Origin of the sequence: Ottowia beijingensis (assembly GCF_042680925.1) — a bacterium.
In the GTDB taxonomy this organism is placed as follows: Bacteria; Pseudomonadota; Gammaproteobacteria; order Burkholderiales; family Burkholderiaceae_C; genus Ottowia; species Ottowia beijingensis.
On the sequence record NZ_JBHUEP010000012.1, the window covers coordinates 264,322 to 315,549 of the forward strand.

The following is a 51,228-nucleotide window of genomic DNA, read 5'->3' on the forward strand; positions in this document are numbered from 1 at the left end:
ATTTCGAGAGCAAATCGATCGCCGGCGTGGGCGTGATGTTCTACGTGCTGATGGCGCTGCGGGCCGAGTTGCGGCAACGGGGCGCTTTCGACCAGGCCACACAGCCGAAGCTCGATGCCTTGCTGCCACTGGTGGCGCTGGGCACCGTGGCCGACGTGGTGCGGCTCGACGCCAACAACCGCCGCCTGGTCGCGCAGGGCCTCAAGCGCATCCGCGCCGGGCAGTTGCCGGTGGGCCTGTCCGCTCTTTTTTCCGTAGCTGCCCGCGCAAGCCAGAAGGCGACCACCTTCGATTTCGGCTTCGCCCTGGGCCCGCGCATCAACGCCGCCGGCCGCCTGGCCGACATGACGCTGGGCATCGAACTGCTGCTGACCGACGACGCGGCGCGCGCCGACGAGCTGGCGCGCACGCTCGACGGCATCAACCGCGAGCGGCGCGAGATCGAGGGCGGCATGCGCGAGCAGGCCATGCAGATCGCCGAGGGGCTGTTCGATGTCGAGGATGAACCACCCAGCGCTATCGCCGTGTTCGACCCCGACTTCCACGAAGGCGTGGTCGGCATCGTCGCCGCGCGGCTGAAGGACCGGCTGCACCGCCCCACCTTCGTCTTCGCCGCCAGCAGCGCGCCAGGGCGCGAGCACGAGCTGAAGGGCTCGGGCCGCTCGATCCCCGGCTTTCACCTGCGCGATGCGCTGGATCTGGTGGCCAAGCGCCACCCGGGCGTTTTGTCTAAGTTCGGAGGCCACGCCATGGCCGCCGGCTGCACGATTGCCGAAGAACACTTCGACACCTTCGAGCAGGCGCTGCAGCAGGTGGCCGCCGAATGGCTGGACGCCGCCACGCTGACGCGCCGGCTGGAGACCGATGGCCCCCTGCCGCCCGAATACCGCCGCCCCGACATGGTGGACACGCTGCACCGCGAGGTGTGGGGCCAGGGCTTTGCGCCACCGGTGTTCAGCGAGGAGGTGGAAGTGATCAGCCAGCGGCTGGTGGGCGAGAAGCACCTGGCGCTGAAGCTGCGCCACCAGGGCCAGCCGGTGGACGGCATCTGGTTCGGCCACACCGAGCCGTTGCCGGCGCGGGCGCAACTGGCCTTCCGGCTGGAGGCGGACGAATGGCAGGGCGTGCGGCGCGTGCGGCTGTTGGTGGAGGGGGTCGCTGGCTGAGCCTGCGCGTGCGTGGCGGGTGGGGCTTTTGTGGGAGCGGCCTTGGCCGCGATGGGCTTCGTGGGGGTGGCAGCGCTGCATCGCGGCCAAGGCCGCTCCCACAAAGACAGGGAGACACGCATACTCCCTCATAAACACGCCGCCAGCGCCCGTTCAGAAAGCGCTACAAGCAGATACTCCCCTATTCACCCTCCCCCCACTGGGGGAGGGCCGAGGTGGGGGCCGGGGTGGGGGCCGCGCCGCATGCACCACGACAAGGAGTTGCCCCCATCCCTGCCTTCCCCCAGAGGGGGAAGGAGTCACAGCGTGACGGCAACGCTCGCTCTGCCGAAGCCACATACCCCTCTATATTCAGGCCGCCAGCGCCTGTCCAACAAGCTCTGCAGGCAGATACCCCCCTATTCACCCTCCCCCGCTGGGGGAGGGCCGGGGTGAGGGCCGCGCCGCATGCGCCACGGCAGGTGCGGCCCCCATCCCTGCCTTCCCCCAGCTGGCGAAGTCGCCGCAGCGCCGCGGCGGCGCTCACTCCACCAGGATCTTGTTGTCCTTGATGACCTTGCCCCACTTGTCGAATTCGGCCGTGACGTAGCGGCCGGTTTCCTGCGGCGTGCGGTAGCCGGCGTAGCAGCCGGCGCCGACCAGGCGGTCCTGCACTTCCTTGATGGCCAGCACGGCCTTCAGCTCGGTGGTCATGCGCTCGATGGCGGCGGCGGGCGTGCCCTTGGGGGCCATCATGGCGCCGATGGAGACGGCCTCGAAGCCGGTGAAGCCCTGCTCGGCCACGGTCTTCACGTCGGGCACGATGCTGACGCGCTTGGGCGAGCCGACGGCCAGCGCGCGCAGCTTGCCGCTCTTGATGTGCGGCAGCGCGGCGACGAGGTCGGAGAACATCACCGGCACCTGGCCGCCCAGCAGGTCGTTCATGGCCGGAGCGCTGCCCTTGTAGGCGATGTGCTGCGCCTGGAAGCCGCCCTGCTGCTTGAGCAGCTCCATGCTCAGGTGGCCAAAACTGCCGGGGCCGGCGGTGGTGTAGTCGAGCTTGCCGGCACGCGCCTTGGCCTCGGTGATCAGGCCGGCCAGGTCGGTCACCTTGGGCAGCGACGCGGCGTTGACGACCAGCACGATGGGCAGGTCGTACACCATGCCCACGGGCAGCAGGTCGTTGACGGGGTGGAACTGCGCGCTTTTGTACAGGTGCGGCGCCAGCATGGTGGGCGTGGCCAGCATGACGAAGGTGTAGCCGTCGCCGGGGGCTTTCAGCACCTGCTGGTAGGCGATGGAGCCGGAGGCGCCGGGGCGGTTCTCGATCACCACCGTCTGGCCCAGGCGCTCGCCCAGGTATTGCGCGGTGATGCGCGAGCCGGTGTCGGTGGGGCCGCCGGGCGGCCAGGGCACCACCAGCTTGATGGGCTTGGTGGGCCAGCTTTGCGCGCGCGCGCCCACGCCGGCCAGCAAGGCGCCGGTGGCCACCAGCGCGCTGCGGCGCGTGACGGTGAAGCGCGAGGGTGTCGATGGCTTGTGCATGTCTCAGGTCTCCTGTTTACTACAAAACAAAGAGCTGCCGGCGCTTGCTGGGTGGGCACTGGCGGCCGAAATCAATCAAAAAAACCTCACACCACGCCGGCTGCGCGCAGGGCGTCGACACCGGCGGCATCCAGCCCCAGGCGCTCATGCAGCACGGCGGCGGTGTGCTCGCCCAGCATGGGCGGCGGCAGGCGCACCGGCATGCGCGCGCCCTCGAAGCGGTAGGGCGGCGCCTGCACCGGCACGGGGGTGCCGTCGGTCAGCTGCGTCTGCAGCACGCCGCCAGCGGCCTGCGTGCGAGGGGATGTCAGCGCCTCCATCACGCCCAGCACCTCGCCGCAGGGGATGCCGGCCTGGGCCAGCGCCTCGAGCAGGTCGTGGCGCGGGCGGCGGGCCAGCTCGGCCTTGATGAGCGGCAGCAGCTCGTGCCGGTGGATGGAGCGTGCGGCGTTGGTGGCGTAGCGCTCGTCCTCGGCCAGCTCGGGGCGCTGGATGACGTCGCGGCAGAAGCGCTGGAACTGCGCGTTGTTGCCCACGGTGACAACCAGCGGGCCGTCGGCCGCGTCGAACACGCCGTAGGGCACGATGGACGGGTGCGCGTTGCCGTACTTGGGCGGATCGGCCTGCTGGATCAGCGCCTCCATGCCGTAGTAGACGGACAGCATGATGCCGCAGTCGTGCAGGCACAGCTGCACGTGGCGGCCCTGGCCATTGCGCTCGCGCGCCCACAGCGCCGCCAGAATGGCCTGCCCGGCCGACATGCCGGTGAACAGGTCGACCATGGCCACACCGAACTTCAGCGGCGCCTGGCCCTCCTCGCCGTTCAGGCCCATCAGGCCGGTTTCGCCCTGCACCACCAGGTCGTAGCCGGGGCGCGCGGCCTCGGGGCCGGTGGGGTCGTAGCCGGTGATCGAGCAGTACACCAGGCCGGGATGGGCGGCGGCCAGGGTGTCGTAGTCCAGCCCCATCTTCGCCGTGCCGCCGAACTTGAAGTTCTGGATCACCACATCGCTTTGCAGCGCCAGCTCGCGCGCGATGCGCTGGCCCTCGGGCTGCTGCAGATCGAGCGTGATGGACCGCTTGTTGCGGTTCATGCTGTTGAAGTAGGCGCTGTTGCGCGCGCCGGTGCGCACGCCCCAGTCGCGCGTGTCGTCGCCGCGCGCGGGGTGTTCGACCTTGACCACGTCGGCGCCCAGGTCGCCCAGCACCTGCGCGGCCAGCGGGCCGGCCAGCACGCGCGACAGATCGAGCACCCGCAGGCCCGAGAGAGGAAGAGAAGCGTTCATGTGTTTCGCGAAGATACGGCCAGCCCGGCCGCGCCAAAATGACTCAGCATAAGCTAATGCCGCGATCCGTCTAAGCGCCGATGCGACAATACGGGGTTTCCCCCATTTGTCTGCCGCGCCTGCCGCGCGCCTTCAGCCCATGGCCGCCTTCGACGACGAAAAAGTTCTCACCGTCCACCACTGGACGGACCGCCTGTTCAGCTTCACCACCACGCGCAGCCAGAGCCTGCGCTTCTCGAACGGCCACTTCACCATGATCGGCCTGCGCGTGAACGGCAAGCCGCTGCTGCGCGCCTATTCCATCGTCAGCCCCAACTACGAAGAGACGCTGGAATTCCTCAGCATCAAGGTGCAGGACGGCCCGCTGACCAGCCGCCTGCAGCACATCCAGCCGGGCGACAGCATCATCGTCGGCCACAAGCCCACGGGCACGCTGCTGATCGACTACCTGGTGCCCGGCAAGCGGCTGTACATGTTCGGCACCGGCACCGGCCTGGCGCCGTTCATGAGCATCATCCGCGACCCCGACACCTACGAGAAGTTCGACGAGGTGATCCTCGTGCACGGCTGCCGCCTGGTCAGCGAGCTGGCCTACCGCGACTACATCACCAACGAGCTGCCGAAGCACGAGTTTCTGGGCGAGATGGTGAGCCAGCAGCTCAAGTACTACCCCACGGTAACGCGCGAGCCCTTCCCCACGCAGGGCCGCATCCCCGACTTGATCGAAAGCGGCCAGATGGCGCGCGACCTGGGCGTGCCCCAGCTCAATCCGCAGGTCGACCGCGTGATGCTGTGCGGCAGCCCCGAGATGCTGAAGTCCATCAAGGCCGTGCTGGAAGCGCGCGGCTTCAACGAAGGCAACACCACCACGCCGGGCGACTTCGTGGTGGAGCGGGCGTTCGTGGAGCAGTAAAGCCCGCGCGGCGCGGGTCTGCTCATGGACCTCGCTTCGGTATTGATAGTGGCTTGCGCAGTGCCTGCAACGGTTTCAAGCCAAAATCCTTTGAAATCGTTTGGTGACCGGCGCGGCCAGCTATCATTTTTGCTTGATCATCCAGTAAGTCCCAAGTGAAGCGCGGACCGCATCCGTGGTGTGGGAGCGGGCTTGCCCGCGATCCAGCGTGGGTGGCGACGAGGCGCCTCATCGCGGGCAAGCCCGCTCCCACAACGCTGCCTGAGGCTGGTTACTGATCAGGCTTTTTTGATGTTCTTGCGCTAACCGCGCCAGTAGTTGTTGGCCGCCGCCACGGTCTGAAAGTTGACGGCGATCACCTGCGATGCCGCCGTCAGCCCGTCGGCCGAGTTGGCGTACTCGGCCCGCAGCCTGTGCAGCACCTCGCCGTCGGGCTGCGTGTATTTCACGCCGCGTCGGCTCAGCGTGATCGCCAGCTCGAAGCCTTCCTGCGGCGTCGCGGTGATCAGTGATTTCAACCAGATGTCGCTCATCGTGACCTCCTGTGTGTGAGAGGCCATGATGGGCGCGATCCGATCCCATCAGCCCGGGCAAGGTCAATTGGTCAGGCTTCCATCAACCCGTGTTGACTGGGCCGCGCGCCGGCGCCACCACCATGCGCCCGTCACGCCCAGGGCGGAAAACCAAAGCGCAGAAAAAAGGAGCGTGTTGACGCTGTAGGGCCTCGTCATGAGCGAGATGAGCAAGGCACCCATCAGCGACACCAGCAAGCCATGCAGCAAAGGACTCGTCTGCGCCAGCCGCGCGGCCCAATAGCCCGCGCCAAAAGGGCAGATCAACAGCGCAGCGTTGATCGCCAGGCTGAGCCACAGATTGTGGAAAGTGGTGGCGCCCGAAAGACTCGCAATCAGCATGCCTACGAGAAAGAAGAATCCGATGGGCAGCACATAGCCGCCGCACAGGCTGATGAGCAAAGCGCTGATGCGGAGGTCAGCCGGCATACGGGTTACCGAGACCGTTGCGCGTCCGAGCGCTTGGCGAGCAACCGCTCCAGCACCAGCGGCGCCACGTAGGGTGCCACGTCGCCGCCCAGCTGCGAGATTTCGCGGATCAGCGTGCTGCTGACGGCCTGCAGCGTGGCGGCGGGGGTCATGAAGATGGTTTCCACGTCGGGCGCCAGGTTGCGGTTCATGCCGGCCAGGCCGAATTCGAAGTCGAAGTCGGTCACGCCGCGCACGCCGCGCACCATCACCTTGCCGCCGCGATCGACCACGAAGTCGCGCACCAGGCCGTCGAAGGGCTCGACGCTCACATTGTCGTAGCGGCTGGCGGTGTCGCGCGCCAGCGCCAGCCGTTCGTCGAGCGTGAACAGCGTCTTCTTGTGGTGCGCCATGGCAACGGCGATGATGACCTGGTCGAACAGCCCGGCGGCGCGGCGCACGATGTCCTCGTGGCCCAGGGTGATGGGGTCGAACGTGCCGGGGTAGACGGCGATGACGTGGCGGCTCATGGGTGGTGTGTCTCCTGCGGACGTTGGCCTGGCCTGGTAGGAGCGGCGGAAGCCGCGAAGCAGCGCTTCGTCCGAAGAAACTGCCTGATCGCGGCTTCCGCCGCTCCTACATGAAAACCTGGGGGCGATTATGCGGAACGCCGCAGCAGGTGCGCGTGCACGGCGCCGGCCTTCAGGTGGCGGTGCAGGCGCAGGCCGCTTTCGGCCAGCGCGGCATCGTCCCAGGCTTGGGGCGCTTCGAGGTAGACGAAGCCATCGGCCCGCACGGTGCGCGCGGCGGCGGCCAGCGCGGGGGCGAACAGCGCGGCCGCGTCGAACGGCGGGTCGAGCAGCACCAGGTCGGCGCTGCCCGGCGCCTGCGCGTTCAGCGCCGCCACGCCGTCACCGAGCTGCACGCGCACGGCGTCGGCCTTCAGCTTGTCCTTCAAGCCCCGCAGGCCGGCGGCGAGTGCCGCGTCCTGCTCCACCATCAGCACCTCGGCGGCGCCGCGCGAGGCGGCCTCGAAGCCCAGCGCGCCGGTGCCGGCAAAGACGTCAATCACCTGCCAGCCGCCCAGGTCCTGCCCCAGCCAGTTGAACAGCGTCTCGCGCACGCGGTCGGGCGTGGGGCGCAGGCCGGGGCGATCGGCCACGGGCAGGCGCGTGCGGCGCCATTGGCCGCCGATGATGCGCACCTCTTGCGGCAGCGGCGCCGTGCGGCGGGGCGTGGATGGGGCTGGGCGGCGGGGCATGGGGCGATTGTGACCGCCGCCGCGCCCATGGCCTGGCGTTGCCGGGCCTGACCTGGGTCAAGCAATGGCATCATGCGGCGCACTGTCTTTGCCCCGGATGGCGCGGCGTGGATTACGCTAAGCACACACACGAACCCTTGGAGACCCCGATGAGCCAGGCGCCCACCTCCCCTGTCGATACCGACGAGCCGCTGAACAACTTCTCGCAGTGCCACGCCGGTATCGTGCGGCACCTGGACACGTTCGGCGAACTGCCCGCGCTGCTGGCGCCGGCGCAGCGCGCGCGCGAGGTGGCCGAAGACATCGTCAAGTTCTTCCGCGCGGCGGCGTTCGAGCACCACGAGGAGGAGGAGCGCGAGCTGTTCCCCGCCGTGCTGGGCAGCAGCGCGCCGGGCGAGGAGCGCGCGCTGGTGAAGCAGATGATCGACGCGCTGACGCGCGAGCACCGCGACATCGAGAAGCAGTGGAACGCGCTGGAGCCGCAGCTGAAGAAGGTGGCCAAGGGCCAGGCGGTGGACATCGACCCGCAGGCCATCGCCAGCCTGGTGGCGCAGTACAAGGCGCACGCGCGCTTCGAGGAACTGGAGTTCCTGCCACTGTCCGAGAAGATCCTGGGCCGCAACAGCGACCACATGGCGGCGCTGGGCTTGTCGCTGCACATGCGGCACCAGCCAATATTCTTGGGGCACATTTAACCCCCCTGAGCCGCTTGCGCGGCTTCCCCCGAGGGGACAACGCTGGTGGCCGGGGAGACCCCGGCCACGGCGTTCTGGCGCGGCCTGCTCCGCGGCCATCGGATGTGGGGGCGGCGCTTGCTGCGCAGCGCCTTGGGGCCGGGGCCGGGGCCGGGGCCGCGGCTTCGGTGCTTGTTGGTCAAGCAAAGCACGTGGGCATGAACCCTTGACCTCCCCTCTCCACCCGAAGGGGGGAGAGGGCCAGGGTGAGGGGGCGATGCCGCAGGCATCGTGACGGCGCCGGCTTCAGGCGATGCGCTGCCGCCCTCACCCCAACCCTCTCCCGCAAGCGGGAGAGGGAGCCCTGTGCGCCGCCGCTTCGGGCGCCTGGCTGTCCCATCCACCGCTCCTGCGCTGTGTGGAGCGGCCTTGGCCGCGATGGCGCGTCTGGAAGGCCATGGCCATCATATACTCCCCATGTGCCAACCCGACAGCGCCCGAACGACAGGCGCTGAAGGCACATACTCCCCAACACCTGCTGATGGATGCGTCGTGCCCGCAGCGCGGGGCGCGCACCCTTCACTGCCCGCCCACGACCACCGTCACCATCTTCTGCGGCTGCAGCACGCGCTGGAAGGCGGTCTTGATCTGGTCGGCCGTCACGGCATCCACGCGCTGGGTCCAGTGCTCCAGGTAGTCCAGCGGCAGGTTGTTCCAGGCGATGTTGGCCACGTTGTCGAGCAGCTTGCGGTTGCCGTCCAGCCGCAGCGGAAAGCCGCCGATCAGGTTGTCCTTGGCGGCCTGCAGTTCGTCCGCGGTGGGGCCGTTGGCCACGAAGTCGGCGATGACTTTCTGCGCCACGCCCAGCGCCTCGGCCGCCTGGTCGGGGCGCGTCTGCAGGCCAGCAGTGAAGGCGCCCGCGTGCAGGCCGGGGGCAAAGTAGCTGTAGACGCTGTAACTCAGGCCGCGCTTCTCGCGCACCTGCGTCATCAGGCGCGAGGTGAAGCCGCCACCACCCAGGATGTGGTTGCCCACCAGCAGCGCGAAGAAGTCCGGATCACTGCGCTTGTAGCCCGGCTGGCCGATGAGCACGTGCGACTGTGCCGAAGCGAACGGGATTCGCTCGTCCTTGGCCGCCGCCAGCGGCGCCACCTCGGGCACGGCGGGCAACGGCGCGCAGTCGCCGCCCTGCGGCAGGCGCGACAGCAATTGCGTCACAAGCTGGTCGGCCTGCGCCCGTGTGACGGCGCCGACCAGGCTGACTTTGGCACGGCAGGGGCGGATGAAGTCGGCATAGCGCGCGCGCATGTCGGCCACGCCGATGCGGGCCAGCGACTCGGGCGTGGTCTCGTAGCCGTAGGGGTGGCTGCCGTACACCGCCGCGCTGTAGGCCAGGCCGGCGATGGTGCCGGGGCGCGTGCGCGATTCCTTGATGGCGGCCGACAGGCGCTGGCGCTCGCGCTGCCACACGTCGTCGGGCCAGGCCGGCTCGCCCAGCTCGCGCGCGGCCAGCGCCACCGACTTCTGCAGCAGATCAGGGTCGGTCAGCGTGCGCAGCTGAAAGCTCATGCGGTCGTTGCCGGCGCTGCCGCCGAAGGCAGCGCCCAGGTCGGCCCAGGCCTCACCCAGCGCGTTCTCGTCCAGCGCCGGCTGGCCGTCGCGCGCGGCCACGCCCTTGCCGGCCATCAGCGCGGTCACGCTGGCCAGGCCCGCCTGTTCGGCCGGGTCGCGCCGGCTGCCGGCATCGAAGTCGACCTGCACGTCCAGCATCGGGATCACCGGGCTTTCGACCAGCCACACCTGCGCGCCGCTGGGCTGAGTCCAGTGCTGGATGGGGATGGCGGCGACGGCGGGGTGCAGCATGAACAAGCCTGCGGCGCCTGCCAACACGGCGCTGAAAGCTCTCTTTTTTGTAGGAGCGGGCTTGCCCGCGATGGGGTGTTGATTGGCACCGAAGCGCTGCATCGCGGGCAAGCCCGCTCCCACAGGGTCAAGGTGTTTTTGGCCTCTGGCGACCGTCCAGCAAGCGCGAGCAGCTATTTTTTTCAGAGTATTCATGAGATCACTTGATGAGACCCCCTCTCCCGCCGGCGGGAGAGGGTTGGGGTGAGGTCATGGTTGCCAGCAGGCGAAGCGGTCCCTCACCCCTGCCCTCTCCCCAGAGGGGCGAGGGAGAAACAACCGGGAACGAAAGGCTCAATGCCGCGCATCCAGCGGCGCCACACGCGGCCTGGCATTCGGATCGCGCGGCTGCGGCAGCAGCGTGGCCACCGTGAGCTGGTCGTCGCCGAAGTACTTCTGCGCCACGGCCTGCACCTGCGCCGCCGTCACGCCGCGCAGGCGTTCGATCAGTTGCGCATCGGCGTCCAGCGGCAGGCCCTGGATCCAGTAGTGGCCCAGCTCCTGCGCCTGGCCCATCACGCTGTCGCGCTTGTAGACCTCGCTGGCCACCCACTGCGTCTTCACGCGGTTCAGTTCGGCCTCGCTCACGCCCTCCTTGGCGATGCGCGCCACCTGCTCGCGCAGCGCGGCCTCGACCTGCGCGGCCGTCTTGCCCGCCGCCGGCACGCCGACCAGGCTGAAGGTCTGCGGCCCACGGCCCAGCAGGCCGTTGCCGGCGCTGGCGCTGTCGGCCACGCGGTCGGGCCCTTGCGTCAGCGCACGGTCGAGCCGCGCGCCACTGTAGCCGTCCAGCACGGCCGACAGCACGGTCAGCGCCAGCGCGTCGTCGTTGTCGGGCGAGGGCTGCAGGCTGGTCATCTGCGGCACGCGGAAGGCCAGCGCCACCAGCGCCTGTTCGGCCGGGGCCTTCACGTCGATGCGGCGCAGGCCGCGCTGCTCGGGCTCGGGCCGCGGCTTGCGCGTGGGCACGGCGTGGGTCTTGATGCCGCCGTAGTGCTGCTTCGCCAGCGCCAGCACCTGCTGCGGATCGACATCGCCCACCACCACCACGGCGGCGTTGGCCGGGGTGTACCAGCGCTGGAAGAAGGCGCGCGCGTCCTGCGCCGTCAGAGATTCCAGGTCGCCCATCCAGCCGATCACCGGGCGCCGATACGGCGAGGCGATGAAGGTGGTGGCGCGCAGCTGCTCGAACATCAGGGCGCGCGGGTTGTCCTCGGTGCGCGAGCGGCGCTCTTCCTTCACCACCTCCAGCTCCTTGGCGAACTCCTCGTCGCTGTAGCGGCTGTGCGCGAAGCGGTTGGCCTCCAGCGCCATCACGTCGCCCAGGCGGTTGGCAGGCACCTGCTGGTAATAGCCGGTGTAGTCCATGCTGGTGAAGGCGTTCTCGCGCCCGCCCAGCGCGGCCACGCGGCGCGAGAACTCGCCGGGCTGCAGCTTGTCGGTGCCCTTGAACATCATGTGCTCCAGCACGTGGGCCACGCCGCTGGCGCCGTCCACCTCGTCCATCGAGCCGACGCGCACCCACAGCATGTGCACCGCGGTGGGCGCGCGGCGGTCGGGCTTGACGATCACCGTGAGGCCGTTGGCCAGCTTGAATTGGCTGACCGGGCTGGCAGCGGCTGCCGGCGGAGCCAGTTGTTGTGACAGCGCGGCGGACGCAAAAGAGGCGCTGGCGACCAGCAGCAGCGCAGAAAGAGAAGGTTTGAAATGCATGACCGCAGACAGAGTCGGGGGGGTGGAAATTCGTTCCTTGAAGGTGCGAGTGTGCCTGAGCGCGCCAGGGCGCCGATTCTGACGCTTTTACGGCGCCAGCGCTTGCCTATCAAGCGCGGGCAGCTATCGATTCAATAGTCAACAGGCATGCGCGACAATCGATCGCATGACCGCTTCTACCTCCCCCAAGACCGCCGAACCCCGCCTCACCTCGCTCAGCCACGGCGGTGGTTGCGGCTGCAAGATCGCACCGGGCGTGTTGTCCAGCATCCTGCGCGGCACCACGCAAATGCCGGTGCCGCCGGAGTTGCTGGTCGGCATCGAAACCGCGGACGACGCCGCCGTTTACAAGCTCAACGACAGCCAGGCGCTGGTGGCGACCACCGATTTCTTCATGCCCATCGTCGACGACCCGTTCGACTTTGGCCGCATCGCCGCCACCAACGCGCTCAGCGACGTGTACGCCATGGGCGGCACGCCCATCATGGCGCTGGCCGTGGTGGGCATGCCGATCAACGTGCTGTCGGTCGAGACGATTGGCAGGATTCTGGAAGGCGGCGCCAGCGTGTGCCGCGCGGCGGGCATCCCGATTGCGGGCGGCCACACCATCGACTCGGTCGAGCCCATCTACGGCCTGGTGGCGCTGGGCCTGGTGCACCCCGACCGCGTGAAGAAAAACAGCGCCGCGCAGGTGGGTGACGTGCTGGTGCTGGGCAAGCCGCTGGGCGTGGGCGTGTATTCGGCCGCGCTGAAAAAGGGCGAGCTGAACGCCGAGGGCTACGCGCAGATGATCGCCAGCACCACGCGCCTGAACACCGCCGGCCCCGATCTGGCGCAACTGCCCGGCGTGCACGCCATCACCGACGTCACCGGCTTCGCCCTGGCCGGCCACGCGCTGGAGCTGGCGCGCGGCGCCGGCGTCACGGTGCAGATCGACTGGCCCGCCGTGCCCCTGCTGCCCGGCGTGCGCGAGCTGGCCGCGCGCGGCATCGTCACCGGTGCCAGCGGGCGCAACTGGGCGGCCTATGGCGACGAAGTCTCGTTGCCGGCCGGCTTTTCGGACACCGAACGCGCCCTGCTGACCGACCCGCAGACCAGCGGCGGCCTGCTGGTGGCGTGCGCGCCGGATGCAGTGGATGCGGTGCGGGCCACCTTCCAGCGCCAGGGGTTTGGGCGAGCGGCGGTGGTGGGGCGCGTCGAGGCGCGGGGCACCGCGCCGCTGGTGGTGCGCGACGCGGCCTCGGGCTGACCCGAACGCCGCGTGATCCCGGCCCGAGGGGCCGGCGCCGCGCGCCAGCCCGCTCGTTCGATTCGATGGATTTTCAGCGTCGGCGCTGAACGTGCAGCCGGCGCGCAGCCATCAGGAACAGGCCCAGTGCCAGTGCCAGCAGAGCGTACTGCGACAGCGTCGGGACCGGCTGAACCACCGGCGCGCCGCCTGCGGCTGGTACGCCGATGGCCCCGGGGTCGACGATGGTGCCGTTGGCCGCCAGGTCGTTGTCACCCAGTCCGCCATCGGTGATCGTGAACGTCACCTGGTTGCCGCTCACCGTCGCCGGGATGGTGTAGTAGTGGTCGGTCGCATTGCCGGCCTCCTTGCCGTACTTGTAGTACTGCGCCCCGGCCGGGATGGCATTGGGATAGGTCACGGTAATGGTCACCCCACCGCTGGCGGCCGGGCAGCTGGCGGCCGTGAACTGGAAGAAGCCATGCGGGAAGCTGACGCCCGCGGGCGGTGCCGCCGGATCGGCCACGAAGCCGCTGCCACCGGTCACGAAGCCGCAGGCCGGGCCGCCACCGACGAGCGTGGCCGTGGCCGTGCCGGTTCCGGTGCTGGTGGGTCCCGTGATTGCCGTCACGACGCAGGAGACCGCCACATTGGTGACGTTGGCCGCCCCCACCGTGCCCGAACCGTTGGTGACCGTGCAGGTCTGGCCCACCGGCTGCGTGCCCACGGTCACGCTGTAGGCGGCGCCGCCGGCCAGCGCCGTCGGGAACGTGAAACTGCCATTGGCGTTGCGCGTGATTGCGTCGCCACCGTTGTTGAGCAGCCCGACCGATTTGCCCGCGCCCAAGCCGCTCACCGTGCCGCCGATCGTGTAGGTGGCCGGCGGGTTATTGGCGCAGTTGACGGCCACATTGGTGACGTTGGCCGAGCCAACCGTGCCCGAACCGTTGGTGACCGTGCAGGTCTGGCCCGCCGGCTGCGTGCCCACGGTCACGCTGTAGGCGGCGCCGCTGGCCAGCGCAGTCGGGAACGTGAAGCCGCCATTGGCGTTGCGTGTGATTGCGTCGCCACCGTTGTTGAGCAGCCCGACCGATTTGCCCGCGCCCAAGCCGCTCACCGTGCCGCCGATCGTGTAGGTGGCCGGCGGGTTATTGGCGCAGTTGACGGCCACATTGGTGACGTTGGCCGAGCCAACCGCGCCCGAACCGTTGGTGACCGTGCAGGTCTGGCCCGCCGGCTGCGTGCCCACGGTCACGCTGTAGGCGGCGCCGCTGGCCAGCGCAGTCGGGAACGTGAAGCTGCCATTGGCGTTGCGCGTGATTGCGTCGCCACCGTTGTTGAGCAGCCCGACCGAAAGGCCCGCGCCCAGGCCCGACACAGTGCCGCCAATGGTGTAGTTCGTCGCAAACGAAGGCACCATGACAATGCCCACGCCCGAGTCGCGGTCCCAACCTGCAGCTTCAATGTCGAGCGCCGTGGCGTTCATGGCCGCCAGGATTTGCGCCCGGGTCAGCGCCGGATTGTTGCCCTTGATCAGCGCCGCAATGGCGGCCGCCGTGGGCGCTGCGGCCGAAGTGCCACAGAACGGGATGAACCCCGGGGTGGTGGTCGTGCCGCAGTCAGCCGCCGCCATGTCCACCTTGTTCAGGGTGGTGCCGCCATTGGTGCCGAACAGGAAATTGCCGGGCGTGATGGCCGTGCCGTTGGGTTGGTAGAACATCTTGCGCGGACCGTCCGAGCTGTAGGTGGTCACCGGGTTGGCCGCACCCCCCGTGAACGCGCCGCCGCCGGCCGTGGCGACATTGACCGCCGCCACCGTCACCGCGCTGGCTGCGGCGTTGTGGCCGAAGGTGCTGCCTGCGGTCGCAATGGCCGGGGCCAGCCGGGCGCGGTTCGTGTCCAGCCGGATGGCGCGCGCCACGCCGGAGTACTTGACCACGTACAGCCGTGAGCCGACCGGGAACGAGCCGGATGCAAACTCGAAGGGGTCTTGCGTTCCGCTCTGGACACTGGCGCTGGAGCCGATGATCGTCGTCCCGGCCGCGTTCGTGACGATCAGGTCGTAGTCATTGGCGGACGCGCCGAGGGCGTCGCTCCATTTCAGCGAAACGCGGCGAGTGCCTGAGGGCACCGCCGTGAGCGTGGTGTAGTTGGCGGCGCCGAACGCGTGCAGTTGAATCGGCACCCCCGCACCATAAAAATTTTGAATCACCGCCGGAATGGCGTTGGGGCTGGCCACGAAGTCGCCTTCGTAGGTTCCGGACTCGCTGCGCGTCAGATGGCCCGAATTGGCCGCCGAGGAAAAATACAGCACGCCGCTCGCCGTGACGGTGTTGACCGCCTGCGCGATCGGCCCGTCCTGGAACGCGCCCTCGTTGAAATACGTGACGTCATCGACAATGATGTCGCAGTTGTAGGGCGCTGCGGCCAGGCTCTGGATGTTGGTGGCCATCGACGCCACGCCGCCAAAGCCGGTAGCGAAGTAGAGCGACGCGCCGGGCGCCATGTCGTACACGATCTCGAGCATGGCAGTGCCTTCGTCGCCCGAGCCGGCCTGGCCTGGAACGACGGTGACGCCGGCGGGCAGATCGCCGGTGCCTTGGCGCGCCGCCAGCGTGTTGACTCCATCCGACAGTACACATACCTTGGCCCCCGCGCCGGTGTGGCCGCCGGCGTGGGCCACATTGGCCTTGTGCGCGGTCACGCCCTCCCAGGTCGCGCTACCGACATTGGTCGCGGCACCGGGGGCCAGGCTTTTTAGGCGCTCCTGGTACGCCTTCAGCTCCTTTGGGCTGAGTTCGTACCGGTTGGTGGTGGCCAGTTCGCGCGGGCCAACCGTCTGCACGTCGGCCCGGTTGGCGATGTCGGTGATGGCCGACACCGGCACGCGCGCGGTGATGGTGCGATACGTGGGGTATTCCGACACGTCCGTACCGCCCTGCGCCTTGATGAAGGCCGTGAGGTCGGGCGTCACGTCGGCCTTGATGACCACGATCATGGTGTCGTCCGGCGCGACGTTGTCCCGGGCGAAGTCCTGAGTTGCGGCGGGCAAGCCCTTCAGGCGCCCCGACTTGAGCTGACCCGCCTTGTCGGCGCGCGTGAGCCCAACCAGCGCCGAGTCCATCTTCCGCTCGGCCGGCGTCCAGCTGGACTTGTCGCCAAAGGCCGGCTGCGCCCATGCGCCGATCGACGCGACGCCCAGCACCACGGCCAAGCCCAACGCCCGCGTCAAGCCCATGAAATTGAATTTGTTCCCCACCATGCCCACTCCTTCACGTTGTCGCAATTCGCAAATGTAATAATTTGCTCAAGCCAAAGCAAATGAAATCAACGCCGCAACGAATCGGGGTAGCCAGATAGCCACATGTCAAATGCGGCAGTCTCTTGCATCGGCGCTGGCATCCTGCGCAGACCCGCGCCTTACGGCGTTGCTGGGCGTGTCCTTAAAATTCGGGGCAATGTTCAGTTTTTTCCGCCGCAAGAAGGCCGCCGACCCGGCGCTGCCAATCCTCTCCGATGCCGATCCAGCCCCACCGGCCGATCCCGGGGTGCCGGCCACGCCGCCACCCGCGGGCAGGACAGAGGCACCAGTGGCGGCGATGCCGACAGCGCCCGAGGTGATTCCTGAATTGATAGCTGGGCGCGCTTTGCCTGCGAGCCCAGAACCCCAGTTTCACCCCGAGACAGCGCCCGAACCCATCGCCTCCCCCTCGCGCGGCGGTTGGCTCGATCGCCTGAAAAACGGCCTGAAGAAAACCGGCAACAGCATCACCACGGTGTTCACCGGCACCCAGATCGATGACGCGCTGTACGAAGAGCTGGAAACCGCCCTGCTGCTGGCCGATGCCGGCGTGCCGGCGACCGAGTTCCTGCTGAATGACTTGCGCCGCCGCGTGAAGGAAGCGCGCGCCACCGACCCGGCACAGGTCAAGACCCTGCTGCAGGACGCCATCGCCGACATGCTGGCGCCGCTGGAAAAGACGCTGGTGGTGGGCGTGTACCACCCCACCGTGATCATGGTGGCCGGCGTCAACGGCGCCGGCAAGACCACCAGCATCGGCAAGCTGACCAAGCACTTCGCCGATGCCGGTGCCAGCGTGCTGCTGGCAGCGGCCGACACCTTCCGCGCCGCGGCGCGCGAGCAGCTGGCCGTGTGGGCCGACCGCAACCAGGTCGAGATCATCAGCCAGCAGGGCGCCGACCCGTCGGCCGTGAGCTTCGACGCCGTGGGTGCCGGCCGCGCGCGCCGCAAGGACGTGGTGCTGGTCGACACCGCCGGCCGCCTGCCGACGCAGAAGCACCTGATGGAAGAGCTGACCAAGATCCGCCGCGTGGTGACCAAGGCCGACATCACCGCCCCGCACGAAGTGCTGCTGGTGATCGACGGCAACACCGGGCAGAACGCGCTGGCGCAGGTCAAGGCCTTCGACGAGGCGGTGCAGCTCACCGGGCTGGTGGTCACCAAGCTCGACGGCACCGCCAAGGGCGGCGTGCTGTGCGCTATCGCGCGCGAAAAGCCGATCCCCGTGTATTTCGTCGGCGTGGGCGAGCGGCTGGAAGATCTGCAGACCTTCAAGGCGCGCGAATTCGCGCAGGCGCTGGTCGGGTGACGGCAATCGGTATCCAACCGCAAGGTTTGCAACAACAAAATCCGATGGCCGCGGAGCAGGCCACCCCAGAAACGCCGTGGAGCGGGCTTGTACCGGCCACTGGCGTTGTCCCCTGGAGGGGAAGGCGCCGAAGGCGACGCAGGGGTGAGCCCCATTCACTCGATACACTCCCCGCATGACCGTGAATCCCTCCCGGAAACACTTGGTGCTGCTCGGCGCCGGGCGCGCCCACCTGCAAGTCCTGAAGTCGTTCGCCCGCCAGGGCACGGGCGACATGAACGTCACCCTGGTGGCGCCGCACCCCTACTACATCGAACCGGCCATGCTGCCGGGCCATGTGTCGGGCGACTACGCACTGGAAGACCTGCGCGTGCCGCTGGACAACCTGGTGGAGGCCAGCGGTGCGCACTTCGTGCCGGCGCACGTGATCTCGCTCGACCCGGCCGGCCGCCGCGTGCAGCTGTCCAGCGGCGACGCCGTGCCCTACGACGTGCTGTCAATCAATGTCGAGCCGGTCGTCGACCGCGACGCCATCGAGGCCGCCATGCCCGGTGCGCGCCGCAACGCGCTGTTCACCCGCCCGCTGGAGACCTTCGTGCAGCTGTGGCCGCAGTTGCAGGCGCTGGCGCGCGAGCGCGCGCTGCAGGTGGCCGTGGTGGGCGACAGCGTGCCCGCCATCGAACTGGCCATGGCCGTGGCGCATGCGCTGGCGGCGCCGCACGGCAGCCGCGTCACCCTGGTGGCGGGCGAATCGCCCCTGCTGGCCGACCAGACGCCCGCGCTGCAGCGCCGTGTGCTGGCACGCCTGAAGGCGCTCAACATCACCGTGCTGCAAGACCCGTGCATCGGCATGGACGGCCGCGCGCTGCAACTGGCCAGTGGCGCCACGCTGCTGTGCGACGCGCCGCTGCTGGCCACCGGCGCCGGCGCGCCTGGCTGGCTGCTGCAGGCCGGCCTGCAGGCCGACGAGCACGGTCAGCCGCTGGTCAACGAGCGCCTGCAGAGCGACAGCCACCGCCAGGTGTTCGTGGTGCCCGACGAGGCGCCGCCCGAGGTCGGCCCGGTGCTCGAGGCCAACCTGCGCACCGCCATCTCCGGCGGCGCCTTCAAGAAAGCACCACTGGATCTGTCGCGCCTGAAGGTGGTCGGTTGCGGCGACGGCCGCGCCATCGCCGTATGGGGCCCGCTGAGCCTGGAAGGCCGCGAGGTCTGGCAATGGAAGGACCGGCGCGACCGGCGGCAACTGGCGGCCCTGTTCGGGCCCTGACGCGCGTCCGCGCCTGCGGATTCGGCTGAGCCGTCATACTCATCATTTCGATAGCTGCTCGCGCCTGCTACACAATGATTTCAGATTGATTTGATGCTGAAATCCTTATTTACCGAGCGTGCGCAGCTATCATTTTGCATTAATCCTCAGCGCCAGCCGGCCCCAGACCCCAGCTTTGAACGCATGGGAAAACCCTGAGCTTTCCGTCACAAGCATGAACTATACTGCGTCCGAACAGGCAATTTAGTTCATATCGCCACCCCAGTCTGCCGCGCCTCGCAGCGTACTTTCAGGGTAAGCCGGGGTTGCGATCTGGGCGTCCTGTTTCACAATTGCCGCCATTACTTGACACCTAAAGGAGTTTCGACATGACAGCTCAAGCCCGCGGTCTCAGCCGCCGTCTGATGCTTTCCCGCAGCGCCGCCGTCGTCGGCGCCAGCTCGGCCGGCCTGCTGCTGCCCGAGATCGTGCGTGCGCAGGGCAACAAGCTGAAGGTCGGCTTCATGCTGCCCTACACCGGCACCTTCGCGCAGCTGGGCGTGGCCATCGAGAACGGCGTGCGCATGGCCATCGCCGAGAAGGGCGGCAAGCTGGGCGGGCGCGAGATCGAGTGGGTCAAGGTGGACGACGAGTCCGAGCCGTCCAAGGGCGTGGAGAACGCCAACAAGCTGGTGCAGCGCGACAAGGTGGACGTGCTGATCGGCACCGTGCACTCGGGCGTGCAGATGGGCATCCAGCGCGTGGCGCGCGAGTCGGGCGTGCTGAACATCATCCCCAACGCCGGCGTGCACGCCGCCACCCGCGCGCTGTGCGCGCCCAACGTGTTCCGCACCAGCTTCACCAACAGCCAGCCCACCAGCGCGCTGGGCAAGCCCATGATGGACAAGGGCCTGAAGCGCGCGGTGTGGATCACCTGGAAGTACGCCGCCGGCGACGAGGCCTTCGAGGGCTTCAAGGACAGCTACACCAAGGCGGGCGGCACCATCGTCAAGGAACTGGGCCTGCCCTTCCCCAACGTCGAGTTCCAGGCGCTGCTGACCGAGATCGCCAGCCTGAAGCCCGACGCCGTGGCCTGCTTCTTCGCCGGCGCCGGCGCCGCCAAGTTCATGCGCGACTACGCCGCGGCCGGCCTGCAGGGCAAGATTCCGCTGTGGGGCTCCGGCTTCCTGACCGAGGGCGTGATCCAGGCCGCCGGCCCGGCCGCCGAGGGCGTGATGACCACCATGCACTACGCCGACTCGCTGGACACGCCGCGCAACAACCAGTTCCGCGCCGCCTATGCCGGCCAGTTCAAGCTGCAGCCCGACGTGTACGCGGTGCAGGGCTACGACGCCGGCCAGTTGCTGCTGCGCGGCGCCGACGCGGTCAAGGGCGACCTGTCGAACAAGGCCGCGCTGTACAAGGCCATGGAAACGGCCGTCATCGACAGCCCGCGCGGCAAGTGGACCATGAGCCGTGCCCACAACCCGGTGCAGGACATGTACCTGCGCGTGGTCGAAAAGGGCGACAACAAGGTGCTGGGCGTGGCGCAGAAGGCGGTGGCTGATTCGGCCGCCGGGTGCAAGCTGGGTTGAACCCCCCTGAGGCGCTGACGCGCCTTCCCCCTTTTGCTGCGCAAGGGGGACGACACCAGTGGCCGGCGCAGGTCCGGCCACGGTGCCACTTGCATGGCCTGCTCCGCGGCCTTCTGAACGCTTGCTCCGTCATACGCGTCGGGTAAAAAAAGTCCGTCGCCTTTCTCTTTCTTCTCGCCGTGGACTTCGCCAACTTCCTCATCCAGACGCTGAACAGCGTGCAGTACGGGCTGCTGCTGTTCATGCTGGCCGCCGGCCTGACGCTGATCTTCGGCATCATGGGCGTGGTCAACCTCGCGCACGGCAGCTTCTACATGCTGGGCGCCTACCTGGCGTTCGCGCTGTCGTCGCAGCTCGGCAGCTTCACCGCCGCCATCCTGGTGGGCACCGCGCTGTCGGTCGTGTTCGGCCTGGTGCTGGAACGCCTGCTGTTCCGCCACTTCTACCACCGCGACCACCTCGACCAGGTGCTGCTCACCTTCGGGCTGATCTACATCTTCGAAGAAGCACGCTCGCTGCTGTGGGGCGACGACGTGCACGGCGTGGCGGTGCCGCCGCTGCTGACCGGCTCGGTGCCGCTGACCGAAACCCTGTCCTACCCGCACTACCGTCTGTTCATGATGGCGGTGTGCGTGCTGCTGGCCATCGGCCTGTACCTGCTGATCAACAAGACGCGCCTGGGGATGAAGATCCGCGCCGGCGCCTTCAACCGCGACATGACCGAGTCGCTGGGCATCAACATCAAGCTGATCCACGCCGTGGTGTTCGCCATCGGCGTGGCGCTGGCCACGGTGGCCGGCATGATCGCCGCGCCCATCTCCAGCGTCTACCCCGGCATGGGTTCGTCGGTGCTGATCATGTGCTTCGTGGTGGTGGTGATCGGCGGCATCGGCTCGGTGCGCGGCGCGCTGATCGCGGCGCTGCTGGTGGGCTTTGTCGACACCTTCGGCAAGGTGCTGCTGCCGCAGGTGGCGGGCATGCTGGTCTACATGCTGATGGCGGCGGTGCTGCTGTGGAAACCTGAAGGGTTGTTCAAGCAATGAAACGTGCCCCCACGCTCCCCACTTCGTGTGGTTCGCTGCCCCAGCGCGCAGGCTTGCAACGCGCTCCACGGTTGCGTGGGGCCTTCGCCACCTTCGGGCGGCCGGGCGGTGGCTCATGAGCGCCCCCAAGTCCAACCTCGAAGCGCTGCCGCGCAGCATCCAGTTCGTGCTGCTGCTCGGTTTCGTCGCGCTGGCTGCGTTTCCCTTCGTCGGCAGCGAGTTCTACCAGCAGATGGTGGCGCGCATGATGATCCTGGCCATCTTCGCCATGAGCCTCGATCTGCTGCAGGGCGTCACCGGCCTGGTGTCGCTGGGGCACGCGGCCTACTTTGGCCTGGGCGGCTACGCGCTGGCGCTGATGTCGTCCGACAACGGCCCGGTGAGCCTGTGGTGGACACTGCCCGCCGCCGTGGCGGTGGCTGGCCTGTTCGCCCTGGTCATCGGCTTCTTCGTGGTGCGCACGCGCGGCATCTACTTCATCATGGTGACGATGGCGTTCGCCCAGATGCTGTTCTTCCTGGTGTTCGACAACAAGGAGCTGAACTTCCTCGGCCTGCTGCCGCTCAGGCTGGGCGGCTCCGACGGCGTGTACATCAACTTCAAGCCCGACGCCGCCCTGTTCGACCTGGAGAACAAGAAGGTCTTCTACTACTTCGTGCTGGCCTGCCTGGTGCTGGTGTACGTGTTCCTGCGCCGCCTGCTGTGGAGCCCCTTCGGCCGCGCGCTGGCCGGTATCCGCGTGAACGAGCACCGCATGCGTGCCGTGGGCTTCGGGTCTTTCAGCTACAAGCTCACCGCCTTCACGCTGGCCGGCGCGCTGGCCGGGCTGGCGGGCTACCTGTGGGGCGCGCAGACGGGCTTCGTGAACCCCGAACTGATGGGCTTTCACATGAGCGCGCACGCCATCATGATGGTCATCCTGGGCGGCATGGGCAACTTTGCCGGGGCCATCGTCGGCGCCTTCGCGTTCGAGTTCATGCTGGAGCTGTTCAAGGACCTGCCCACCGTCGGCGGCTTCCGCCTGGGCAAGCACTGGCAGCTGTGGATGGGCCTGTTCATCGTGGCCGTGATCATCTTCGCGCCGCGCGGCCTGCTGGGCCTGATGGAGCGCTTTGGCCGCAAGGGAGCAGACCATGAGTGAGGTCCTGCTTTCCGCGAAGAACCTGACCAAGCGCTTCGGCGGCCTCGCCGCCGTCAACGACGTCTCGGTCGATCTGTGGCGCGACCGCATCCACGTCGTCATCGGCCCCAACGGCGCCGGCAAGTCCACCCTGACCAACCTGCTCTCGGGCGATCTGCCGCCCACCAGCGGCAGCATCACGCTGGGCACGCACGACATCACCAGCGCGGCGCCCGAGCAGATCTCGCGCCGCGGCCTGGGCCGCAGCTACCAGAAGACCAACATCTTTCTGCCCTTCACGGTGTGGGAGAACGTGCGCCTGGCCGCGCAGTCGCGTGCGGCGCAGCAGCCCTTCAACCCGGTGCGCTGGCTGCAGAGCGCGCGCCATGACGCCGCCGTGAACGAGCGCGCAGAGAAGGCGCTGGAACTGGCCGGCCTGACCGCCCGGCGCGACTTCATCGCCGGTGCCGCCAGCCACGGCGAGCAGCGCCAGCTCGAGATCGCCATGACGCTGGCCACCGACCCGCAGGTGCTGCTGCTCGACGAGCCGCTGGCCGGCATGGGCGTGGCCGAGGCCGAAAGCATGGTCGAGTTGCTGCTGCGCCTGAAGCCCCACCACGCCATGATGCTGGTCGAGCACGACATCGACGCCATCTTCGCGCTGGCCGACCACCTGACGGTGATGGTCAACGGCACGGTGATCGCCAGCGGCGAACCAGCTGCCATCCGCGCCGACCGCGGCGTGCAGGCGGCTTATCTTGGGGAGGAACACTGACATGGCGACGCATGCCAACGCCAACCGCCAGGACGATCCCAACAATCCGCTGGCGCCGCGCTCGCACAACACCGCGCCGACCACGCGCCACGGGCACGACCCCGACCTGCTGATCCACGCCATCGACCTGCACACCTACTACGGCGCCAGCCACATCCTGAAGGGCGTCAACTTCCAGGTGCGGCGCGGCGAAACCATCGGCCTGATGGGCCGCAACGGCATGGGCAAGAGCACGCTGCTGAAGTCCATCATGGGCCTGGTCAAGCCCCGGCGCGGCGGCGTGCTGGTGATGGGCAAGCCGATGACCGGCCGCCCGCCCTACGAGATCGCACAGCTCGGCGTGGCCTACGTGCCCGAGGGGCGCGGCATCTTCGGCAATCTGAGCGTGGTCGAGAACCTGAAGATGGCCGCCCGCCCCGGCACGCGCGGCCAGCGCGACTGGACCTACGAGCGCGTGCTGGAGACCTTCCCGCGCCTGCAGGAGCGCCTGGGCCATGGCGGCCAGCAGCTGTCGGGTGGCGAGCAGCAGATGCTGACCATCGGCCGCGCGCTGATGACCAACCCCGACGTGCTGATCCTCGACGAGGCCACCGAGGGCCTGGCCCCGCTGATCGCGCGCGAGATCTGGCGCATCTGCGACGTCATCCGCGCAAGCGGCATCAGCAGCATCATCGTCGACAAGAACTGGAAGCACGTGACGCAGGTGACCGACCGCAACGTCATCCTGGTCAAGGGCGAGGTGGTGTTCGAGGGCACGTCGGATGCGCTGCGCGCGCAGCCTGAATTGCTGACACAGCATCTGGGCGTTTGAAGAGGCTGATCGTTCGGCGCCCCGCGTTGCGTGAACAGGGTTGTGGGAGCGGGCTTGCCCACGATGCAGCGCCTGCTGCCATCGACACGCTGATAGCGGCCAAGGCCGCTCCGACAAGCGCCTCGCCCCACGAGCCCATAAGAGAAATCGGCATTCGACGCCCTGCTGTCAAGCGCTGACAGCTATTGCATTCATAGCAGCTGCCGAATTTCCCCAGCGGCTTCGCGCAAGCGCGGCAGGATCTCGCCGGCCAGCGCCGCATCGTTCAACCGCCCCGGTGCCAGCACCACATTCAGCGCCGCCACCGTCTGCCCCTGTCGCGTGCGCAGCGGCACCGCCACCGCATGCACGCCCAGTTCGTGCTCGTCGGCGGCCACGCAGTAATCCTGCTCGGCCACCTGGGCCAGCAGCGCGCGGAAGGCGCGCGGCGCCGTCACGGTGTGGGCGGTGAGGCGGCGCAGCTCACGCCCCTTCAGCCACGCCGCCAGATCGGCGCGCGGCAACGCCGCCAGCAGCACGCGACCGGTGGAGGTGGCGTGCGCCGGCAATCGTGCGCCCAAGTGGCGCCCGTAGGCGAGCATCGGGTTCACCGGCGCCAGGCCGGCGCTGCGCGCCACGATGACGACTTCGTCGCCATCCAGCACCGCGGCCGAGTACACGTCCTGCGTCTCGGCGGCCAGACGGTTGAGCGTCGGCTGGATCACGCGGGGCAGCCGCGCCGAAGCCAGGTAGGCGCCCGAAAAGCGCAGCACGCGCGGGCTGAGCCAGAACTGGCCGTCCTCCGTCTCCAGATAGCCCAGGTGCGCCAGCGTCAGCAGGTGGCGCCGTGCGGCGGCGCGTGTCAGGCCAGCGCGCTCGGCCGCCTGCGTGGTGTTCAGGCGCTGGCGCTCGGTGCCGAAGCACTCCAGCACGGCCAGGCCCTTGGCCAGTCCGGCCACGTAGTCGGCGTGGGCGATGGGCATGGGGAGGTCTCCGTTTCCTGCGTTCCAGTTGTGGGAGCGGGCTGGCCCGCGATGAAGTGCTTGCTGCCGGCGAGACGCCCGTCGCGGGCAGGCCCGCTCCCACACAAAGCGCCGCCACAGGCAACTGCTTGTACGATGATCGCACACCCTGTTCGATCATCGCGCATCGCTGCGCCGTCCACGCTGGATGCGTGGAGGCCGCTGCCCTATGCTTGAAGGCTGTCACCCGCCCAGCGGCCCCGCCGGGGTTGCGCCCAATACAAGAGGAGATCGATCACATGACCACCACCCGCACCCAGGTCGCCATCGTCGGCGCCGGTCCGTCCGGCCTGCTGCTGGGCCAGTTGCTGCACAAGGCCGGCATCGACGCCATGATCGTCGAGCGCGTCAGCGGCGACTACGTGCTGGGCCGCATCCGCGCCGGCATCCTGGAGCAGGTCTGCATCGACCTGATGGACGAGGCCGGCGTGGGCGAGCGCATGCACAAGGAAGGCCTGGTGCATGGCGGCATCGAGATGCTGTACGACGGTCAGCGCCACCGCGTGGACCTGAACAAGTACAGCGGCGGCAAGAACGTGATGGTCTACGGCCAGACCGAGCTGACGCGCGACCTGATGGACGCGCGCCAGGCGGCGGGCCTGGCCACCATCTACGAAGCGCAGAACACCCAGGTGCACGACTTCGACAGCGCCAAGCCCTATGTCACCTACGAGAAGGACGGCCTCACGCACCGCATCGACTGCGACTTCATCGCCGGCTGCGACGGCTTTCACGGCGTGTGCCGCGCCAGCGCGCCGCGCGCCGCGATTCGCGAATACGAGAAGGTCTACCCCTTCGGCTGGCTGGGCCTGCTGAGCGACACGCCGCCCGTGAGCGACGAGCTCATCTACGTCAACAGCCCGCGCGGCTTTGCCCTGTGCAGCCAGCGCAGCAAGACGCGCAGCCGCTACTACCTGCAGGTGCCGCTGACCGACAAGGTCGAGGAGTGGAGCGACGACGCGTTCTGGCAGGAGTTGAAGCTGCGCCTGGACGACGAGGCGCGCGCCAAGCTCGTCACCGGCCCCAGCCTTGAGAAGAGCATCGCCCCGCTGCGCAGCTTCGTCACCGAGCCGCTGCGCTTTGGCCGCATGTTCCTGGCGGGCGATGCCGGCCACATCGTGCCGCCCACCGGCGCCAAGGGCCTGAACCTGGCGGCCACCGACGTGAAGTACCTGTACGACGCGCTGGTCGAGTTCTACAAGGACAAGAGCGAGGCCGGCATCGACGACTACTCGCGCAAGTGCCTGGGCCGCATCTGGCGCGCCGAACGCTTCTCGTGGTGGTTCACGCAGCTGATGCACCGCTTCCCGCACGACGAGCGCATCACCGAGAAGTTCCAGCACGCCGAGCTGGACTACCTGATGCACTCCGAAGCCGGGCTGACGACGATCGCCGAGAACTACGTCGGCCTGCCGCTGGACTTTGGCGCGCCGCGCCGTTGAGATGGGTCGGGGCGCGGCCCCGCGGCGCCTCGATGCAGCGCATCCTTATAGAAAAACAGGGGAGTATCGACTTCCAGCGCTTGTCTGACGGGCGCTAGCGGATAGGCATAGGGGGAGTATCCTGCTTCTTCGTTCCATGAAGCGGGGCTGCCCCTGATCTGCGCCCCGGCGCCGCGCGCAGCACCGACGACAGCAGCAGTTCCATCACCGCCCGCGCGTTGTCCTCCAGCGCGCCGGGGATCTTGCCGGCAAACATGCCGTCGGCGTGCAGCGTGGCCAGACCGTGCGACAGCGACCAGCCGGCCAGCGCCAGCGGCTGCACCTGCGGCGCGTCGATCAGGCCCGCGGCCTGCACGTCGGCCACCGCGCCCAGCAGCACGCCCAGCGCGCGGTCGCCGGCCGCCATCAGCGCGGGGTGGTTGGCCTTGTCGCACTCGGGGCTGAACATCAGCCGGTACACCGCGGGCCGCTGGCGCGCGAAATCCACATAGGCCAGGCCCACCGCCAGCAGCGCCGCGCGTGCATCCGGCGCGGCCTGGCGCGCCGCCTGGGTGTGCGCGGCCAGGCCGTCGAAGCCCTCGGCCAGCACCGCCGCCAGCAGCGCCGCGCGGTCGCTGAAGTGGCGGTACGGCGCGGCGATGCTCACGCCCGCCGCCTGCGCCGCCGCACGCACCGTCAGCGCGGCGCTGCCGCCTTCGGTGACCAGTTGCGTGGCGGCGTCGATCAGGGCACGGCGCAGGTCGCCATGGTGGTAGGCCGCGCGCGCGGCCTTCGGCGCCGCCGCCCGGCGCGCCGCGCCGCCGCGCCGGGAAGGTGAAGGTTTCGATGAAGCCATGATGTTGACACCCATAACATCAGCCCCTAGACTGATGTGAACATCCATCACTTTAGCGCGCCATGCCCTTGCATCAAGACCCCACCCGCTTTCCCGACGGCAAACGCCGCGCCGCCGCCTGGCTGCTGGGCCTGGGCGCCGCCGGCGTGCTGGCCACCTGCGTCAGCTACGTGCTGGCCGGCGCCCCGGCCGCCCTGCCCGGCGGCGCGCCGGATTTCGAGTCGGTCCGCGCCGCCACCGCCGCCGCCGCGGGCTGGATGCGCGCCGCGGGCAGCTTCGGCATGCCAGGCGATGTGCTGCTGGTGGCCGGCTGCGTGCTGCTGGCGGGCGCCGCCCGGCGCGCGGGCACGGCGGCGGGCGCGGTGGGCTGGGGGCTGCTGGCGCTGTCGTGCGCGCTGTTCATCCTGGTCGATGCGCTGGTGGGCTTCGTGCTGCCGCCGGTGGCGGCCAGCGGCGACAGCGCGGCCTACGTGGTCGCGCGCTCGTCGTTCGACGTGCTGTTCAACATCGGCGGCTGGACGCTGGGCCTGGGCGCGCTGCTGGCCGCACTGGCTCCGCCAGGGCGCGCGCTGGCGTGGCGCCCGCTGCGCGGCCTGATGGGACTGGCCGGCGTGCTGGGCCTGGCCGTCAACACCAGCTTTCTGCTGGGCGGGCCGGGCGCGCCGCTGATCGGCCCCGCCGTGGTGCTGACGGCGCTGGCCCTGCTGGGCGCCGGGCTGGCGCTGGGGCGGCGCTGAGCGCGTGCCACGGGCGGGCCATGTTTCTGGGTTAAATTGGGCTTTGGCGCCGCGCATGGGGCGCAGCCAGCTATTCATTTCATAGTATCCAGCCATGGCCACTCGCAACTCCGCCAAGCCGCTCACCGGCACCCGCATCGTCAGCCTGGCGCTCAATCTGCCCGGCCCCGCCGCGCTGATGCGCCTGTCCGCCATGGGCGCGCGCTGCCTGAAGGTGGAGCCGCCCGGCCCCGGCACCACGTCGGCCGGCCGGCCGATCAGCGGTGACCCGATGGGCCAGTACGACATCGGCGCCTACAGCGTGATGCACGAGGACGTGCGCGTGGTGCAGATGGACCTGAAGACCGAGCGCGGCCAGGCCCAGCTGGCGCGCGAGCTGCTGCGCGCCGACCTGCTGCTGACCTCGTTCCGCCCCTCGGCGCTGGCCAAGCTGGGGCTGGACTGGAAGTCGCTGCGCCGGCCCTTCCCGCACCTGTCGATGGTGGAGATCGTCGGTGCCCCCGGCGAGCGCGCCGACGAGCCCGGCCACGACCTGACCTACCTGGCCGAGGCCGGCCTGGTGACCGGCACCGACCTGCCGCCCAGCCTGCTGGCCGACATGGCAGGCGCGCTGATGACCAGCGAGGCCGCGCTGTCGGCGCTGATGCAGGCGCGTGCCAACGGCCGTGGCCAGTACCGCCAGGTGGCGCTGTCGCAGGCGGCCGAATGGCTGGCGCTGCCGCGCACCTGGGGCCTGACGCTGCCGACCGGCGCCGTGGGCGGCGCGCACGCCGGCTACCGCGTGTACCCGTGCAAGGACGGCCGCGTGGCCATCGCCGCGCTGGAGCCGCACTTCGCCCGCGCGCTGTTCGCCGCCGCCGGCCTGCCGGAGCCCGACATGCGTGCGCCGTTTGCCCCGCAGGCGCACGAGGCCATCGCCGCCTGGGCGCTGACCAAGACGCGCCGGCAGCTCGACGCGCTGGCGGCGGCGAACGACATTCCGCTGCACACGCTATCGAAAGCGTAGCTTCCAACGCTTATTCGATGGGCGCTGAAGGCCGAAATGGCTTGAAATTCTGCTGCCCGCCACCGATCCCGTCCGACGCCCCACCCCATGACCCGCACCGGCCACATTGCCCGCTGGAACGCCGAGCGCGGCTTCGGCTTCATCGCCACGCCGGCGGGCGAGCAGAACATCTTCTTTCACGTGCGCGACTTCCGCGGCGGCGAGCCGGCCGAAGGGCTGGCGGTGCGCTTCGAGCAGATCGAGGTCGGCGGCAAGGGCCCGCGCGCCATGGCGGTACAGCCGCTGGCGCGCGCTGCGGCGCCGTCGCCCGCAGGGCCGGCACGTACTGCAGACCGCGCGGCCAACCCGCAGCGCCGCAACGGCCGCGCGCCATCCAGCGCCCCGCGCGGGCTCGACGGCCAGCCCGCCCTGTTCGCCATCGCCCTGCTGGCCTGGCTGGGCCTGCTGGCGGCCATCAGCCTGCGCGGTGCCTGGCCGTGGGACCTGCCCGTGGTGCTGGCCGGCCTGCTGGTGCTGAACATCGCCACCTTCTTCAGCTACGCCCTGGACAAGACGGCCGCCGCGCAAGGCCGCTGGCGCACGCCCGAGAGCACGCTGCACGCGCTGGCCGCAGCCGGCGGCTGGCCCGCGGCCTGGCTGGCGCAGCGCGCGCTGCGGCACAAGTCGCGCAAGCGCGAATTCCTGGCCGTGTACGTGCTCACGGTGGGACTGCACCTGGGCGCGCTGGGCCTGCTGCTGTGGCGCAGCCTGTGAACCCTGCCGGTCAACGGCGCTGGCTATGATGATCCGACAACCACCGCACGAACCATGAACAAGCAACTGCACCCGCACCAGAAGGACGAACTGGCCGAGCTGGCCGTCATCGCCATGCGAGAGCGCGGGCTGGAGCCCGAGTTCTCGGCCGCCGTCAAGCGCCAGCTGGACGAGATCGATGGCGAGAGCGAGGAAGACGGCGTCGGCATCATCGACATGACGGGCCTGCTGTGGTGCTCGATCGACAACGACGATTCGCGCGACCTCGACCAGCTCACCGTCAGCGAAACCCTGCCCGACGGCAGCGTGAAGATCATGGTGGCGATTGCCGACGTCGACACGCTGGTCGCCAAGGACACGCCCATCGACCGCCACGCGCAGATCAACACCACCAGTGTCTACACCTCGGCGCGCATCTTCCCGATGCTGCCCGAGAAGCTCAGCACCGACCTCACCTCGCTCAACCCCAACCAGGTGCGCGTGGCCACGGTGACCGAGATGGTGTTCCAGCCCGACGGCACGCTGGCGCGCAGCCACATCACCCGCGCCAGGGTGCACAACAAAGCGCAGCTGGCGTACGACGCGGTGTCGGCCTGGATCGAGGGCAACGGCCCGCTGCCCGAGGCAGCCGACATCGTGCCCGGCATGGACCAGCAGCTGCGCACGCAGGATTCGGTGGCGCAGCAGCTGCGCGCCAACCGGCGCGAGCAGGGCGCGCTGGACTTCCAGACCTTCCAGCCGCGCGCCGAGTTCGACGGCGAGCAGGTGGTCGCCATCAAGCAGCAGGAGCAGAACCGCGCGCGCCAGCTGATCGAGGAGTTCATGGTGGCCACCAACGGCGTGACGGCGCGCTTTCTGGCCGGCAAGCGGCGCGCCGCCATCCGCCGCGTGGTGCGCTCGCCCGAGCGCTGGGCGCGCATCGCCCAGGTGGCGGCCGAGCGCGGCTGGGAGCTGCCGATCGATCCCGACTCCAAGGCGCTGGAGCAGTTTCTCGCCGCCGAGCGCAAGCGCGATCCGCTGCGCTTTCCCGACCTGTCGCTGGTCATCGTCAAGCTGATGGGTCGCGGCGAATACGTGGTGGAGCGCCCGGGCGGCCCCAACATCGGCCACTTCGGCCTGGCGGTGCGCGACTATTCGCACAGCACGGCGCCCAACCGCCGCTACCCCGACCTGATCGCCAGCCGCCTGATCAAGGCCGCGCTGGCCGAGGTGAAGTCGCCCTACTCCGACATGGAGCTGGAGTTCCTGGCCAACCGCTGCACGCAGCAGGAAGACGCCGCCAACAAGGTGGAGCGGCAGCTGCGCAAGTCCGAGGCGGCGATGCTGCTCGAAGACCACATCGGCGAGACCTTCGACGGCGTGGTTACCGGCGAATCGAAAGGCAACACCTGGGTGCGCATCTTCGAGCCGCCGGCCGAGGGCAAGCTGCTGCCCAGCCGCGACGTGCAGGTGGGCGACAAGGTGCGCGCCAAGCTCATCTCGACCAACGTCGAGCGCGGCTTCATCGACTTCGAGATGATCGGCTGAAGCGCGTACTGCTGCACAATTCATCCACATCGTTTCAGGGAGCCATGCCATGTCGCTCAGCAGCGCGATCTCGTTCTACATCGACCAGGACACACCCGGCTTTCGCACCACCACCGGCCTGCTGCCCACGGCCGACGCCGAAGTCGCCCTGTGCGCCCTGCAGGTGGGCGACACGGTGAGCTTTCCCAACCACCGCAACCGCGTCTACCGCGTCGTCAGCCGCCACTGCAACGCCGGCGCGGACATGAGCGAGCCCGAGTGGTTGGTGCGGCTGGAGCCCGTGAACAAGGGCGCAACCCCCTGAGCGCCTGACGGCGGTTCCCCCTTCTCTCGCTGCGCTGCGCTTCGCGGGAAGGGGGACACAGCCTGTGCCCGGCGCAGGTCCGGGCACGGCTGTCGCTGGAGTGGCCTGCTCCGCGGCCTTCGGATTTTTCTCGAGCAGCGGCCGCGACGAGGCCCCTTGTGGGAGCGGGCTTGCCCGCGATGGGCGCCTGGTATGGGCGATACGCCGTATCGCGGCCGAGGCTGCTCCTACAAGAATAGCTAACCGCGCTGGATGGGCGGGCGCTGACGGCCGATTTCTTCTAGAACCCCGCGTCCGGCTGCGCCAGATAATCCAGCTCCTCCGCCGTGCTGGCGCGCCCCAGGATGGCGTTGCGGTGCGGAAACCGGCCGAAGCGCTCGATGACGGCTTGGTGCTTGCGGGCGAAATCCAGCGTGCCGTCGAAGAAGGCCTTGGGCTCGGCCTCGGGCGCATCGCGCAGCGACTGGAACAGCACCACACTGCGCTCCTGCATGGCCGCGTCTTCCGCGTGCTCCAGCGGCAGGTAACAGAAGATGCGCGCCATCGGCGGCACCGCCTGGTCATGGCCGCGCGCGAGGCCTTCCAGCGCCAGCGCCAGCGCCTGCGCATCGCCGGCGAAGGCCTCGGGCTGGCCGCGGAAGGCGTTGCGCGTGAACTGGTCGAGCACGATCAGCAGTGCCAGTCGCCCCTCGGCGTCTTCGGCCCAGGCGTCGAGCTGGCCCGCCCGCGCCGCGGCGATGGTCGGTAGAAAGCGCTGGCGCAGTTCGGCATCGAAGGCATCGTTCTTCTGGAACCACTGGCCCTGCACGCGCTGCAGCGCGGCCGGCTCGAGGGGATGGGCGCCGAGCCAGAAGCGCAGCACGTCGGCGGGTGTGGCGGTGTGGTGATCCATCGAAGGATTGTGGCACTGCCGCACATCAAGAAATTGGCGCGCCGGGCCTTGTGCTGGCGCCGCCGTCGCTCTACGCTGCGGATCGCAAGGAGAAGAACCGTGCCCTCAACCGTGCCCCCCACTGTCGAACGCATCCGCACCCTGGCTTTGGTCGGCCCCGCCGCCACCGGCAAGACCACCCTCGTCGAAGCGCTGCTGCAGCGCGCCGGCGCCATCGCCACGGCCGGCAGCGTGGAACGCGGCAGCACCGTGAGCGACCACGATCCGCTGGAGATCAAGGCCGGCCACTCGCTGCAATCCAGCGTGATGCACGCCGAGCACGACGGCTGCCGCATCCACTTGATCGACACGCCCGGCGCGCTGGACTTCATCGGCCAGAGCCTGCCGGCGCTGGAGGCGGTGGAGACCGCCGCCATCGTCATCAACGCCGCCGCCGGCATCGAGCCCATGGCGCAGCGCATGATGGACTACGCGGCCGAACAGCAGCTGGACCGCCTGATCATCGTCAACAAGATCGACGCCGAGGGCGCCGAACTGGCCCGCCTGCTGGCCGACATCCAGGCCACCTTCGGCAAGGAATGCCTGCCGGTCAACCTGCCCGACGCCGGCGCCACGAAGGTGGTGGACTGCTTCTTCAACCGCGAGGGCCACAGCGATTTCGGCGCCGTGGCCGACGCACACCGCGCGCTCATCGAGCAGGTGGTGGAGGTCGATGCCGACTTCGTCGACCGCTACCTGAACGAGGGCGACATCGACGCCGCCGAGCTGCACGCGCCGCTGGAGCAGGCGCTGCGCGAAGGCCACCTGGTGCCGGTCTGCTTCGTCTCGGCGCGCAGCGGCGCGGGCGTGGGCGAACTGCTGGACATCGTCACCCGTCTGCTGGCCAACCCGGCCGAGGGCAACCCTCCCGACTTCTTCCGGGGCGAAGGCAACGCCGCAGAGCTTATGCACGCCCAGCCCGATCCCGATGCCCACGTGCTGGCCCAGGTGTTCAAGATCAGCATCGACCCCTACGTCGGCAAGCTCGGCTTCGTGCGCGTGCACCAGGGCACCATCCGCCCGGGCACGCAGCTCTACGTGGGCGATGGGCGCAAGCCGTTCAAGGTGTCGCACCTGTACCTGCAGCAGGGCAAGGGCCATGTGGAGGTGCCCAGCGCCGGCCCCGGCGACATCTGCGCGCTGGCCAAGATTGACGAGCTGCACTACGACGCCGTGCTGCACGACGCCGCCGAGGACAGCCACATCCACCTCAAGCCCCTGCCCTTCCCGGTGGCGGTGCACGGCATCGCCATCGCGCCCAAGCGGCGTGGCGACGAGCAGCGCCTGTCGGAGTTGCTGGGCAAGCTGGTGAGCGAAGACCCCTGCCTGCGCGTGGAGCACGTGCCGGCCACCAACGAGACCATCGTCTACGGCCTGGGCGAACTGCACCTGCGCGTGTTGCTGGAGCGCCTGCGCGAGGTGCACAAGCTGGAGGTCGACACGCACCCGCCGCGCATCGCCTACCGCGAGACCATCACGCAGAACGCCGCCGCGCAATACCGCCACAAGAAGCAGTCGGGCGGTGCTGGCCAGTTCGGCGAGGTGCACCTGCGCATCGAGCCGCTGCCGCGCGGCGCGGGCTTCGAGTTCGTCGACCAGGTCAAGGGCGGCACCATTCCGGGCCAGTTCATGCCCGCGGTCGAAAAAGGCGTGCGCGAGGCGCTGGCCGAAGGCGTCATCGCCGGCTACCCGGTGCAGGACGTGCGCGTGATCGTGCACGACGGCAAGCACCACGCGGTGGACAGCAAGGAGATCGCCTTCGTCACCGCCGGCAAGCGCGCCTTCCAGGCGGCCATCCGCGATGCCCGGCCGGTGGTGCTGGAGCCCATCGCGCGTGTGCACATCACCGCGCCTGAAGGTGCCGTGGGCGCCATCACCGGCGATCTGTCAGCGCGCCGCGGCATGGTCAGCGGCACCGACTCGGGCAAGCTGGGACAGATGACCGTGACCGGCCAGGTGCCGATGGCCGAACTGGCCGATTACCAGAGCCGCCTGAACGCCATGACCGCCGGCCAGGGCGCGTATGCGCTGGCGCTGGCGCACTACGAAATCGTTCCGCCGCAGGTGCAGCAGCAGTTGACGAGCCAGCACAAGGTGCAGGACGAGGACTGAGCGCTGCCGGTCGCGGCGCAGGACCCGCGTGGCACCGGGTGCAGGCGGCCGCCGCGGCCGCACGGTCCGGTGGTGCCGCGTCTATGCCATCCGCCATACGCCTTCTGGGGGACTCGACATGACGAAATTCACCCCCGCGGGCCTTGCGCGCACCCGCGCGCGCGTCTACGCTGCGGTTGAACGGAACTGAGATATTTCACCGGCCACGGGTGCGATAAATCGGGATTTGAGGGGACTGGCCGGAATGTGGTGGGATGGCCGTCTGCAAATGAGTTGCGCTGTGTGCAAATTTGGCGCGACGGTCAGTTGAAGCCGAATTCTGCCGCCCAGTCGCGCACGATGGCGCCAATTTCTTCGGTGTCGCGGCGGCTGATGCCGAGGAACGGCCTGGCGGGGATGTTACCGCGGCCGAACTGGTGCGTGGCGGCGTACACCCGGTCGCTGAACACCTCCACCCGGCCGGGCGCGGTCACCTGGTAGTAGATGTGCTTGCGCAGGTAGCCGCGCTGCGTCAGGATTTTGTCGCGGTTGTGGCGCTTGCGCTCGCGCGTGCGGGGCTGCAGCGCGGCCCACGCGCCGCCGTCCGGGTCGGTCTGGGTCCTGAAGCGCTCCTGCGTGCTGCGCTGCAGGTATTCGCCCAGCCGCGGCATCAGCGTGCGGGTGTCGCGCACGCCAGTGGCCATCAGGCGCAGGCTGGTCTTGAGGCCATCCAGCGCGCGGGTGTCGATGCTGATGCTTGTGCCGGCCATCCCTGCCTCACTGGCCCATGTTGCCCTGGGCCGCACCGCGCTGGCGGCTGCTGCCGGGGATGTACTCAAAGCCGGGGTCGATGCCCGCCGGCACCAGCACCAGGCGCGGGCCGCGCGGGTTGCGCTGGCCGATCAGGCGCTCGACCAGGTGCACTTCGGGCGCCTCGTCCGGGCCGTCCTTGCCCATGGCGGCCAGATCGCGGGGCCACAGGCCGCGCACGCTGCACTGGCAGCCCCAGCCGTTGGGCGGATAGTGCGTCTGCCACCAGGGGTCATCACGGCGCAGCACCAGGCCGTCCCAAGCCAGGTGCTGGTGGCGCGGGTTGGTCACCCAGTCAGCGTGCACGTACTGCCAGTACGGCGCCGCCTGCAGCTGCTCGTAGCGGCCGGCGGCGTAGGCGGTGTTGAGGTTGGTCTCGTAGATCACGCGGCTGCGCCAGTCGCGCCCGCCGTTGTAGTCCCAGCCGTGCGTGGCCACGATGCGGTCGAAGTCGCGGCGGAAATCCTCCAGCGTGCCGCCTTCGGCGATGGCCTTATCGACAGCCGCGCGAAAGTCGGCCACCAGCGCGTCGCGGTTGGCGCCGGCCACCACGAACGCCCAATCGTGCTCGCGCGTGTAGATGTCGGTCCAATGCTCGGTGGGCAGGTTCAGCTTGCGCAGGAAAAACCTCACCATCTCGCCGAACGGCAACGATCCGTAGGCCACCTCAGCCATCGCCCAGGCCTCCGGCTTCCTGCAGCACCTCGTAGCGGCCGGCCAGCTGCGCCGCCGCCAGCGCCTGGGCCATGGCCGCGGCGTACTGGTCCAGCGTCATGTCGGGCAGCAGCTGCTCCAGCCCGTTGCGGATGTCGTCCAGGCTTTGCGCACGCTCCACCAGGGCGCGAATCTGCGCCAGCCAGCCGGTCACGGCCGGCGCCGCGCCGGCGGCGAGCTGCTGCGCCATGGCCTGCGGTGGCGTGGCCGCGGCGCCTGGCGTGGCGGCAGCCAGGGCCGCCAGCGGCGCATCGGCCGGCCAGGCCGCGCGCAGGCCGGCCAGGCCAAACGGCATCGGCTGCGCGGGCTGCTGCAGCACCGGCTCGCCGTCCTGCGGCATTGGAATGCCCAGCTTCTCGTGCGCCCACTTCACCGTCGGCTGCACGCCGATGCTCACCAGCTTGGGCAGCGCCTCCGAGTAGGCCGTCAGGTCCTCGGTCTCCTGCGCGTTGAGCTGGAACTGCGGGCTGCGCCGCGGCCCCTCCGGCGCCAGACCGTTCAGCGCCGCCACGGCGTAGACCAGGTCGCGCGTGAGCGTGGTGTTGAGCTGCCGTACGTCGGCATCGCGCAGGTCCTTGCGCACCTCGTCGTGGATCTTGCCCAGCGCGTGCGTGCTCGACTTGCCATCGGCGCCGCTGGTCAGCGTGGCGCCCAGAATCACCTTGCTCTGGTTGCGCTCGCACCAGTTGATCATCAGCTCGAACGCCTTCGGGTCGCCCGTGGCGGCGTTGTGGAACTCCATCATCATCCCCTCGGGGATGATCCCCGCCGCGTTGTGCCCGATGGCCGCCAGCGCGCGCAGCAGCGTCAGCTTCTCGGCCTCGCTGGCGCTGGTGGGGTAGCGGCCGACGCGCAGCGGAATGCCGTAGATCTCCAGAAACTCGGCCAGGTCACCCACGCTGTAGTTCTTGAACAGGTAGGTCCACACCAGCTGGCGGAACAGCGCCGAGCGCTCCAGGTATCCGCTCTTGGCCTTGTGCACGTGGGTCAGCCAGCCGAAGGGCTGCAGCGCCTGGCCCGGCACGCCGTCCACGTGCTGGTGCGTGCGCAGGCGCAGCTCCTGCCGGTAGCCGCGGTGCAGCACGAACCACGACTGCGGCCGGTGCGTGATGGTCTTGGGCAGCCAGAAGCGCTCCACGCGGTGCCACTCGATCTCCAGGCAGGCAAAGCCCTTGCCGATGGCGTCGGTCACATCGAACAGCACGTCTTCGAAGTCGGGGATCTCCTGCAGCAGCTCGTCCAGCTGCGCCGCGGCCTTGGCCTCGGCCGGCGTGGGCGACTTCTGAGGCGGCACCACCTCCCATTCCAGGATGCAGGCGCGGCGGCGCTTGTTCATCTCGCTGGCAATGTGGCCGTCCTTCTCCTCCATGTCCTCGAACAGCTCGAACTGCGCCGTCAATTCACCTTGCTCGGCCGCGTCCAGGATCGTGGCCAGCCGGCTCGGCGTGAGCCCGCGCGTGGGGTGCGCCTGCAGCTCGCGCTGCAGCGCCGTCAGGTGCGCCGTTTGCGGCGTCTGCAGATCGGGCATTTTCATGGGCTGCCCGTCGGGACCGAGGATGCGTGATGTGGCCATGTCGTCTACCAGGTGGCTGCGCTTTCGGGCGGCGACAGGTCATCGCCCGCGTACTGCTGCTCGGCGCGCATCGCAAAGCGCGGCGCCGTGCCCGTCAGGTTGTCGAAGCCGCGCGGGTGGGTGGGCACGGCGCGCCATTCAATCGGCCCGCCCGTGCCCGCCGCCGCGTTCAGCGCCAGAAACGCTGCCCAGGTGCGGTCGGCGTGGCCGGCGCTGTCGCTCTCGGCCACAAAGCGCGGCGCGCCGGTGGGGCCGGTTTCCTTGCGCAGCTTGTGCAGGTCGGCGCGCAGCACGTTGTCGCCGGCCGGAATGCGGATGCGCCGGTCCTCGAAAGCCTCCTTGCCCAGCGTGGCCAGCGTCAGCTTGTTGGGCGCGGTGAACAGCACGCCCTCCACGCGGCTGGAGCCGTGGCGGCGCTGCGCGTCCTCGACGGGCTTCTCGCCCATGCCGGTCTGGTCCATGCAGGCGCGCAGCACGCGGTAGCGCTCGAACACCTCGGCCAGCAGCGTGTCCTGCTGGGTAAAGCTGACCCGCTTGCGGGCGATGATCTCGCGCGTCCAGTACACGTCGCCCACCTGCTCGATCACCCAGATCACGAACAGGTCGTTGCGCGCGCCGATGTCCACGCCCACGTAGCACGGCCCGCCCGTGTAGTGCTGCGGCAGGCCGGCCAGATCGTCCTCGCAGGCGTGAATCAGCTCGTAGCTCAGCCAGGCGCTGGCCTCGTCCAGCCACTTCAGCTCGAACTCCTGCGCCCACAGGTCTTCATCGCCGGCGCCGCGGCGCAGCTCCTCGATGTCGCGCGGCAGGCCATCGGCCACCGCCTGGTAGATGTCGGTGCTGTGCCGGCTCCAGCCATCGTCCTTGCCCGTCATCAGCTCGAAGAACTTGTTGCCCTTGCCGTTGGGCGTGCTGATCACGCGCAGCTTCAGGCCGGGCTTGGAGATCACCGGAAACAGCGCGCGCCAGATCGCCCGGCTGTCCTGGTGAAAGGCAAATTCGTCCAGCAGCACGTTGGCGCTGAAGCCGCGCGCCGTGTCCGGGTTGGCCGGCAGCGCGGTGATCTTGCTGCTGCCCGGCAGCTCCACCTCCAGGCTGCGCACGCTGGCGTCGAACGGCGTCTCGTACTCCTTGAAGCCCGCCTGCATGCCCCGCAGGTGCAGCTTCACGCCCTCGTTCATGGCCTCGCGCGCCTGGCGCTCGCCGCGGCTGAGGATCACCCAGCGCCGCCGCTGGCCCTGGCTTTCGGCGCGCAGGCAGTCCAGCACGATCTCCAGCGTGCTGGTGAAGGTCTTGCCGCACTGGCGCGCGAACATGGCGATCTTGAAGCGCGACTCGTCCTGCACCCAGCGGCGCTGGTAGTCGTACAGCTGCAGCGCCGGGCTGGCGGTGGCGACAGGCTCAGAGGTCATACGCCGCCTTGATCACCCGCGCCAGCATCTCGGGCGCCACATCACCCGTCCGGCCCAGTTCGTCCAGCTTCTTGCGCTGCTCTTCCAGCACGCGCTTGCGCGTCTCTTCCTCCACCTTGGCTTGAAACAGCTTCAGGTTGACCGAGCTGCGGCTCAGCGTGGCGATGTTCTTGGCCGCGCTGCTCAGCAGCCCCACACGCTCAGACGTGTCGACATCGGAATCGTCCGCTTCCTGCAGCGCCAGAATGGCCTCGAACAGCTCCGTCTGCACCAGCGCCGTCAGCGCCTCGCTGCGCGCGTCCTTGCTGTCGCCCGCCTGCTCGCTGATCAGCCGTGCGGCCTCGGTGCTGGCCTTGATCGCGGCCAGGCGCCGGTCCAGCTTCTGGCCGTAGCGGTGCACGGCGCTGCGGCTGGGCAGCTGCCCCGCGTTCGCCTCGGCCGGGTAACGCGCCTGCAGGTCGGCGATCAGCTCATCCAGCGTCTGCGCGCCGGTGGCCAGCATCGCTTCGATGTAGCTCTTGATCTCGGCCGGCAGCCGGCTGATGCTGCTCTTGCGTGCCATGCCCGGTCACCAGTACCTGGCCGGGCGCGCAATGCCCGGCTCGCAATCGACCGTGTACTCGGCCACGTCCACGCCATGCCGCGTCAGGCTCGCGTGCCACGGCCCGTCAGGGCGGCGCTCCACCCGCACCAGCTCACGTTCGTGCAGATACTCCAGCTCGCGCCGCAGCTCCAGCGGCGTGGCGTCGGCGTACACGCTCTGCGCCACCGGCAGCAGCAGTGCCTCCGGGGCGCCCAGCGGGCGCGCGTTGTTCAGCGTCAGCATCACCAGCCAGCGCAGGCTCTCGCGCCGGATGCGCGCCGTGTCAATGTTTTGCATCACTCGCTCCCACCGCGCGCAGCTGCGCGGCTTCCAACTTGCTGCCCAGCGCATCCAGCTTGGCCTCGATCACGCTCTGACCGCGGATGTAGTCCTCGCGCCTCACGTAATGCAGCGGCATGTCGGCCTTGAGCGCCAGCAGATCGCGCTCGATGCGGCGCCAGTTGTCCATCTCCTCGCGCGCCACCGACTCCATGCGGTCCAGCCGGCCCGACAGCGCATCGTGGTTGTCCGAGCGAGCCTTCTCCTGCACATCGAAACGGTGGTCCAGGTGCCGCTGCGTCTGCGCCAGCAACAGCTTGCCGCCCGCAGCGCTCGCCCCCAGCACCGTGATCAACAGCGAAATCAGGTGCCACAAATCCAGCGTGATCTGCATCACTCGCCCCCGATCTCAGACAACAGCGCCGCCGCCTCGGGCTGCACCACCACGATGTGGTCCTGCAGGCCCATCACCTGGTCGGCGAGCCGCCCAGCCTCTGCCGCCAGCTCTGTGTATCGGCCTGCGCACGCGCCGAGTAATCCTCGGGCCGTGGCCGCGTCATCAGCCTCGCGCTCGGCAGCGGCGCACGTGCCTTGGGCACGTCGAACACGGCTCTCGGCGTCGCGCTGGGCGATGGTGTCGCGCAGCCCATCAGCAGTGTGCTCGGCAGCAACAGCGCGATCCAGCAGGCGCTTTTCACGTTGGGCTTGTTCATGGTCCTTCTTCACCTTCTCGCGCGCCATGCGCTGCTCTTCGGCGCGCTCGGCGCGCTGCTTGTCGATCACTGCCTCGCGCTCCTCGAGCTCGCGTTGGTTGTCGGCGCTGCTCCACTCGGTGCGGACCTCCTCGCGGCCCTGCTCGCGGTAGTGCTCCTGGCAGCTGCGCACGCCCAGCAGCAGCGCGCCCACCAGCGCGGCGGCGGCCAGGGCCTTGGCCAGCAGCCACAGCGCGGCGGTCATGGTTGCGGGCTCCACACTGCGCCCCAGCCCGCATAGCGCGGCTGCAGCTCCAGCAGAATCCGGCGCGGGTAATGCAGGTTCTCGCGGCAATGCACGGGCGCGCGGCGGGCCTGGCCGCACGCCCTGTCAATCTCGGCAATCGTGGGCGCGCGCAGCCCGGTACTGCGCGCCTCCGCCTGCCAGTGGCCCTCACCGCCGTTGTAGCCACGCAAGGCCAGCCACAGGCGGTCAAACCGGTTGAAGCGCGCCGGTGCGCGGTCGTACAGAAACTTGTCGTAGCCCACCAGCGCGCGCAGCGCCCAGGTCGGGTTGTGCGGCAGGCAGTCGGCCGTGGGCGTGCTCGTGCGCTCGCACCACCAGCGCGCGGTGGCCGGCATGAATTGCGCCATGCCGCTCGCACCCACGTGGCTCACCGCATCGGCGCGCCAGCCGCTCTCCTGGTGCACCTGCGCGGCGAAAGCGGCCACGGGTGCATCCAGGCCCCACTGGCTGTGCGCCTCGCGCAGCAGCGTCAACTTGTAGCGCGCGGCCGCTTGCGGCGGCTGCACCTGCCCGCGCACCATCGACCACATGCCTGCCGCCATCAACACCAGCAGGGCCGCGATCAGCGTGCACGCCGGCCCCGCCAGCGCGCGCATGGCTCGCCTTGACAGCATCAGGCCCCCAGCCCCATCGCCAGCATGGCCGCCGCCACGATGATCGCGCGGCGCAGCATGGCCGCAGCCATCAGCCTGGGGTTGGCCTCGCTCACCACGCCAAGCACGCACACGTCGTCGGTGCCGCACTCGGGACTGCCCGGCGCCGGCACCTCCTCGGCGTTGTCCTCGTCGGCCTGAAAGCAGTCCGGCCGCGCGTAGGGGAACAGGCTGCGGTCAATCCAATATCCGGCCACGGCCGCCATGGCCACCAGGCTCAGCTTGTACACGCTCACCGGCAGCTGCTGCGGCGCCATCAGCCACACCAGCAGCGCCAGCCCCAAGGCCACCAGAAGCCAATCCGTCATGCGCCAGCGGCGCGAAAACAGGTTCAGAAGGTCGGGCACGTCCAGGTCTCCATCGAGAGGGAACAAACGTGCACGGCGCGCTGGCGCTGAAATGGCGCCACGTCGGCACGTGCACACAGTGGCCGAACCCCAGGTGAGACAGGTTGGAGCGCTCGCGCGAGAAGTGCGCGCAGCTTGCGCAGTGGTGGTGCTCGTCGCCGGGGTCGGTGGCCATGCGGGCACTTTGCCGCGCGCGCGCGAGGCGGGCCAACTAAAGCGCTTTGTAGATGCGCCGTGAATGGCGTAGCAGACCAAGAAAAAGCCACGCAGAACGTGGCTTGGTGAAATGCGCGTCGACGCGGGGTAGGCGCCCGCCTGGCCGCGTTACACGAAATGCATGTACGCCTGTTGCCACCATGTTGGGCGCGCGCAGTGTTCCGGGTGGCCATCGGCCACCGCCTGTTCCCACTCGCACATGGCCACCAGCGTCTTCAGGTTCGGCGGCTCTTTCAGGTCAATGGCGCAGCGCCTGGCGTCCCATTCCGCCAGTCTGGCCGGCGTCAGCTCGGCTGCAGGCACGGCCACGATCTCGCCTTGCAGCGCCATGGCCTGCTCGGCCAGCTCCTTGTAGGACTGACGCCGTTCAGAAAAGCCAAACAACAGCGCCATCAACCCGCTGAAGGCAATGACGCTACCCAGCAGCGGCAGGTGATCGGCCAAGGCCTTGCCTGCCACCAGCACGCCGCCGGTCAGAGCCGTGGCCTGGACAAGCTTGTCGCACACGTCAAAAAAACGCTGCCGCTTGCGGTGGTAGCGGAAAGTGATGCGGGCCCAGTTGACCAGCTCCCACCTTTGCCGCCAGCCCGTCTCGTAGGCTTCGGGGGACGCATCGTGTTCAACAGTGCTTGTGCTCATGCCCACCATTGTTCCGGTGTTGCGGCCAAGCGGCAACGGGCTGCGGACTACTTTCTTGGTGGCGCAGGCGGCGCGGGCGGCGGCGCAGGCGGCGCGGGCGGCGGCGCCACATTGCGCGTCACATACGTCAGCGCGGCAGAGCCGGTCGACTCATTGAGTGGTGGCGGCGGTGGTGGCGGTGGCGGCGGCGGTGGCGGCGGCGCGTTCTTGTCGGTGGCCATGTTTTTTTCCTTATCGGTAGCGCCTAGTTGGCGGCCGGCCGGCTCAATGATTCTGCGCACTGCTTGGCTCGCTCGGCTGCGCCCGCATAGCCCGAGGTGTTGATCGGCAGTGTGTCGTACAGCGTGTCGTAGGGCCAGAACCGAAGGCGCAGTCGCGCATTGCGCGCCTTGGGCAGCGCTTCCAGAATCTTCGGCCCCTGGCTGCTGCCCACCACATGCTGCCCGCCCTTGACGTCCAGCGGCACGAAGTCGAGGTTGTCCAGCTTGACCCCCATGCCATTCAAGTTGTTGTGGAAGGTGTCCTTGTCGGTGCTGGTGCGCACCCCGAACGTCGAACCGGACTCGCTCACCGATATCACCAGATGCGCCGGGATGAACTTGAAGTCGCCGCCCTTCGTGGGGTCTGGTGAAGTCACCGGCGAAATGATCAGGCACGCCGTCTTGCCCGTCATATCGTCCTTGCTGCGCCGAAACTCCCAGGCCCCGGCCCGCGCGCGCCCGCCCAGGTTGCTGTCCCAAACCTTCACCTCTTCGGCCTTGTGCGACGTGGCGCAGGGGGCATCCGAATAGGTGATGCGGCCGTCGGGCCCCTCGCACTTGTTCTGGGCCCAGGCCGGCGAGCACAGCAAGGCCAGTGCGGCCAGCGCGAGCGGTGGTGTCTTGATCATCTTCCGTTACTCCTCTTCCGATAGCTGTTGCTCAACGTGGCGCGCCGCTCATCCTCGGCGCGGCAGTTCTCCGTGTGGCCAGCGCGTAGCCGTAGGTGCGGCGCAGGCCCAGCTCGCTCATACCCTTGACGTAGCTGGTGCCCACGTTGGCCGCCGCCCACTCCAGCACCCGCTGGCGCTTGCCGGCGTAGGCATCCAGCGCATCCAGCAGCGCCAGCACGTCGGGCACCGTGGGCTGGGCGGGTGGCGCGGGCTGCTCGGCTGGCTCTGGCGCCCGCTGGTGGTACACGTAGACGTTGCCGCGCACCTGGCCGATCTGCGTGCCCGAGCCCGATTGATCCAGCCGCCAGCCCACGCGCGCCAGCACCCGCCGCAGCAGCGCCATCAACGCGTCGAGCTGCGTGCCCATGTCAGCCCGTTTTTCGCTTGCGGGGCGCAGGCGCGCCCACCGTCACTGGGCCGCTGCTGTGGCCCACCTGCACGCCGCCGCCGCTTTGCGTCATCGTCATGCCGCCAGGCAGAGCGCCGCCCACCAGGGCGCCCATCGCCGCGCGTCGCACCGCCGCGGGGGCATCGCGGTAGTAGGCGAGCAGCGTCTGCTCTTCGGGCGATAGCGCCGTGGCCGAACGCTCGCCCGTGAGGATGTAAAGCACGTCAGCGCCTTGAGCAGCCCACGCTGCCAGTACAGCGGCGTTCGGAAACGCGCTCTCCTTTTCCCACGCGATCTGGCTGTTCTTCGACGAAGCGCCAAGCCCAGCGAATGCGGGCTGGGTAAATCCCAGCCGCTCCCGCTCTGCCTTGATGCGCGCGCCAACACCCATTTTCTGCACTCAACTACTTTGCAAGTCCAGTTTGCTGGACTAACATTCGCTTCACCAAAACTCAACAACCCGTGCGACAGCGCCAACTGCTGCACAGAAAACAGGACCCGCCATGGCCCTCAAAACCCGCCAGCAGATCCGGGACGAGTTCGCCGCCAGCGGCGTGCCGTACTCGGCCTGGGCGCGCCAGCGTGGCTACAGCCCCAACATGGTCATCGCCATCGTCAACGACGATGACCGCAACCCCCGCCTGAAATGCCTGCGCGGCGACGCGCACAACATCGCCGTCGAACTTGGCCTCAAGCGCGGCCAGGTGTTCAAGGGCGACGCCGGCGACCTGCGCCTGGCAGCGGTGGCGTGAGGCGCGCCATGATTCCGCAGCATCCTACACCGCGGCGCAACCCGCTCGGCTTCGTCGCGGGCGCCCCCGTGATGGGCGCGAGCGCCAAGGTGCACGCCATCACGCCGCAGGTGCGGCGCGACGAGCGCGGCAACTACGACCTCGGCGACCGCTCGCCCGAGATGGCCCGCGCCATCGCGGCCGACATCCGCCGCCGCGCGCTCACCGAACCCGGCTTTCTGGATCACTGGAAGCCGGCTCCCGCAGCCACCGCGCCGCATCCAGCAACGTGTAGAACCAGCCCGCATCATCCGGCGCCCGCTGCGCATGCTCCTGCAGCTGCTGCGCCAGCGCATCGGCGCTCAGCACGCCTGCGGCGTCCAGCGCGCGCGCCAGCGCCAGCCACATCTGCGCGTGCGCGTCGAGCATTGAGCCGTGGGCCTGCAGCACGTAGCGGTCGCTCTCGCGCCGCAGCTGCGCCAGGTGGTGTTCTTTCTGGGGGTCGGTCATGAATCGCTCCTGGTTGACTTCGATGCGGTCATTGTTGGCCGCCGCCCGCGGCGCCACCAGCCCCACGCCGGCGATTTGTTTGGAAGGCGGTGCGGCATGAGCGCGCGCCTGTCTCCAAGCCGCCGCAAGTTCTGGAAGACCTACCAGCCCACCACGCTGCGCGCCGCGCTCGAAGGCTGCAAGGAGCACGCCCGCGAGGCCCGGAACCTCAGCGTCGAGCGCATCGCCACCGACATGGGGCTGAACGACCACTGGTCGCTCTACAAGTGGATCGAGTCCGGCCGCTTCCCCGCCGTGCTGCTCACCACCTACCAGAACGTGTGTGGCATCAACCTGGTCACGCGCTGGATGGCCATGCACGAGCGGCGCCTGCTGGTGGACATGCCCGTGGGCAAGGCCGGCGACGAGGACGACATGGTGGCCCTGGCCACCCAGTTCAGCCAGGCCGTGCAGCTGCTGCGCGACTTCTACAAGAGCAACGGCGCCACCGACCCGGCGCCGGTGCTCGACGCCCTGCGCTCTCACCTGGAGAGCGTGGCCCATCACCACATCAACGTGGCTGGCTTCAGCCAGCCCGAGCTGGACTTTGCGCCATGACCGACGTCTTCACGCCCCACATCAGCGCGGTCGACACCCGCCGCGGCTGCGTCATCGTCACCAGCATGCACCTGGGCCGCGCGCACCAGGTCGTGCTCAGCCCCGCGCAGGCGCGCGATCTGGCCTTGCGCCTGGTCGAGCAGGCCGCCCGGGCCGACCCGCCGCCGCGCCTGCACGGCGCCGAGGTGACCGAGTTCCTGCCCAGCGGCTACCCCGAGGAGGCCGCGGCATGAGCCAGGACACCCGCAACCTCACCCTGCGCACCCTCGACGTGCTGGAGGCCCTGTGCGGCTACGCCGCCACCGGCGCCACCAACGGCGAGCTGGCCGAGGCAGTCAAAACCAGCGCCCCCAACATCACGCGCGCCATGGCGCAGCTGATTGAAAAGGGCTGGGCACGCAAGGACGAACAGACCGGCCGCTTCTTCCCCAGGCCCGACTTCACGCGCCTGGCCTTCCGCGTGATGGCTGATTTCGACCGCATCACCCGGCGCTACGACGACATGCGCCGATCCATGACCGGCCAATGAGCCGCGCCATTTTCTTTTCTTCAACCAACCGACGCCTGAATCCACCCATGTCACGCACCGCAAACGCCAAACGCGCCCCAACCGAATCTGCCGAAATCCTGCCAGCTGCCGCCAGTGCCGTCGAAGCCGGGCAAGCCCTGCAAATTGCCACCGAGCAGTCTGCCCGCGCCTTGGCGGCGCAGCTCGGCTACGAAGGCGCCGTCGCCGTCGGCGCGCTGGAGGACGGCATCCGCTTCTACCAGCGCCGCACCGTCGAGGCCATTCTGGAAACCGGCAAGCGCCTGCTGCTGCTCAAGGAGTTGACGCCGCACGGCGAATTCATCAGCCGCTGCGAGCTGCTCGGCTTTGCCGACCGCACCGCGCGCCGCTTCATGCAGGCGGCGGCCAAAACCGCCAAATCGGCCAATTTGGCCGTTTTGAGCGCCCAGGTCAAATCGGCGTCGGCATTCCTGGAGCTGGTCACCCACGACGACGACGATCTGGAGGCGCTCAGGGACATCGACGACATCGACCGCATGTCCGCCAGCGAGCTGCGTGCCGCGCTGCGCGAGATCAAGGCCGAGTCCGAGGCCACCAGCGAAGTCCTGGCCAAGAAGAACGCCAAGATCGACAAGCTGGAGCGCGAGAAGAAGCTGATCGCCCGGCTGCCGCCCGAGGAGGCTTGGGCGGCGGTCAAGAAAGAAGCCTCCGCGATCATGGCCGACGCGCTGGGCGCCATCCGCGGCAACTTCCGCCAGGCGCTGGTGGCCCTGGCCGATGAGCGCGACGTGGGCGCCGACAACGCCGTCTTCATGGCCGGCCTGGTGGGCCAGCTCGCGGCCGAGCTGGCCGCGCTGCGCAGCGAGTTCGATCTGCCCGACGTGAGCAACGCCGCCGACCAGGCGCTGATGGCCGAAGTGGCCCAGTGGGCGCCCCAGGCCGCCGCTGCCAACTGAAGGGGCGCACCATGCGCAAGCGCGTGCCGGCCCCCGTGGCCGAGGTCATTGTCAACACCGGGCAGTCGGTAGCCAGCGCCGCGCGCGGCGAACGCGGCGCCCTGGTGGCGGCGGCGGCCCAGGCCACCGGGCGCTCGCGCGCCACGGTGTACCGGCACATGCGGGCCATGTCGGTGCAGCCCGCGCGGCGCCAGCGTGCCGATGCCGGCACCACCAGCGTCACGCGCGAGGAGGCGCTGGCCATCAGCGAGCTGCTGATGGCCGCCATGCGCAAGAACAACAAGCGCCTGATGACCGTGGCCGATGCCCTGCAGGTGCTGCGCTACGACGGCAGCGTGCGCTGCGAACGCGTCGACCCGGCCACCGGCGAGGTGTCGCCGCTGTCGGCCGCCGCGGTGGAGCGCGCGCTGCGCTTGTACGGCGTGCACCCCCGGCAGCTGCTGCGCCCGGCGCCCACCACCGAGATGCAAAGCCTGCACCCCAACCACGTCTGGCAGATCGACGCCAGCCTGTGCGTGCTGTACTACCTGAGCAACGGCCAGGCCGTGGGCGACGGCCTGCAGGTGCTCGACGCCGACAAGTTCTACAAGAACAAGCCCAAGGCGCTGGAGCGCGTGGAGGCCGAGCGCGTGTGGCGCTACGTGGTCACCGACCACTACAGCGGCGCGCTCTTCGTGCACTACGTGATGGGCGCCGAGAGCGCGCTCAACCTGGCCGAGAGCTTCATCGCCGCCATCTGCCAGCGCACCGTGGGCGGCCAGGCCGACCCCTTCCACGGCGTGCCGCTGATGGTCTACATGGACCGCGGCGCGGCCAACACCAGCGGCATGGCGCGCAACCTGTTCCGCCGCCTGCAGGTGCGGCAAGAGGCGCACATGCCCGGCGCGCCCTGGGCCACCGGACAGGTGGAGAAGGCGCAGGACATCGTGGAGCGCAAGTTCGAGGCCGCACTGCGCTTTCAGCCCGTGCACAGCCTGGCGCAGCTCAACGACAGCGCCCGCTGCTGGGCGCGGCACTTCAACGCCAGCGCCGAGCACAGCCGCCACGGCCGCACCCGCACCGACCTGTGGCTGACGATTGCGCCCGAGCAGCTGCGCGTGGCCCCCGCGCCCGAGCTGTGCCGCGAGCTGCTGACGCACGAGCCGGTGGCACGCCGCATCACGCAAACGCTCACCGTCGAGTTCAAGGGCCGCGAGTACGACCTGCGCCCAGCGCTGCAGCAGCTGGGCGACGTGATGGTCGGCGAGAAGCTGCTGGTCACCTACAACCCCTACGCCACGGCCAGCGCATGCATCGTGGAAGTGGCCGAAGACGGCAGCGAGCGGCTCATCGCCATCCCGCAGGTCGAGCGCAACGACGCGGGCCTGCGCACCGACGCGCCGGTGTTCGGCCTGGGCTTTGCCGCCATGCCGCAAACCGCCGCCGACCGCCACCGCAGCGAGATCGCGCGCCGCACCTACGACGCCGCCACCGACGAAGAGGCCGAGCGCGCGCGCAAGGCCAAGGCGCTGCCCTTCGGCGGCCGCATCGACCCGCTGCGCCAGGCGCGCGAGGCCGTGCTGCCCACGCCCATCCCCAAGCGCGGCACGCCGCTGCAGCCCACCGTGCAGGCCCCGGCCGCTGCGGCCGAGCCGCGCCTGCTCACCCACTTCGAGGCCACGCGCGAGCTGACGGCGCTGGGCGTGGCCATGAATCCCGAGCGCGTTTCCCAGCTGCGCGCCTGGCACCCCGAGGGCGTGCCGGAAGACCAGCTGGCAACCCTGCAGCACCGCCTCACCGTCCGCGCTGGTTTGCGCGTGGTGGGTGGCGTGGCTGCGAATGAGTGAAGGAAGGAACCATGCGAACCCAGACCCGAGAAGAAGAGCTGTCGCACAAGCTGCTGGAGCATCTGGCCAAGGAAAAACCGCGCCGCGCGGTCGTCGCCTTGCTGTTGGCCGCATCGGCCATTGCCAAGGCGTGCAACGACAACCAGGGCGTGGCCGAGATCATGCGCGTCACGGCCGACCACGTCGAGAACGACCTCGCCGTTGACTTGGTGGCGCTGCAATGACCCTCGCCAACACCCTCGGCCGCATCGCGCTCAGCCAGCGCGATCTGGCCCGTGAGAGCGGCCAGAGCCTGGCGGCCATCAACGCCATCGTCAGCCGCGGTGAATGGCCCAAGCGCCGCACCGCCGCCGTGCGCGCCAGCGTGGTCGACGCGCTGCGCAACGCCGGTGCCACCACCGCCGAGCTGCGCGATGTGTCGCTGGCCACCGGCGACGACGCCAAAGAAAAGGCCCCGAGCGCGCCAACGCCCGAGGCCTGTGTTTCCGCCCCTGTCGAAGTCAACCAAAACCCAACCGAGAAGGAAGAACCGATGTTACTGCAGAACACCCCCATCACCCCACAGGCGCTCAAGCACTTCAAGCTGCCGCGCAGCCCCTTCGTGGATGACGTGCAAAGCCGCGACGACGTGTACCAGAGCCCGGCGGTGCGCTACGCCCGCGCCGCGCTGCTGGACGTGGCGCAGAACCACGGCTTCTTCGCGATGGTGGCCGAGTCGGGCGCCGGCAAGACCACGCTGGCCGAAGAGCTGGAGCAGCGGCTGATCGACGAGGGCAAAGACATCGTCATCATCAAGCCCTACGTGCTGGCCATGGAGGCCACCGACACCAAGGGCAAGACCCTGCGCGCCACGCACATCGCCGAGGCCATTGCCTACGCGCTGGATCCGCAACTCAAGATCAAGAGGAGCCCGCAGGCGCGCTTTGCCCAGCTGCACCAGCTGCTGCGCGACAGCCGCCGCGCCGGCCGCCGCCACCTGCTGCTGATCGAGGAGGCGCACTGCCTGCCGCTGGCCACGCTCAAGCACCTCAAGCGCTTCCTGGAGCTGAAGGACGGCATGCAGCGCGTGATCGGCGTGGCGCTGATCGCCCAGCCCGAGCTGCGCAACGTGCTGCACAGCCAGAACCCCGAGGTGCGCGAGGTGATGCAGCGCTGCGAGGTGGTGGAGCTGCCGCCGCTGGACAACGACCTGGAGGGCTACCTGCAGCACAAGTTCGCGCGCTTCGACCTGCGGCCAGAGGATGTGTTCGAGCCCGATGCCTTCAACGCGCTGCGCGCGCGCCTGATCCGCACGCCGCGCGGCGCCAAGGGTGGTGATGGAGCCGTGAGCACCTGCTACCCGCTGGCCGTGCACAACCTGGTGGCCCGCGCCATGAACGCCGCCGCCGCGGCCGGTTACCCCAAGGTCGACGCGGCCGTGGTGACCCACTGCTGATGGAGGCCGCCATGCACCAGACCCTGCACCTGTACCTGGTCAAGATCACCTGCCTGGGCTGCGCGCGCTACGAGCTGCGCGCCTGCAGCAGCAGCTGCGATGCCATCGTCGATGCGCTCACGCGCTACCCGCAGGCCCGCGCCGTGGGCGCGCGAAAGGTCGGTCCATGAGCGCCGCCGTCAACGACACCACGCGCCGCTTCCCGCGCACCGAGGGCGAGGCCTTCCGCACCGCCAGCTGGCGCAACCCCATTGAAGGCCCGTACCACCGCCCGCGCTGGCTGCTCGAGGCCGTGCGCTGGGCGCTGGTGGTGCTGGCCGCCCTGGCCATGGTGGGGGCGCAGCTGTGATCACCCACCGCCTGATGACCGAGCGCTACGAGGCCATCGTGCGCCTGCTGTACGCCCAGGGCCGCGCCAGCGCGGCCGATCTGCTCAGCCTGTACCGCGCCCAGCCGCTGACGGCCAAGCGGCTGCACGCCATCCTGGACGATCTGGCCGGCTACGGCTGGGTGAGCCGCGTGCACGATCACCGGCGCACCGGCGCCCGCGCCGTGGCCTGGGTGGTGGCCGACGAGGTGCTGGCGCACCTGCAGCAGCCGGCGCGCCTGCCGCTGCACCCCGGCCATCTGCCGCCCGGCGCGGCCGC

The 51,228-nt window shown here is 69.2% G+C and carries 57 protein-coding genes (1 of these 57 only partly in view); 29 read left to right on the top strand and 28 right to left on the bottom strand.

Annotated elements, in window-relative coordinates; translation table 11 throughout:
- On the top strand, positions 1–1,166 hold the 3' portion of the coding sequence (gene recJ, locus ACFSCU_RS16760) for a single-stranded-DNA-specific exonuclease RecJ (protein WP_377561194.1). Its footprint begins 544 nt before the window's first position; 1,166 of the gene's 1,710 nt are visible here — the last part of the coding sequence; its start codon lies beyond the left edge, outside the window; it ends in the stop codon at positions 1,164–1,166.
- Positions 1,167–1,688: 522 nt separating this feature from the next.
- Here recJ and ACFSCU_RS16765 read toward each other — a convergent pair.
- On the bottom strand, positions 1,689–2,690 hold the full coding sequence (locus ACFSCU_RS16765) for a Bug family tripartite tricarboxylate transporter substrate binding protein (protein ID WP_377561195.1): 1,002 nt from the start codon (positions 2,688–2,690) through the stop codon (positions 1,689–1,691).
- An 86-nt stretch (positions 2,691–2,776) separates the two neighbouring features.
- Positions 2,777–3,976 (bottom strand): CaiB/BaiF CoA transferase family protein, encoded by a 1,200-nt coding sequence (locus ACFSCU_RS16770; protein WP_180549343.1) that lies wholly within the window; start codon positions 3,974–3,976, stop codon positions 2,777–2,779.
- A gap of 139 nt (positions 3,977–4,115) precedes the next feature.
- Here ACFSCU_RS16770 and ACFSCU_RS16775 point away from each other — a divergent pair, with 139 nt between their 5' ends.
- Positions 4,116–4,889: a ferredoxin--NADP reductase gene (locus ACFSCU_RS16775; RefSeq protein ID WP_377561196.1), complete on the top strand. Its 774-nt coding sequence runs from the start codon at positions 4,116–4,118 to the stop codon at positions 4,887–4,889.
- 302 nt (positions 4,890–5,191) lie between these two features.
- Here the strand turns inward: ACFSCU_RS16775 and ACFSCU_RS16780 are convergent, their stop codons facing one another.
- The 4 genes from ACFSCU_RS16780 to rsmD form a co-directional block, all read right to left on the bottom strand.
- Positions 5,192–5,422, bottom strand: coding sequence for a hexameric tyrosine-coordinated heme protein (locus ACFSCU_RS16780; RefSeq protein WP_180549345.1), 231 nt, complete (start codon positions 5,420–5,422; stop codon positions 5,192–5,194).
- Positions 5,423–5,485: 63 nt separating this feature from the next.
- Entirely contained in the window at positions 5,486–5,890 is a 405-nt protein-coding gene (locus ACFSCU_RS16785) for a hypothetical protein (protein WP_377561197.1), read from the bottom strand.
- 5 nt (positions 5,891–5,895) lie between these two features.
- Positions 5,896–6,399, bottom strand: a complete 504-nt coding sequence (coaD, locus tag ACFSCU_RS16790) for a pantetheine-phosphate adenylyltransferase (protein WP_180549347.1) — start codon at positions 6,397–6,399, stop codon at positions 5,896–5,898.
- Positions 6,400–6,527: 128 nt separating this feature from the next.
- The gene (rsmD, locus tag ACFSCU_RS16795) at positions 6,528–7,130 is read right to left on the bottom strand and encodes a 16S rRNA (guanine(966)-N(2))-methyltransferase RsmD (RefSeq protein ID WP_180549348.1); all 603 of its coding nucleotides are present in this window, start codon (positions 7,128–7,130) and stop codon (positions 6,528–6,530) included.
- 149 nt (positions 7,131–7,279) lie between these two features.
- Here rsmD and ACFSCU_RS16800 point away from each other — a divergent pair, with 149 nt between their 5' ends.
- On the top strand, positions 7,280–7,825 hold the full coding sequence (locus ACFSCU_RS16800) for a hemerythrin domain-containing protein (RefSeq protein ID WP_377561198.1): 546 nt from the start codon (positions 7,280–7,282) through the stop codon (positions 7,823–7,825).
- A gap of 558 nt (positions 7,826–8,383) precedes the next feature.
- On the opposite strand, the gene ACFSCU_RS16805 is transcribed toward ACFSCU_RS16800, so the two are convergent.
- Both ACFSCU_RS16805 and ACFSCU_RS16810 read right to left on the bottom strand, forming a co-directional pair.
- Positions 8,384–9,667 (bottom strand): M16 family metallopeptidase, encoded by a 1,284-nt coding sequence (locus tag ACFSCU_RS16805; RefSeq protein WP_180549349.1) that lies wholly within the window; start codon positions 9,665–9,667, stop codon positions 8,384–8,386.
- 333 nt (positions 9,668–10,000) lie between these two features.
- Complete coding sequence (locus ACFSCU_RS16810; protein ID WP_377561199.1) at positions 10,001–11,419, bottom strand: M16 family metallopeptidase; 1,419 nt, start codon at positions 11,417–11,419, stop codon at positions 10,001–10,003.
- A gap of 166 nt (positions 11,420–11,585) precedes the next feature.
- Between ACFSCU_RS16810 and selD the strand changes: the two genes are divergently transcribed.
- Positions 11,586–12,668: a selenide, water dikinase SelD gene (gene selD / locus ACFSCU_RS16815; protein ID WP_180549350.1), complete on the top strand. Its 1,083-nt coding sequence runs from the start codon at positions 11,586–11,588 to the stop codon at positions 12,666–12,668.
- 73 nt (positions 12,669–12,741) lie between these two features.
- On the opposite strand, the gene ACFSCU_RS16820 is transcribed toward selD, so the two are convergent.
- The gene (locus ACFSCU_RS16820) at positions 12,742–15,909 is read right to left on the bottom strand and encodes a choice-of-anchor U domain-containing protein (RefSeq protein WP_377561200.1); all 3,168 of its coding nucleotides are present in this window, start codon (positions 15,907–15,909) and stop codon (positions 12,742–12,744) included.
- A 196-nt stretch (positions 15,910–16,105) separates the two neighbouring features.
- On the opposite strand from ACFSCU_RS16820, the gene ftsY reads away from it, so the two are divergent.
- The 7 genes from ftsY (at position 16,106) to ACFSCU_RS16855 (ending at position 23,847) form a co-directional block, all read left to right on the top strand.
- Entirely contained in the window at positions 16,106–17,257 is a 1,152-nt protein-coding gene (gene ftsY / locus ACFSCU_RS16825; RefSeq protein ID WP_377561201.1) for a signal recognition particle-docking protein FtsY, read from the top strand.
- A gap of 175 nt (positions 17,258–17,432) precedes the next feature.
- Positions 17,433–18,524 (top strand): NAD(P)/FAD-dependent oxidoreductase, encoded by a 1,092-nt coding sequence (locus tag ACFSCU_RS16830; RefSeq protein ID WP_180549354.1) that lies wholly within the window; start codon positions 17,433–17,435, stop codon positions 18,522–18,524.
- A 368-nt stretch (positions 18,525–18,892) separates the two neighbouring features.
- The gene (locus tag ACFSCU_RS16835) at positions 18,893–20,098 is read left to right on the top strand and encodes an ABC transporter substrate-binding protein (RefSeq protein ID WP_377561202.1); all 1,206 of its coding nucleotides are present in this window, start codon (positions 18,893–18,895) and stop codon (positions 20,096–20,098) included.
- Positions 20,099–20,277: 179 nt separating this feature from the next.
- A complete protein-coding gene (locus ACFSCU_RS16840; RefSeq protein WP_180549355.1) occupies positions 20,278–21,141 on the top strand; it encodes a branched-chain amino acid ABC transporter permease in 864 nt (287 codons plus the stop codon).
- A gap of 115 nt (positions 21,142–21,256) precedes the next feature.
- Positions 21,257–22,282 (top strand): branched-chain amino acid ABC transporter permease, encoded by a 1,026-nt coding sequence (locus ACFSCU_RS16845; protein WP_180549356.1) that lies wholly within the window; start codon positions 21,257–21,259, stop codon positions 22,280–22,282.
- On the top strand, positions 22,275–23,036 hold the full coding sequence (locus ACFSCU_RS16850; RefSeq protein ID WP_377561203.1) for an ABC transporter ATP-binding protein: 762 nt from the start codon (positions 22,275–22,277) through the stop codon (positions 23,034–23,036). Before ACFSCU_RS16845 ends, ACFSCU_RS16850 begins: the two co-directional genes overlap by 8 nt.
- A 1-nt stretch (position 23,037) precedes the next feature.
- Positions 23,038–23,847, top strand: a complete 810-nt coding sequence (locus ACFSCU_RS16855; RefSeq protein WP_377561204.1) for an ABC transporter ATP-binding protein — start codon at positions 23,038–23,040, stop codon at positions 23,845–23,847.
- A 191-nt stretch (positions 23,848–24,038) separates the two neighbouring features.
- Here the strand turns inward: ACFSCU_RS16855 and ACFSCU_RS16860 are convergent, their stop codons facing one another.
- Positions 24,039–24,809 carry an IclR family transcriptional regulator domain-containing protein gene (locus ACFSCU_RS16860; RefSeq protein ID WP_180549357.1) on the bottom strand — a complete coding sequence of 257 codons (771 nt, stop codon included), beginning with the start codon at positions 24,807–24,809 and terminating at the stop codon, positions 24,039–24,041.
- Positions 24,810–25,087: 278 nt separating this feature from the next.
- Between ACFSCU_RS16860 and pobA the strand changes: the two genes are divergently transcribed.
- Entirely contained in the window at positions 25,088–26,290 is a 1,203-nt protein-coding gene (gene pobA, locus ACFSCU_RS16865) for a 4-hydroxybenzoate 3-monooxygenase (RefSeq protein ID WP_180549358.1), read from the top strand.
- A gap of 94 nt (positions 26,291–26,384) precedes the next feature.
- Here the strand turns inward: pobA and ACFSCU_RS16870 are convergent, their stop codons facing one another.
- On the bottom strand, positions 26,385–27,125 hold the full coding sequence (locus tag ACFSCU_RS16870; protein WP_377561205.1) for a TetR/AcrR family transcriptional regulator: 741 nt from the start codon (positions 27,123–27,125) through the stop codon (positions 26,385–26,387).
- 62 nt (positions 27,126–27,187) lie between these two features.
- Here ACFSCU_RS16870 and ACFSCU_RS16875 point away from each other — a divergent pair, with 62 nt between their 5' ends.
- The 5 genes from ACFSCU_RS16875 to ACFSCU_RS16895 all read left to right on the top strand — a co-directional run bounded on the left by ACFSCU_RS16875 (position 27,188) and on the right by ACFSCU_RS16895 (position 31,452).
- Positions 27,188–27,862, top strand: a complete 675-nt coding sequence (locus ACFSCU_RS16875; protein ID WP_377561206.1) for a hypothetical protein — start codon at positions 27,188–27,190, stop codon at positions 27,860–27,862.
- 94 nt (positions 27,863–27,956) lie between these two features.
- Positions 27,957–28,868: a CoA transferase gene (locus ACFSCU_RS16880; protein ID WP_180549362.1), complete on the top strand. Its 912-nt coding sequence runs from the start codon at positions 27,957–27,959 to the stop codon at positions 28,866–28,868.
- Between the two features lie 87 nt (positions 28,869–28,955).
- A complete protein-coding gene (locus ACFSCU_RS16885) occupies positions 28,956–29,621 on the top strand; it encodes a DUF1294 domain-containing protein (RefSeq protein ID WP_377561207.1) in 666 nt (221 codons plus the stop codon).
- Between the two features lie 54 nt (positions 29,622–29,675).
- Positions 29,676–31,148 (top strand): RNB domain-containing ribonuclease, encoded by a 1,473-nt coding sequence (locus ACFSCU_RS16890; RefSeq protein ID WP_180549364.1) that lies wholly within the window; start codon positions 29,676–29,678, stop codon positions 31,146–31,148.
- Between the two features lie 49 nt (positions 31,149–31,197).
- The gene (locus ACFSCU_RS16895) at positions 31,198–31,452 is read left to right on the top strand and encodes a hypothetical protein (protein WP_333707727.1); all 255 of its coding nucleotides are present in this window, start codon (positions 31,198–31,200) and stop codon (positions 31,450–31,452) included.
- A gap of 280 nt (positions 31,453–31,732) precedes the next feature.
- On the opposite strand, the gene ACFSCU_RS16900 is transcribed toward ACFSCU_RS16895, so the two are convergent.
- Positions 31,733–32,344: a DUF924 family protein gene (locus ACFSCU_RS16900; protein WP_180549366.1), complete on the bottom strand. Its 612-nt coding sequence runs from the start codon at positions 32,342–32,344 to the stop codon at positions 31,733–31,735.
- Positions 32,345–32,443: 99 nt separating this feature from the next.
- Here ACFSCU_RS16900 and fusA point away from each other — a divergent pair, with 99 nt between their 5' ends.
- Positions 32,444–34,495, top strand: coding sequence for an elongation factor G (fusA, locus tag ACFSCU_RS16905; RefSeq protein WP_377561208.1), 2,052 nt, complete (start codon positions 32,444–32,446; stop codon positions 34,493–34,495).
- A 302-nt stretch (positions 34,496–34,797) separates the two neighbouring features.
- Here the strand turns inward: fusA and ACFSCU_RS16910 are convergent, their stop codons facing one another.
- The 15 genes from ACFSCU_RS16910 to ACFSCU_RS16980 all read right to left on the bottom strand — a co-directional run bounded on the left by ACFSCU_RS16910 (position 34,798) and on the right by ACFSCU_RS16980 (position 44,409).
- The gene (locus tag ACFSCU_RS16910; RefSeq protein WP_180549367.1) at positions 34,798–35,244 is read right to left on the bottom strand and encodes a phage virion morphogenesis protein; all 447 of its coding nucleotides are present in this window, start codon (positions 35,242–35,244) and stop codon (positions 34,798–34,800) included.
- 7 nt (positions 35,245–35,251) lie between these two features.
- Positions 35,252–35,959, bottom strand: a complete 708-nt coding sequence (locus ACFSCU_RS16915; RefSeq protein ID WP_180549368.1) for a phage head morphogenesis protein — start codon at positions 35,957–35,959, stop codon at positions 35,252–35,254.
- Positions 35,952–37,571, bottom strand: coding sequence for a DUF935 domain-containing protein (locus ACFSCU_RS16920; protein ID WP_377561209.1), 1,620 nt, complete (start codon positions 37,569–37,571; stop codon positions 35,952–35,954). Before ACFSCU_RS16920 ends, ACFSCU_RS16915 begins: the two co-directional genes overlap by 8 nt.
- A gap of 5 nt (positions 37,572–37,576) precedes the next feature.
- Positions 37,577–38,983, bottom strand: coding sequence for a terminase large subunit domain-containing protein (locus ACFSCU_RS16925; protein WP_377561210.1), 1,407 nt, complete (start codon positions 38,981–38,983; stop codon positions 37,577–37,579).
- Positions 38,973–39,545 carry a phage protein Gp27 family protein gene (locus ACFSCU_RS16930; RefSeq protein WP_377561211.1) on the bottom strand — a complete coding sequence of 191 codons (573 nt, stop codon included), beginning with the start codon at positions 39,543–39,545 and terminating at the stop codon, positions 38,973–38,975. The genes ACFSCU_RS16925 and ACFSCU_RS16930 overlap by 11 nt, the downstream gene beginning before the upstream one ends.
- A gap of 6 nt (positions 39,546–39,551) precedes the next feature.
- Positions 39,552–39,863, bottom strand: a complete 312-nt coding sequence (locus tag ACFSCU_RS16935) for a hypothetical protein (protein WP_180549369.1) — start codon at positions 39,861–39,863, stop codon at positions 39,552–39,554.
- A complete protein-coding gene (locus tag ACFSCU_RS16940) occupies positions 39,850–40,239 on the bottom strand; it encodes a hypothetical protein (protein WP_180549370.1) in 390 nt (129 codons plus the stop codon). The genes ACFSCU_RS16935 and ACFSCU_RS16940 overlap by 14 nt, the downstream gene beginning before the upstream one ends.
- Entirely contained in the window at positions 40,239–40,802 is a 564-nt protein-coding gene (locus ACFSCU_RS16945; RefSeq protein ID WP_180549371.1) for a hypothetical protein, read from the bottom strand. Before ACFSCU_RS16945 ends, ACFSCU_RS16940 begins: the two co-directional genes overlap by 1 nt.
- Positions 40,799–41,458: a transglycosylase SLT domain-containing protein gene (locus tag ACFSCU_RS16950; RefSeq protein WP_377561212.1), complete on the bottom strand. Its 660-nt coding sequence runs from the start codon at positions 41,456–41,458 to the stop codon at positions 40,799–40,801. Before ACFSCU_RS16950 ends, ACFSCU_RS16945 begins: the two co-directional genes overlap by 4 nt.
- Positions 41,458–41,844, bottom strand: a complete 387-nt coding sequence (locus ACFSCU_RS16955) for a putative holin (RefSeq protein ID WP_377561213.1) — start codon at positions 41,842–41,844, stop codon at positions 41,458–41,460. Before ACFSCU_RS16955 ends, ACFSCU_RS16950 begins: the two co-directional genes overlap by 1 nt.
- Before the next feature lie 324 nt (positions 41,845–42,168).
- Positions 42,169–42,735: a hypothetical protein gene (locus tag ACFSCU_RS16960; RefSeq protein WP_377561214.1), complete on the bottom strand. Its 567-nt coding sequence runs from the start codon at positions 42,733–42,735 to the stop codon at positions 42,169–42,171.
- A gap of 11 nt (positions 42,736–42,746) precedes the next feature.
- Positions 42,747–42,920 carry a hypothetical protein gene (locus ACFSCU_RS16965; protein ID WP_180549373.1) on the bottom strand — a complete coding sequence of 58 codons (174 nt, stop codon included), beginning with the start codon at positions 42,918–42,920 and terminating at the stop codon, positions 42,747–42,749.
- Positions 42,921–42,943: 23 nt separating this feature from the next.
- Positions 42,944–43,588 carry a DUF4124 domain-containing protein gene (locus tag ACFSCU_RS16970; protein WP_377561215.1) on the bottom strand — a complete coding sequence of 215 codons (645 nt, stop codon included), beginning with the start codon at positions 43,586–43,588 and terminating at the stop codon, positions 42,944–42,946.
- Between the two features lie 31 nt (positions 43,589–43,619).
- The gene (locus ACFSCU_RS16975) at positions 43,620–43,997 is read right to left on the bottom strand and encodes a hypothetical protein (protein ID WP_377561216.1); all 378 of its coding nucleotides are present in this window, start codon (positions 43,995–43,997) and stop codon (positions 43,620–43,622) included.
- A gap of 1 nt (position 43,998) precedes the next feature.
- A complete protein-coding gene (locus ACFSCU_RS16980) occupies positions 43,999–44,409 on the bottom strand; it encodes an XRE family transcriptional regulator (RefSeq protein WP_377561217.1) in 411 nt (136 codons plus the stop codon).
- A 112-nt stretch (positions 44,410–44,521) separates the two neighbouring features.
- Between ACFSCU_RS16980 and ACFSCU_RS16985 the strand changes: the two genes are divergently transcribed.
- Entirely contained in the window at positions 44,522–44,770 is a 249-nt protein-coding gene (locus ACFSCU_RS16985) for a DNA-binding protein (protein ID WP_377561218.1), read from the top strand.
- Positions 44,771–44,971: 201 nt separating this feature from the next.
- On the opposite strand, the gene ACFSCU_RS16990 is transcribed toward ACFSCU_RS16985, so the two are convergent.
- On the bottom strand, positions 44,972–45,259 hold the full coding sequence (locus tag ACFSCU_RS16990) for a hypothetical protein (protein WP_377561219.1): 288 nt from the start codon (positions 45,257–45,259) through the stop codon (positions 44,972–44,974).
- A 96-nt stretch (positions 45,260–45,355) separates the two neighbouring features.
- Between ACFSCU_RS16990 and ACFSCU_RS16995 the strand changes: the two genes are divergently transcribed.
- The 10 genes from ACFSCU_RS16995 to ACFSCU_RS17040 form a co-directional block, all read left to right on the top strand.
- Positions 45,356–45,856: a hypothetical protein gene (locus ACFSCU_RS16995; protein ID WP_377561220.1), complete on the top strand. Its 501-nt coding sequence runs from the start codon at positions 45,356–45,358 to the stop codon at positions 45,854–45,856.
- Positions 45,853–46,089, top strand: coding sequence for a hypothetical protein (locus tag ACFSCU_RS17000; protein ID WP_180549380.1), 237 nt, complete (start codon positions 45,853–45,855; stop codon positions 46,087–46,089). The genes ACFSCU_RS16995 and ACFSCU_RS17000 overlap by 4 nt, the downstream gene beginning before the upstream one ends.
- Complete coding sequence (locus ACFSCU_RS17005) at positions 46,086–46,385, top strand: helix-turn-helix domain-containing protein (RefSeq protein WP_180549381.1); 300 nt, start codon at positions 46,086–46,088, stop codon at positions 46,383–46,385. The genes ACFSCU_RS17000 and ACFSCU_RS17005 overlap by 4 nt, the downstream gene beginning before the upstream one ends.
- 47 nt (positions 46,386–46,432) lie before the next feature.
- Positions 46,433–47,320, top strand: a complete 888-nt coding sequence (locus ACFSCU_RS17010) for a hypothetical protein (RefSeq protein ID WP_377561221.1) — start codon at positions 46,433–46,435, stop codon at positions 47,318–47,320.
- An 11-nt stretch (positions 47,321–47,331) separates the two neighbouring features.
- Entirely contained in the window at positions 47,332–49,146 is a 1,815-nt protein-coding gene (locus ACFSCU_RS17015) for a DDE-type integrase/transposase/recombinase (RefSeq protein WP_180549382.1), read from the top strand.
- Between the two features lie 11 nt (positions 49,147–49,157).
- Complete coding sequence (locus ACFSCU_RS17020) at positions 49,158–49,370, top strand: hypothetical protein (RefSeq protein ID WP_180549383.1); 213 nt, start codon at positions 49,158–49,160, stop codon at positions 49,368–49,370.
- Positions 49,367–50,581, top strand: a complete 1,215-nt coding sequence (locus tag ACFSCU_RS17025) for an ExeA family protein (RefSeq protein ID WP_377561222.1) — start codon at positions 49,367–49,369, stop codon at positions 50,579–50,581. Before ACFSCU_RS17020 ends, ACFSCU_RS17025 begins: the two co-directional genes overlap by 4 nt.
- An 11-nt stretch (positions 50,582–50,592) precedes the next feature.
- Positions 50,593–50,751 carry a hypothetical protein gene (locus ACFSCU_RS17030; protein ID WP_180549384.1) on the top strand — a complete coding sequence of 53 codons (159 nt, stop codon included), beginning with the start codon at positions 50,593–50,595 and terminating at the stop codon, positions 50,749–50,751.
- On the top strand, positions 50,748–50,930 hold the full coding sequence (locus ACFSCU_RS17035; RefSeq protein WP_180549385.1) for a hypothetical protein: 183 nt from the start codon (positions 50,748–50,750) through the stop codon (positions 50,928–50,930). The genes ACFSCU_RS17030 and ACFSCU_RS17035 overlap by 4 nt, the downstream gene beginning before the upstream one ends.
- A partial coding sequence (locus ACFSCU_RS17040) for a hypothetical protein (RefSeq protein ID WP_377561223.1) occupies positions 50,927–51,228 on the top strand: 302 nt, incomplete at its 3' end. The genes ACFSCU_RS17035 and ACFSCU_RS17040, both read left to right, overlap by 4 nt.

Excerpts from the sequence above, each read along its gene's own strand:
- rsmD (WP_180549348.1), bottom strand. The coding sequence starts at position 7,130 with ATGCCCCGCCGCCCAGCCCCATCCACGCCCCGCCGCACGGCGCCGCTG.
- ACFSCU_RS16980 (WP_377561217.1), bottom strand. The coding sequence starts at position 44,409 with ATGGGTGTTGGCGCGCGCATCAAGGCAGAGCGGGAGCGGCTGGGATTT.
- ACFSCU_RS16935 (WP_180549369.1), bottom strand. The coding sequence starts at position 39,863 with ATGCAAAACATTGACACGGCGCGCATCCGGCGCGAGAGCCTGCGCTGG.
- ACFSCU_RS16915 (WP_180549368.1), bottom strand. The coding sequence starts at position 35,959 with ATGGCTGAGGTGGCCTACGGATCGTTGCCGTTCGGCGAGATGGTGAGG.
- ACFSCU_RS17005 (WP_180549381.1), top strand. The coding sequence starts at position 46,086 with ATGAGCCAGGACACCCGCAACCTCACCCTGCGCACCCTCGACGTGCTG.
- ACFSCU_RS16805 (WP_180549349.1), bottom strand. The coding sequence starts at position 9,667 with ATGCTGCACCCCGCCGTCGCCGCCATCCCCATCCAGCACTGGACTCAG.
- ACFSCU_RS16920 (WP_377561209.1), bottom strand. The coding sequence starts at position 37,571 with ATGGCCACATCACGCATCCTCGGTCCCGACGGGCAGCCCATGAAAATG.
- ACFSCU_RS16810 (WP_377561199.1), bottom strand. The coding sequence starts at position 11,419 with ATGCATTTCAAACCTTCTCTTTCTGCGCTGCTGCTGGTCGCCAGCGCC.
- selD (WP_180549350.1), top strand. The coding sequence starts at position 11,586 with ATGACCGCTTCTACCTCCCCCAAGACCGCCGAACCCCGCCTCACCTCG.
- ACFSCU_RS16880 (WP_180549362.1), top strand. The coding sequence starts at position 27,957 with ATGGCCACTCGCAACTCCGCCAAGCCGCTCACCGGCACCCGCATCGTC.
- ACFSCU_RS16910 (WP_180549367.1), bottom strand. The coding sequence starts at position 35,244 with ATGGCCGGCACAAGCATCAGCATCGACACCCGCGCGCTGGATGGCCTC.
- ACFSCU_RS16990 (WP_377561219.1), bottom strand. The coding sequence starts at position 45,259 with ATGACCGACCCCCAGAAAGAACACCACCTGGCGCAGCTGCGGCGCGAG.
- ACFSCU_RS16765 (WP_377561195.1), bottom strand. The coding sequence starts at position 2,690 with ATGCACAAGCCATCGACACCCTCGCGCTTCACCGTCACGCGCCGCAGC.
- ACFSCU_RS16925 (WP_377561210.1), bottom strand. The coding sequence starts at position 38,983 with ATGACCTCTGAGCCTGTCGCCACCGCCAGCCCGGCGCTGCAGCTGTAC.
- ACFSCU_RS16995 (WP_377561220.1), top strand. The coding sequence starts at position 45,356 with ATGAGCGCGCGCCTGTCTCCAAGCCGCCGCAAGTTCTGGAAGACCTAC.
- ACFSCU_RS16945 (WP_180549371.1), bottom strand. The coding sequence starts at position 40,802 with ATGACCGCCGCGCTGTGGCTGCTGGCCAAGGCCCTGGCCGCCGCCGCG.
- ACFSCU_RS16820 (WP_377561200.1), bottom strand. The coding sequence starts at position 15,909 with ATGGTGGGGAACAAATTCAATTTCATGGGCTTGACGCGGGCGTTGGGC.
- ACFSCU_RS16780 (WP_180549345.1), bottom strand. The coding sequence starts at position 5,422 with ATGAGCGACATCTGGTTGAAATCACTGATCACCGCGACGCCGCAGGAA.
- pobA (WP_180549358.1), top strand. The coding sequence starts at position 25,088 with ATGACCACCACCCGCACCCAGGTCGCCATCGTCGGCGCCGGTCCGTCC.
- ACFSCU_RS17035 (WP_180549385.1), top strand. The coding sequence starts at position 50,748 with ATGAGCGCCGCCGTCAACGACACCACGCGCCGCTTCCCGCGCACCGAG.
- ACFSCU_RS17000 (WP_180549380.1), top strand. The coding sequence starts at position 45,853 with ATGACCGACGTCTTCACGCCCCACATCAGCGCGGTCGACACCCGCCGC.
- ACFSCU_RS16785 (WP_377561197.1), bottom strand. The coding sequence starts at position 5,890 with ATGCCGGCTGACCTCCGCATCAGCGCTTTGCTCATCAGCCTGTGCGGC.
- ACFSCU_RS16875 (WP_377561206.1), top strand. The coding sequence starts at position 27,188 with ATGCCCTTGCATCAAGACCCCACCCGCTTTCCCGACGGCAAACGCCGC.
- ftsY (WP_377561201.1), top strand. The coding sequence starts at position 16,106 with ATGTTCAGTTTTTTCCGCCGCAAGAAGGCCGCCGACCCGGCGCTGCCA.
- ACFSCU_RS16975 (WP_377561216.1), bottom strand. The coding sequence starts at position 43,997 with ATGGGCACGCAGCTCGACGCGTTGATGGCGCTGCTGCGGCGGGTGCTG.
- ACFSCU_RS17015 (WP_180549382.1), top strand. The coding sequence starts at position 47,332 with ATGCGCAAGCGCGTGCCGGCCCCCGTGGCCGAGGTCATTGTCAACACC.
- ACFSCU_RS16940 (WP_180549370.1), bottom strand. The coding sequence starts at position 40,239 with ATGCAGATCACGCTGGATTTGTGGCACCTGATTTCGCTGTTGATCACG.
- ACFSCU_RS16985 (WP_377561218.1), top strand. The coding sequence starts at position 44,522 with ATGGCCCTCAAAACCCGCCAGCAGATCCGGGACGAGTTCGCCGCCAGC.
- ACFSCU_RS17010 (WP_377561221.1), top strand. The coding sequence starts at position 46,433 with ATGTCACGCACCGCAAACGCCAAACGCGCCCCAACCGAATCTGCCGAA.
- ACFSCU_RS17020 (WP_180549383.1), top strand. The coding sequence starts at position 49,158 with ATGCGAACCCAGACCCGAGAAGAAGAGCTGTCGCACAAGCTGCTGGAG.
- ACFSCU_RS16895 (WP_333707727.1), top strand. The coding sequence starts at position 31,198 with ATGTCGCTCAGCAGCGCGATCTCGTTCTACATCGACCAGGACACACCC.
- ACFSCU_RS16775 (WP_377561196.1), top strand. The coding sequence starts at position 4,116 with ATGGCCGCCTTCGACGACGAAAAAGTTCTCACCGTCCACCACTGGACG.
- ACFSCU_RS16930 (WP_377561211.1), bottom strand. The coding sequence starts at position 39,545 with ATGGCACGCAAGAGCAGCATCAGCCGGCTGCCGGCCGAGATCAAGAGC.
- ACFSCU_RS16770 (WP_180549343.1), bottom strand. The coding sequence starts at position 3,976 with ATGAACGCTTCTCTTCCTCTCTCGGGCCTGCGGGTGCTCGATCTGTCG.
- ACFSCU_RS16845 (WP_180549356.1), top strand. The coding sequence starts at position 21,257 with ATGAGCGCCCCCAAGTCCAACCTCGAAGCGCTGCCGCGCAGCATCCAG.
- ACFSCU_RS16890 (WP_180549364.1), top strand. The coding sequence starts at position 29,676 with ATGAACAAGCAACTGCACCCGCACCAGAAGGACGAACTGGCCGAGCTG.
- ACFSCU_RS16965 (WP_180549373.1), bottom strand. The coding sequence starts at position 42,920 with ATGGCCACCGACAAGAACGCGCCGCCGCCACCGCCGCCGCCACCGCCA.
- ACFSCU_RS16885 (WP_377561207.1), top strand. The coding sequence starts at position 28,956 with ATGACCCGCACCGGCCACATTGCCCGCTGGAACGCCGAGCGCGGCTTC.
- ACFSCU_RS16830 (WP_180549354.1), top strand. The coding sequence starts at position 17,433 with ATGACCGTGAATCCCTCCCGGAAACACTTGGTGCTGCTCGGCGCCGGG.
- ACFSCU_RS16970 (WP_377561215.1), bottom strand. The coding sequence starts at position 43,588 with ATGATCAAGACACCACCGCTCGCGCTGGCCGCACTGGCCTTGCTGTGC.
- ACFSCU_RS16860 (WP_180549357.1), bottom strand. The coding sequence starts at position 24,809 with ATGCCCATCGCCCACGCCGACTACGTGGCCGGACTGGCCAAGGGCCTG.
- ACFSCU_RS16855 (WP_377561204.1), top strand. The coding sequence starts at position 23,038 with ATGGCGACGCATGCCAACGCCAACCGCCAGGACGATCCCAACAATCCG.
- ACFSCU_RS16900 (WP_180549366.1), bottom strand. The coding sequence starts at position 32,344 with ATGGATCACCACACCGCCACACCCGCCGACGTGCTGCGCTTCTGGCTC.
- ACFSCU_RS16950 (WP_377561212.1), bottom strand. The coding sequence starts at position 41,458 with ATGCTGTCAAGGCGAGCCATGCGCGCGCTGGCGGGGCCGGCGTGCACG.
- ACFSCU_RS16870 (WP_377561205.1), bottom strand. The coding sequence starts at position 27,125 with ATGGCTTCATCGAAACCTTCACCTTCCCGGCGCGGCGGCGCGGCGCGC.
- ACFSCU_RS17030 (WP_180549384.1), top strand. The coding sequence starts at position 50,593 with ATGCACCAGACCCTGCACCTGTACCTGGTCAAGATCACCTGCCTGGGC.
- ACFSCU_RS17025 (WP_377561222.1), top strand. The coding sequence starts at position 49,367 with ATGACCCTCGCCAACACCCTCGGCCGCATCGCGCTCAGCCAGCGCGAT.
- ACFSCU_RS16835 (WP_377561202.1), top strand. The coding sequence starts at position 18,893 with ATGACAGCTCAAGCCCGCGGTCTCAGCCGCCGTCTGATGCTTTCCCGC.
- ACFSCU_RS16800 (WP_377561198.1), top strand. The coding sequence starts at position 7,280 with ATGAGCCAGGCGCCCACCTCCCCTGTCGATACCGACGAGCCGCTGAAC.
- coaD (WP_180549347.1), bottom strand. The coding sequence starts at position 6,399 with ATGAGCCGCCACGTCATCGCCGTCTACCCCGGCACGTTCGACCCCATC.
- ACFSCU_RS16850 (WP_377561203.1), top strand. The coding sequence starts at position 22,275 with ATGAGTGAGGTCCTGCTTTCCGCGAAGAACCTGACCAAGCGCTTCGGC.